Source organism: Actinoallomurus purpureus, assembly GCF_024055795.1.
Classification (GTDB): Bacteria; Actinomycetota; Actinomycetes; order Streptosporangiales; family Streptosporangiaceae; genus Actinoallomurus; species Actinoallomurus purpureus.
In genome coordinates, this window is the sequence record NZ_JAMXMY010000018.1 from 167749 (window position 1) to 221073 (window position 53325).

42 protein-coding genes and 1 pseudogene (1 of these 43 only partly in view) are annotated in these 53325 nt (G+C 67.6%); 17 read left to right on the plus strand and 26 right to left on the minus strand.

Going from position 1 to position 53325, the window contains the following annotated elements; translation table 11 throughout:
• The 6 genes from NE236_RS29710 to NE236_RS29735 all read right to left on the minus strand — a co-directional run.
• On the minus strand, positions 1-294 hold the beginning of the coding sequence (locus NE236_RS29710) for a TIGR00266 family protein (protein ID WP_252845487.1). The gene continues 393 nt to the left of window position 1, outside the view; 294 of the gene's 687 nt are visible here — the first part of the coding sequence; the start codon lies at positions 292-294; its stop codon lies beyond the left edge, outside the window.
• Between the two features lie 17 nt (positions 295-311).
• On the minus strand, positions 312-953 hold the full coding sequence (locus NE236_RS29715; RefSeq protein ID WP_252845488.1) for a hypothetical protein: 642 nt from the start codon (positions 951-953) through the stop codon (positions 312-314).
• Positions 950-2818, minus strand: a complete 1869-nt coding sequence (locus NE236_RS29720; protein ID WP_252845489.1) for a TraM recognition domain-containing protein — start codon at positions 2816-2818, stop codon at positions 950-952. Before NE236_RS29720 ends, NE236_RS29715 begins: the two co-directional genes overlap by 4 nt.
• A gap of 58 nt (positions 2819-2876) precedes the next feature.
• Positions 2877-3194, minus strand: coding sequence for a hypothetical protein (locus NE236_RS29725; protein WP_252845490.1), 318 nt, complete (start codon positions 3192-3194; stop codon positions 2877-2879).
• Between the two features lie 30 nt (positions 3195-3224).
• Complete coding sequence (locus NE236_RS29730; RefSeq protein WP_252845491.1) at positions 3225-4472, minus strand: hypothetical protein; 1248 nt, start codon at positions 4470-4472, stop codon at positions 3225-3227.
• A gap of 83 nt (positions 4473-4555) precedes the next feature.
• Positions 4556-5146 (minus strand): hypothetical protein, encoded by a 591-nt coding sequence (locus NE236_RS29735; RefSeq protein WP_252845492.1) that lies wholly within the window; start codon positions 5144-5146, stop codon positions 4556-4558.
• A gap of 102 nt (positions 5147-5248) precedes the next feature.
• On the opposite strand from NE236_RS29735, the gene NE236_RS29740 reads away from it, so the two are divergent.
• The 3 genes from NE236_RS29740 (at position 5249) to NE236_RS29750 (ending at position 10267) form a co-directional block, all read left to right on the plus strand.
• Positions 5249-5896 carry a hypothetical protein gene (locus NE236_RS29740; protein ID WP_252845493.1) on the plus strand — a complete coding sequence of 216 codons (648 nt, stop codon included), beginning with the start codon at positions 5249-5251 and terminating at the stop codon, positions 5894-5896.
• A 119-nt stretch (positions 5897-6015) separates the two neighbouring features.
• On the plus strand, positions 6016-9681 hold the full coding sequence (locus NE236_RS29745; protein WP_252845494.1) for a C40 family peptidase: 3666 nt from the start codon (positions 6016-6018) through the stop codon (positions 9679-9681).
• A 121-nt stretch (positions 9682-9802) separates the two neighbouring features.
• Positions 9803-10267 carry a hypothetical protein gene (locus NE236_RS29750; RefSeq protein ID WP_252845495.1) on the plus strand — a complete coding sequence of 155 codons (465 nt, stop codon included), beginning with the start codon at positions 9803-9805 and terminating at the stop codon, positions 10265-10267.
• Positions 10268-10421: 154 nt separating this feature from the next.
• On the opposite strand, the gene NE236_RS29755 is transcribed toward NE236_RS29750, so the two are convergent.
• Together NE236_RS29755 and NE236_RS29760 are read right to left on the minus strand one after the other, a co-directional pair.
• The gene (locus NE236_RS29755) at positions 10422-14489 is read right to left on the minus strand and encodes a hypothetical protein (protein ID WP_252845496.1); all 4068 of its coding nucleotides are present in this window, start codon (positions 14487-14489) and stop codon (positions 10422-10424) included.
• On the minus strand, positions 14474-16987 hold the full coding sequence (locus NE236_RS29760; RefSeq protein ID WP_252845497.1) for an ATP-binding protein: 2514 nt from the start codon (positions 16985-16987) through the stop codon (positions 14474-14476). The genes NE236_RS29755 and NE236_RS29760 overlap by 16 nt, the downstream gene beginning before the upstream one ends.
• Positions 16988-17137: 150 nt before the next feature.
• Between NE236_RS29760 and NE236_RS43905 the strand changes: the two genes are divergently transcribed.
• Both NE236_RS43905 and NE236_RS29775 read left to right on the plus strand, forming a co-directional pair.
• Positions 17138-19036, plus strand: coding sequence for a CpaE/TadZ family protein (locus NE236_RS43905; RefSeq protein WP_289851023.1), 1899 nt, complete (start codon positions 17138-17140; stop codon positions 19034-19036).
• Positions 19037-19342: 306 nt separating this feature from the next.
• The gene (locus NE236_RS29775; RefSeq protein WP_252845498.1) at positions 19343-20602 is read left to right on the plus strand and encodes a hypothetical protein; all 1260 of its coding nucleotides are present in this window, start codon (positions 19343-19345) and stop codon (positions 20600-20602) included.
• A 25-nt stretch (positions 20603-20627) separates the two neighbouring features.
• On the opposite strand, the gene NE236_RS29780 is transcribed toward NE236_RS29775, so the two are convergent.
• Both NE236_RS29780 and NE236_RS29785 read right to left on the minus strand, forming a co-directional pair.
• Complete coding sequence (locus tag NE236_RS29780) at positions 20628-21089, minus strand: hypothetical protein (RefSeq protein WP_252845499.1); 462 nt, start codon at positions 21087-21089, stop codon at positions 20628-20630.
• Between the two features lie 69 nt (positions 21090-21158).
• Positions 21159-22160, minus strand: coding sequence for a hypothetical protein (locus NE236_RS29785; protein ID WP_252845500.1), 1002 nt, complete (start codon positions 22158-22160; stop codon positions 21159-21161).
• 232 nt (positions 22161-22392) lie between these two features.
• Between NE236_RS29785 and NE236_RS29790 the strand changes: the two genes are divergently transcribed.
• Positions 22393-23547 (plus strand): hypothetical protein, encoded by a 1155-nt coding sequence (locus NE236_RS29790; protein ID WP_252845501.1) that lies wholly within the window; start codon positions 22393-22395, stop codon positions 23545-23547.
• A 72-nt stretch (positions 23548-23619) separates the two neighbouring features.
• Here NE236_RS29790 and NE236_RS29795 read toward each other — a convergent pair whose 3' ends face one another.
• The 3 genes from NE236_RS29795 to NE236_RS29805 all read right to left on the minus strand — a co-directional run bounded on the left by NE236_RS29795 (position 23620) and on the right by NE236_RS29805 (position 26061).
• Entirely contained in the window at positions 23620-24288 is a 669-nt protein-coding gene (locus tag NE236_RS29795) for a hypothetical protein (protein ID WP_252845502.1), read from the minus strand.
• Positions 24289-24307: 19 nt separating this feature from the next.
• On the minus strand, positions 24308-25210 hold the full coding sequence (locus tag NE236_RS29800; RefSeq protein WP_252845503.1) for a sigma-70 family RNA polymerase sigma factor: 903 nt from the start codon (positions 25208-25210) through the stop codon (positions 24308-24310).
• 452 nt (positions 25211-25662) lie between these two features.
• Positions 25663-26061 (minus strand): hypothetical protein, encoded by a 399-nt coding sequence (locus NE236_RS29805; RefSeq protein WP_252845504.1) that lies wholly within the window; start codon positions 26059-26061, stop codon positions 25663-25665.
• Between the two features lie 277 nt (positions 26062-26338).
• On the opposite strand from NE236_RS29805, the gene NE236_RS29810 reads away from it, so the two are divergent.
• A complete protein-coding gene (locus NE236_RS29810) occupies positions 26339-27526 on the plus strand; it encodes a DMT family transporter (RefSeq protein WP_252845505.1) in 1188 nt (395 codons plus the stop codon).
• A 198-nt stretch (positions 27527-27724) separates the two neighbouring features.
• Here NE236_RS29810 and NE236_RS29815 read toward each other — a convergent pair whose 3' ends face one another.
• Positions 27725-29131, minus strand: coding sequence for a DMT family transporter (locus NE236_RS29815; RefSeq protein ID WP_252845506.1), 1407 nt, complete (start codon positions 29129-29131; stop codon positions 27725-27727).
• Positions 29132-29635: 504 nt separating this feature from the next.
• On the opposite strand from NE236_RS29815, the gene NE236_RS29820 reads away from it, so the two are divergent.
• Together NE236_RS29820 and NE236_RS44730 are read left to right on the plus strand one after the other, a co-directional pair.
• Positions 29636-29953: a hypothetical protein gene (locus NE236_RS29820; protein ID WP_252845507.1), complete on the plus strand. Its 318-nt coding sequence runs from the start codon at positions 29636-29638 to the stop codon at positions 29951-29953.
• 135 nt (positions 29954-30088) lie between these two features.
• A complete protein-coding gene (locus NE236_RS44730) occupies positions 30089-31600 on the plus strand; it encodes a sensor histidine kinase (RefSeq protein WP_252845508.1) in 1512 nt (503 codons plus the stop codon).
• On the opposite strand, the gene NE236_RS45270 is transcribed toward NE236_RS44730, so the two are convergent.
• Entirely contained in the window at positions 31484-31861 is a 378-nt protein-coding gene (locus NE236_RS45270) for a response regulator (RefSeq protein WP_372494458.1), read from the minus strand. The genes NE236_RS44730 and NE236_RS45270 overlap by 117 nt on opposite strands.
• Before the next feature lie 68 nt (positions 31862-31929).
• A complete protein-coding gene (locus tag NE236_RS29830) occupies positions 31930-32907 on the minus strand; it encodes a S16 family serine protease (RefSeq protein ID WP_252845509.1) in 978 nt (325 codons plus the stop codon).
• A 49-nt stretch (positions 32908-32956) separates the two neighbouring features.
• Between NE236_RS29830 and NE236_RS29835 the strand changes: the two genes are divergently transcribed.
• The gene (locus NE236_RS29835; protein WP_252845510.1) at positions 32957-33667 is read left to right on the plus strand and encodes a response regulator transcription factor; all 711 of its coding nucleotides are present in this window, start codon (positions 32957-32959) and stop codon (positions 33665-33667) included.
• Here NE236_RS29835 and NE236_RS29840 read toward each other — a convergent pair.
• The 3 genes from NE236_RS29840 to NE236_RS29850 all read right to left on the minus strand — a co-directional run bounded on the left by NE236_RS29840 (position 33624) and on the right by NE236_RS29850 (position 37453).
• Positions 33624-34376 (minus strand): hypothetical protein, encoded by a 753-nt coding sequence (locus tag NE236_RS29840; RefSeq protein ID WP_252845511.1) that lies wholly within the window; start codon positions 34374-34376, stop codon positions 33624-33626. The genes NE236_RS29835 and NE236_RS29840 overlap by 44 nt on opposite strands.
• A 14-nt stretch (positions 34377-34390) precedes the next feature.
• Positions 34391-35182, minus strand: coding sequence for a hypothetical protein (locus tag NE236_RS29845; protein ID WP_252845512.1), 792 nt, complete (start codon positions 35180-35182; stop codon positions 34391-34393).
• Positions 35183-35929: 747 nt separating this feature from the next.
• Positions 35930-37453 carry an FAD-binding protein gene (locus tag NE236_RS29850; protein ID WP_252845513.1) on the minus strand — a complete coding sequence of 508 codons (1524 nt, stop codon included), beginning with the start codon at positions 37451-37453 and terminating at the stop codon, positions 35930-35932.
• A gap of 1018 nt (positions 37454-38471) precedes the next feature.
• On the opposite strand from NE236_RS29850, the gene NE236_RS29855 reads away from it, so the two are divergent.
• Entirely contained in the window at positions 38472-39491 is a 1020-nt protein-coding gene (locus NE236_RS29855; protein ID WP_252845514.1) for an aldo/keto reductase, read from the plus strand.
• Positions 39492-39551: 60 nt separating this feature from the next.
• Here NE236_RS29855 and NE236_RS29860 read toward each other — a convergent pair whose 3' ends face one another.
• Together NE236_RS29860 and NE236_RS29865 are read right to left on the minus strand one after the other, a co-directional pair.
• On the minus strand, positions 39552-40511 hold the full coding sequence (locus NE236_RS29860; protein WP_252845515.1) for an acyl-ACP desaturase: 960 nt from the start codon (positions 40509-40511) through the stop codon (positions 39552-39554).
• A gap of 237 nt (positions 40512-40748) precedes the next feature.
• A complete protein-coding gene (locus NE236_RS29865; protein WP_252845516.1) occupies positions 40749-41195 on the minus strand; it encodes a nitroreductase family deazaflavin-dependent oxidoreductase in 447 nt (148 codons plus the stop codon).
• Positions 41196-41587: 392 nt separating this feature from the next.
• On the opposite strand from NE236_RS29865, the gene NE236_RS29870 reads away from it, so the two are divergent.
• Both NE236_RS29870 and NE236_RS29875 read left to right on the plus strand, forming a co-directional pair.
• The gene (locus tag NE236_RS29870; protein WP_252845517.1) at positions 41588-43423 is read left to right on the plus strand and encodes a DUF5994 family protein; all 1836 of its coding nucleotides are present in this window, start codon (positions 41588-41590) and stop codon (positions 43421-43423) included.
• 123 nt (positions 43424-43546) lie between these two features.
• Entirely contained in the window at positions 43547-44788 is a 1242-nt protein-coding gene (locus tag NE236_RS29875; protein WP_252845518.1) for a PP2C family protein-serine/threonine phosphatase, read from the plus strand.
• A gap of 305 nt (positions 44789-45093) precedes the next feature.
• Here the strand turns inward: NE236_RS29875 and NE236_RS29880 are convergent, their stop codons facing one another.
• Together NE236_RS29880 and NE236_RS29885 are read right to left on the minus strand one after the other, a co-directional pair.
• Entirely contained in the window at positions 45094-45711 is a 618-nt protein-coding gene (locus NE236_RS29880) for a dihydrofolate reductase family protein (RefSeq protein WP_252845519.1), read from the minus strand.
• Between the two features lie 188 nt (positions 45712-45899).
• The gene (locus tag NE236_RS29885) at positions 45900-46967 is read right to left on the minus strand and encodes a serine hydrolase domain-containing protein (RefSeq protein WP_252845520.1); all 1068 of its coding nucleotides are present in this window, start codon (positions 46965-46967) and stop codon (positions 45900-45902) included.
• Positions 46968-47062: 95 nt separating this feature from the next.
• Here NE236_RS29885 and NE236_RS29890 point away from each other — a divergent pair.
• The 3 genes and pseudogenes from NE236_RS29890 to katG form a co-directional block, all read left to right on the plus strand.
• Positions 47063-47173 (plus strand): annotated as a pseudogene (locus tag NE236_RS29890) (MarR family transcriptional regulator); the annotation flags it as partial.
• A gap of 201 nt (positions 47174-47374) precedes the next feature.
• Positions 47375-47812 carry a Fur family transcriptional regulator gene (locus tag NE236_RS29895; RefSeq protein WP_252845521.1) on the plus strand — a complete coding sequence of 146 codons (438 nt, stop codon included), beginning with the start codon at positions 47375-47377 and terminating at the stop codon, positions 47810-47812.
• Between the two features lie 32 nt (positions 47813-47844).
• A complete protein-coding gene (katG, locus tag NE236_RS29900) occupies positions 47845-50076 on the plus strand; it encodes a catalase/peroxidase HPI (RefSeq protein ID WP_252845522.1) in 2232 nt (743 codons plus the stop codon).
• Between the two features lie 188 nt (positions 50077-50264).
• On the opposite strand, the gene NE236_RS29905 is transcribed toward katG, so the two are convergent.
• Complete coding sequence (locus tag NE236_RS29905; RefSeq protein WP_252845523.1) at positions 50265-50999, minus strand: hypothetical protein; 735 nt, start codon at positions 50997-50999, stop codon at positions 50265-50267.
• A gap of 578 nt (positions 51000-51577) precedes the next feature.
• On the minus strand, positions 51578-51898 hold the full coding sequence (locus NE236_RS29910; protein WP_252845524.1) for a histone-like nucleoid-structuring protein Lsr2: 321 nt from the start codon (positions 51896-51898) through the stop codon (positions 51578-51580).
• Between the two features lie 515 nt (positions 51899-52413).
• On the opposite strand from NE236_RS29910, the gene NE236_RS29915 reads away from it, so the two are divergent.
• On the plus strand, positions 52414-52845 hold the full coding sequence (locus NE236_RS29915) for a hypothetical protein (protein WP_252845525.1): 432 nt from the start codon (positions 52414-52416) through the stop codon (positions 52843-52845).
• Between the two features lie 165 nt (positions 52846-53010).
• Here NE236_RS29915 and NE236_RS29920 read toward each other — a convergent pair.
• Positions 53011-53325, minus strand: a 315-nt coding sequence (locus NE236_RS29920) for a hypothetical protein (protein WP_252845526.1), incomplete at its 5' end; no start/stop codon positions are given.

Genomic DNA, 53325 nt, shown 5'->3' on the forward strand with positions numbered 1-53325 from the left:
AGGCCCCGTCTGACCGACATCGAGCACGGCGACGTCACCCGGGAACGAGGGCACGGCCCGCACCCAGCCTCCGCCGCGGCGGCCGGCGGTGTACTTGGCGACGACCAGGGTCTGCTCGGTGAGCAGCTTACGGGTCAGCCCCCTGGCAAGGCCGCCGCCACCGAGCGTCGCGGTCACCGACACGTTCCCGGACATCGCGGCCATGGAGGATCGTTCGACGAAGACCGATTCGCCGACCGTGAGCCGGCAGACCGCGGCGGCATAGGCCGGTCCGCATGAAACATCGATGTGCACAGAGTTCTCCGGCTCGATCAGGCGCCGCGTGAGCGCTTGCGGCGAGTTCGCTCGGCGTCGGCGCGGCGGGGCGTCGGTCTGCCCTTCGGCTGCTGCGGATGGCGACGGCCCCCCGATTCCTTCGAACCGCGCGCCCGGTCCGGTGACGGCCCGCCGAAGCGGCGTCGCAGCGTGCCGCTCAGCGCCTTGACCCATGTGACGCCCTGCGCGGTGCCGTCGCTCACCAGGTCGCGGGTGCCGCGCATGACGGCCAGCAGGAGCCCGGCGACCATGAAGTTCACCAACGTCGCGAGGCCCGCCGCCTCTCCCCAGGTGGCCGCCTGCCGGGTGCTGCATCGGCTGGTGCCGAGTTCGCCGGGGCAGGCGCTGGGAATCATGACGACGAGCATGCCCACGATCGCGGCGGCGGCGCAGAGGGTGGCGGCGGCGGTGAATCGGCCCACCGTCTTCTTCCAGCGGCGGTGCAGCCGCACGGCCGTACGGACGGCCGAGGCCGCGGCGATACCGGCCGCCGCCGCGGTCAGCAGGTCTGCGGCCCCGAGGTGAAGCCCCCCGCCGTACTCAAAACGGAACAGCCCCAGGGACATCGCGGCCAGGATCAGTCCGAGGAGGACGATGATCGCGGCCTCGACCGCCACCGCACGCGGCCGCACCGTCATGCGAGCTGCTGCTCGTACCACTGCAGTTCCTGGCTCCGCATGGGCATGGCCACGTACGCGACCCTGCTGTCCGGCTTGTTGACCCGCAGGTAGGCCTCGCCGGTGCCCAGGTCACGCAGTTCCTTGGCGGTGACGATGAACTCCTCCTTGACGGAGACGGTGCCCATCTCGACGGTCCTGCCGTTCTCAACCCGCTGGGACACCTGGCCGTTGTCGCGCATGCCGAGGAACTCGGCGCACTTCTCGGCCGCCTCGGGCGACGACTGCGCCATGGCGATCAGCCAGTTGATGTTCTGCGTCAGCCGCGACCAGTCGTCACCGTCGGCGTCGATCCAGTCCGTCGGCCCTTGCGTGCAGAGGATCATGTTGAACAGCGCCGACCGGACCCGCGACAGCATGTTCATCGCGATGTCCCGATCGATGAAGTTCGCCTCGTCGACCACGATCAGCCGTGGGCGTTCCTTGGGCGCGCGGCCCTGGATGCGCTGCGCCGCGTAGACGGACAGGCGCTGCAGCGAGGACGAGGAGAGGATCCTGGCCATGTCCGGCTGGCCGAGAGAGTTCAGCCCGATGTACGTGAGCCCCTCGAGCCGGACGTCGATCATCTTGCGGTCGTCGCCGGGGATGAGGATGCGCCGCCCCGCGGTGGAGTCGTACAGACCGGTCATTTTCGTCCCGAAGCTGGCCGCCGACTTGGCCTCGTCCGGGCTCGGCGACAGGACATTGGTGTAGCGGTTCTTGCAGTAGCCGACCCCCTCCACCGCGTCGATCGCGATGATCCGATCCTTGACGGCGTTCTTCATGGAGGTGCCCATCTCCATGATCTTGCCGAGCTCGAGCATCGTGGCCGGATGGAAGCGGTCCGGCGCCACTTCGGCGGCCTGGTGGCAGATTTGGACGACCTGCTGCAGGACCTTCCGGTTCAGCGCCTTCCAGTAGGCGTCGTCGAACTCGACCAGCGACATGATCGTGTCGAACGCCTCGTCGGCGGTCATGTCGGCGAGCACGTTGAACCAGTACTTCGGGTCCTCGTCGCCCAGCGCGATCTCCTGGAGCGGCACGCGGTGCATCGTGGAGTACGCGCGCAGGAAGTCGCGCAGGCCTCCCGGCTCGGTGTCCTCCTTCATGTCGATGACGGTGACGTCGAAGCCCATGTCGAGCGCCGCGCCGATGATCCACATGAGGGTGATCGTCTTTCCACTACCGGTGGAGCCGACGACGCAGCCGTGCATCCCCATCTCCCGGGTGCTCAGCCGCACCATCCGCCCGTTGGATCCCAGGCCGATCGGGATCTCCTTGGCCTTGAGCGGAAGTCGCCGCGACTTCTCCGTCGCGTACGGACCGCGCACGGCGGGGACGTCCCGGGGGGTCACCCGGCTGGACACCCGCCGCTTCAGTGACTCTCGCCGGCCCTTCCGCGGAGTGAGCGAGTCCTGGACCAGCCTCCTGCGGAACAGGAAGCCCCGGCCGGAGACCCCCGTGGAGCTCTGCGAACCGAGGATGGCGCCGCCCGCGCCGGCGATCGGCGAACCGAGGATCGCGCCGCCCGCGCCGGCGAGCATCGCCCCCAGGCAGAGCAGCACGGTGACCGGCACATGTCCGCTGCTGGTCTTCCCGACGTTGACGAAGCTGAGCAGCCAGTATCCGTAGCTGAGGGCATTGTCCTTGAGGTACCAGGCGAACCCCACCAGGCCGGCGACCGCGACGATGATCCAATCGCGACGGGCCAGCCAGCGGCGTAGCAGGAAGAAGATCACCGAACCGCAGATGGCCGGGACCAGCGCCAGGATGACGACGGCGAGCCCGGCGAGGCCCATGGCGGCGATGAGATAACCGATGCTGTCGTCGGGTTCTCCGGGCCTCATGCCCCGGTTCATGCCGCCCGCCAAGTGCTCACCTCCTTCCGGGCGGATGCCGCCGCCGTCAACCCGTGACACTGCCGGCGCTCTCGAAGACCTTCTGGATCAGGCCGCTCATGTAGCCCACCGCGGAAACGGTGATGTCCAGCCTGAACAGCATGCCGCCGACCACGAGGCCCCAGAAGAAGATTTTGAAGCCCTCGCCCGGACGGCCGCTGGTGACGCTCTTGACCATTTTCATGATGCAGGTCACCACGATGATGATGCCCACAACGCCACAGATGCCGATGACGGCGGTACCGATCGACGATCCGAGAAAGCTGTTGGCGCCTTTTTCTCCGGTGCCGACGGCGAGGACACCGTGCAGCTCACTGATCTTCATAATGCTTCCTCTGGGTTGTAGATTTCCTGGTCAGGAATTCAGGGCGTTGGAATACGGCTCAAGCTCCGCCGCAGACCCCGCCGGCCCCCAGGCGAGAATCGGAGGCTGAGCTCCGGCCGGTGCTCCCACCAGGAGGTCGAAGTCCGCGAAGGTGACGAACTGCTGGGTGGTGCCGTTCGTACCGGAGACCGTCCCGCCGGATGGCGTTCTGGCAAGGACGACCCTCGCACGGACCACCAACTGCCCCTTCGCGGCCTTGATCGCCGACAGGATCTGCACGGCCTCGCCCGAAGCAGGCAGGGTGAATCCGCTCAGACCGACGTAGTGATGATGGCTGTTCTGGTCGCCGGTGAGCGCGAGGAGACCGGTGGCGTCCCCGGTGACGTACGCCTTGGCCCACTCGGCGACCTGGTTCTTCGCCGCGTCGCTCACCTCGGTCGTCAGGCTGGTGTAGTTGGTGTAGTCACCCGCTCCGGTCGGTGAGCCGACCCCGCCCGTCCACACGGAGAACGCGGGCGCCGCCGATAGCCGCGGGCCCTGCGCGGTGATGAGCAGGGGGACGTCCAGCTTCAGCACATTCGAGGCGGGCGCCTGCACAACGTCAGCGGTCGTCGTGGGCGACGGCGACGGACTGGCGTTCGGTGACGTCGTGGAGGCGCCGGTCGGCGCCGCGCCCGGAACCCCGGAAGGTGCCGCCGAGGCGCCCGGAGTCGAGCCGGCGGCCGGTGCGGTCCCGCGCTGCGGCGACGCCGGCTTGGAACCGGGCCGGCGGGCCGGCGGGGTCACCTTGGCGCGCGGGGCGGTTGTTCCCGTCGGCGCCGGCGTCGTCGAGGATGGAGAATTCGGGAGGACGACCAGGAAGTGGTGCACCTCGAAATCGGTGAAACCGGCCTGGGCCGAACCGAAGTGCTCCGGGGTGAACCCCACCCAGCTCAGCGACTGGTACTGCAGGGGAGCGCTCGGCTGCCCGGTGAGAAGGTCGGGACCCGCCTTCGCGAGGTCGTCCGGCTTGAGGGTGTCCGCGCGCGGCACGGCCTGATAGGCGCCCGACAGGAAGTTCACCGCGGCCGTGTACGCCAGGTCGCGTCCCTTGGGATCGACCGTTGACAGGTCCGGCTTGGTGCGGCCCTTGGCCAGCGCGAAGAACACCGCGACGACGCTGAGGCTCGCCGCCAGGAAGAGTGCGCCCAGGACCCTCCTGGCCCGCTTGCGCGCCGTCGGCTCGTTCGAGCGCCGTGCGGGGACCATCACGAAACGAGTGGGTGACTCCGCTGGCATCTGCTCCTCCTGCTACTCACACCTGGCACAGAGAACAGTTCGGCCGTGACGTGGATGCGCAAACGTCAGATGCCTGCGCATTGTCAATTCCGTGATTTCCGTCCCTTACGTCTCTCCTGGCTGGACAGCTGGGTGGACGCGGTGAGACGCCGGTTCTGGCGGCCGGGTGCGGCGGGGAGCCCGGTCGTACGGGGGATCTCCTGCTGCGGGAAACCGCGTTCGTCCCAGCTCACGCCGTCGACCGGGACGCCGCCCGGCAGCATCCGGACGGTGCCCGCGGCGGTCCGGCGGAGGGGGGCGATGCCCACATAGAGGCGCACCGGCCTGCCGTCGACGGCGAGCTTGCGCTGGCGGGCGCTGTTCGCCTGCAGACCCAGCCACTTCGCGAGCGACTCCCCCCGCAGCGGCGAGAAACTGACGGCCCCCCACCCCAGCGCACCCCCCAGTGTGGGCCCGTAGATCAGCGCGTTGATGCCCACCCCGACGGTGAACAACGCGATGAGGAAGCCCATCACGGCACCGATGCCCACGGAGAGGAGCGTCGTGAGCTTGATGGTGCGGGGCAGCGTGATCTCTTTGTTGAGGCTGCCGATGACGGCCGGCGGTGGCTTGAGCATGTTGGTGGCCGCGAGCATCACCGGCCCACGCATGTCGTCCTCGGCTTCGTCGCTCATATCTCTGACCGTCCGTGCTCGCGGCCGGACCGCCATCACCGCGACCGCCGTCAGGATGACTCGCCGGTTGCCCATCGGCCGCCGAAGACGACAGTCAACGACATGCCGAAGATGACCGACTACGTCCGCGAGGGGTTCAACCGGCGCCGTCGCCCGTGGCACAGCGCCGAGCTGCCCGAATGGTGGAACGTCGCGGTGTGGGTCGCGCTCGCCGGAATCGGCGTGATGCTTCTGGTCAGTGCGCTCCTGGAGCCTGGCGAGTCGGCCGGCGACACGACCGGTACGGCCAGGCCGCCGGCCTATTCGGTGCAGAAGATCAACCCGTACGCCACGCCCTCCGCCTCGGAGGGGTCCGCGGCCGGCACGCCCACCCCGGATGCCAGCAGCCCTCCCGGGGACGGGCCGGGCGGTGACTTCTCCGCCACGGCGGCGGTCCAGGTGCCGAAGGCCGGTGGCGGGACGGCCGTGGTACCGGCTGGCGCCCGGAACGTCGCCCTGGCCGCCGCGAAGGCCGCGGCCACCGGCGACTGGACCGGCATCCCGTTCATCGGCCGGGCCAGGCCGCCCAAGGCCCCCAGGACGCCGCAGGGGTCCGTCATCGGGCAGCCGACCGTCACCGATCCATCGATCACCGGGAACACCCAGTACCTCTTCAGCGCGACGATCACCCATGGGGGAGCGGCCAAGGGCTACCAGTACCGGGTCGCGGTGGAACGCGACCAGTCCGGTTACGCCGTCCGCGCGCAGTAACGAACACGCCGGCCCACCATCCGGAGTACGACGTTGCCCTGTGATCGCGTCGACGGACGGTCATCTTCAGTCAGTCCCCCCGCTCGCGATCCGATCGCAGAGACTCAGCGAGGCGCCGCGTGAACGAGGCCGGTAACAGCCCCCAGCAGCCGCCCGTCCCGGCCGGGCCGCCCCAGGGCCCGCCGCCGGAGACCGGTGAACCGGGCGCGTCGCCCGGCCATGACCCGCGCGCGGCCGCGGCCCCACCGCCGCGTGCCCGCGATCTCATCAACGATCACACTCCCGGCGGAGGCGGGGGCACCGGACCGTCGGATGCGGAACCGGATTTCGGCGGAGGCCGGGGCGGCGAACCGGCGGGCGGCGCGAACCCGATGCGGAATTCGGGAGGACCGAACGCCGCCAAGTCGCCGGGCGGCTCCGCCGCCGAGGACGGCGGCGCGGGGCCCGCGAAGAAGGCCGGCGGACTGGCGGGGGCGAAGAACCTGCCGTCCAAGCCCCAGGGCGACAACCTCAAGGAGAAGGGCGCCCACGCTGCGGGGCAGGCGGCCGACCAGGCCGCCCGCAAGTACGCCAACTCGATGGGCGTCCCGAACAAGGCGTACGACCTCGGCAAGAAAGCGCTCGCTTCCAAGGCCGGCCAGGCGATGCTGAACAAGACGCCGGCCGGGAAGCTGCTCAGCAAGACCCGTCTCGGGAAGTCGTTCAAGGACGGCTTCATGGGGGACGCGGACAAGAAAAAGAAGGGCCGCAAGGGCGAAGAGAAGGCGGACGCGTCCGGGTCCGGTTCCGGGAGCGGCAAGGGCAAGGTTCTCATCGCCGGCAGTGCCGGGGTGCTCCCCCTCGTCCTGCTCATGCTGCTTCCCATGGCCCTGGGTGCGGCCATGGACGACAACGCGCCGAGCCAGCCGGACGACAGGTCGAACTCGGTGGTCGCCAAGTACTTCCCCGACAGGTGGCAGCAGGTCCTCCAGCAGTCCGCCGACCGCGCGTCCTCTGGGGGTGAATCCGACTACGCCACCGTGCCCTGGACGGTGCTGGCCGGCATCGTCGCGACCCAGACGGACTTCGCGCGCTACAGCCCGTACGACAGCGTCGACCGCGATCCCGGTCGTACGGCCCCGGAGATCACTCCGGGCGGCGGGTCCGGGGGGCCGGACGACACCACGATCGGCGACCCGTCCGGGGCGGGGCCGGGGCCGATCTCCGGGGTCGGCGGATCCGGCGAGTCGGCCTCCGCCGCGCCCGGCCACCCCGGTCCGCCCCCGGGCGACCTCAGCCACCAGCTCGGCTGGTTCCTCTGGGCGATGCGCATGCACGAGTCGAGTGGAAACTACAAGGCGGGGAGCAGGGGCGCCGCCTGCGGCGCCTACCAGTACATGCCCGGCACGTGGAACAACTACCAGGGCTACCCCACCGCCTGTGACGCCCCGCCGAGCGTCCAGGACAAGCGGGCGATCCACGACTTCCTCGTGCTCTGGAAGAAGTTCCACATGTGGCAGTCGGTGGCGATCAAACACTTCACCGGCTCCGATGAATGGGCGAGGTCACCAGAGAAGTGGGACTCGTGCCCGGCGGCCTGCAACGTGAACCCCACGGGGTGGGGCTACGTCGACGACGTGATGCAGAAGATGGCGGAGGCCGCCAAGAAGGCCCCCGCCGCCGGGGCGCAGCCGGCGGCGTTCCCCATGGGGCCGAATGTGACGGTCCGGCCGGCCGACATGGGGCCCCACGCCGTCACGGTCTCCGCCGGCCGCTCGACCGTGGCCGCGGCGTCCGTGGCGGACCTGAAGGCCGTCACGGCCGCCGCCGACCTGTACGGCGCGACCGGCGCCGCCGATCGAACGGACGCCGGCGAGGGAGTGCTGGCCGACGGCTGCGCGGTCGGCAACCCGAGCCCGTCCATCGGCGGTAAGGGCACCCAGGGGTCCGGGCCGTACCTGCTCACCCCGAGCGCGGCCGGCGACATGCGGACCATGGGCCTCGACCCGCAGAACCCGTGCGACTCCTCGTTCTACGTCGCCCGCAAACTCAGCGACGCGGCGAAGCAGGTGCACAGCGACCCCTCCAGTCCTCGATGGGTGGCCGACGGGTCGCCCAACGACCAGGAGAACGCCCGGAAGTACTGGAGCAAGGCCATCGAGGTCTCCGGCATCTTCATGGACCGCACCGCGAAACCGGACGCACCGTGCGCCCTGCCGCCGCCGGACGATCCAAAGAAGCCCTGGTCGATCAGTTTCAAGATCATCTCGATCTGGCACTGCCAGGTCACCCGCATGCCGGAGCTCTACCTGGTCACCGGCGCCCAGAACGTGAACGACAAGTTCACCTACACCGTCGAGCAGAGCCGGTCCGCCGCGGAACAGACCCTGATCAACGAGGCGATGGCGGTCAGCTATGCCGGCAGCGGCTGGAAGACCGACAAGTGCGACGACAAGTCGAAGGACCGCCAGGGCATCTTCCCCATGACTCCGGAGGAGGCCGCCAAGGCCGGGGTCACCGACCGGTGCGACGCCGAGAAGAACATCGAGGGCGCCGCGAAACTCGTGCTCGCCGGCGAGAAGGTCCCGCCTGAGAAACGGGACAAAAAGAAGGGCGACTTCCAGCCGATGGTCGGTGGCTGGCAGTCGCTGAGCATCGCGATGGGCAAGGACCTCGACATCTTCTCGGCCGTCGGGCCGGGCACGTCGTTCGTCGCGTCAGACGCCTGCACGAAGGTGATGACGGCCTACCTGAACAAGATCGCGCCGCTCGCGACGGAGTTCACGGCGCTGCTGGACCCACCCGACCAGAAGGACCTGGGCACCTGGCAGCAGAAACTGTCCGCCCTGGAGAGCAAAAACAAGATCGGCGACCCGGGGAGCGACCCCGCGTGTGTCGTCGGCTCATGGGCGCCGGGATTCAACGGCGAGCTCGCCCAGCTCGCCGCCGGCCTGGCGGGCGCTGACGCGTCGATCACGAACAACCTGACCGGCCTGGGCAACTACTACCAGGCCGCAGACGGCTCGGTGAAGCCGACGGACCCGGTGGTGGGTCAGGATCCGCTGGTCATCCCCCGGCTGGCGCCGCGCCCCTTCAACCAGATCGACGCGCCGGTCGCGGCGGACGCGACCGACGCGTGGTCGCGCATCGGCACGTCGGACGGGGTGACACTGCCCCTCTCCCAGGTCGCCATCGACTACGCGTGGTTCTTCGGCGGCGTCGTCTCCCCGTTCGACAGCGCCGGCAAGCTGATCGGCTCGCTGGCGAACGGGTCCGCCGGGGGTGCCGGCGACGGCCCGACCCAGCAGACGGTGGGCCCGGACGGGTGCCCGGAGAACGCCCCGTCGAACACCCTCCTCGGCGGCTCGGACAAGATCGGGATCCACAAGTTGTGCGTCGACTCGGTCGCCCAGGCCCGTACCCCGCAGGCCGCGATGGCCGTCAAGTGGGCGCTGACGAGCCTGGGCTGGCCGTACACGCAGAACATTCCGGCCCGGACCACCGGCAAGTCGGCGGACTGCTCGAGCTTCGTCTCGCGGGCCTACCGCGACAGTGGCGCGATCCCGAACCTCTTCCACGGCAACGCCCCGATCACCACGACCTTCCGCGAGGTGCCCTGGGGCCACCAGATCCCGTTCAGCGAGGCGAAGCCCGGCGATCTGGTCGAGCCGGAATCCGGTCACGTGGTCATGCATCTCGCCGACGGATACAACGTGCAGGAGAGCACCTGGGGTGAGGTCTCCCACGTGAAACGGGAGTACAGTTCGGCCTTCTGGACCGGCTGGATCGATGCCAGCAAGGTGTGAAATAATCTCCACCACCACACAAATAAGAGCCGTCCGGCACCGTGTGGCGTCAATTGAGATGACGCGCGAGGCCGGACAGCAGTTCGAGCCCTCGCGCATCCTTAACTAAGGAAGTGTTGAAATGCGCAAGGGCATGATTCAGATCATCGTCGGTGGCATTCTCGTTGCCGTCGTCGTGACAGTGGTGGTTCTCCTGGGTTTCGGTGGCTCCGGCCACGGCCACCAGGACACGCCGCACACCCAGCCGACACCCACGTACATCACGCACACCTTCTACGGGGTCGACCGCAATGACCCCGTCCAGCAGGAAGTGCTCACGTGGACGTCCAAGGGCGACAAGGGCCCCATCGACGGCACACTGATGCTCAAGGAGCGGGCGAACGGCTCTGCCGACTGGAAGCCGGTGTGGGACCAGCCCCGGTCCTTCCAGGGCACCCAGAACGGCGACCAGATCGAGATCCCCGCCTCCTACTTCGAGATCCCGGGCCTCGACATGGTCAAGGGCACGATCGACTCCCACGGCCGCCTCCACCTGAATGTGGATCTGGCGGTCCAGACAGAGGTCCTGACCTCCACCTCGCGATGACCGGGGTGAGCGACAGGCGGCCGGCGCGGACCGGCCACCGAGTGAGCGGCTCCGACAAGGAACCGTTGAAAACCGACCGGCCTCCACCCGCTACGGGGGGAGGCCGGTTTCGCGTCCGCACCTGCGGATCACCACAGAGCCGCGTGTCAGACGCTCACAGGTGCATCTCCTCGTATACCGCGTCCGCGAATTCCCGAGCCCTGGGGTGGTTCTCGTACATCGCCTCCAGGAGTTCCCGGATCCGGGGATGGCGGGACGACGAAGTCCGCGGGTCGGTCGCCATTCGCAGGGTTTCCATTTCGAGCAGCCGCTCTATGTCCTGGATCTTATCCACGAGGACTCGATTGTCCCACTCCTCGCCGGCCACCTGGTTCTTGATCTTGTTCTTGAGGTCATCGAGGACGTCATCCATCCTCGCCGCGCTGCCCGCGCTGGAAGGCATCCGGGATATACCACCGACGAGCTTCTCCAGCTCCTGATGCCATTCGTCCTGCCGAGTCTCCCTCGTGGCATTCAGCCGGTCGATCTCCTGTTTCACCTTGTTGACGTCTTCCAGATCGGTGGCCGGGTCGTTCGCCATTGCCCAGACCTGCCAGGCGTTACGTGCCGACGAAGACACGTCGACCGTGTCCCGGATCACCTCGGTCAGGTCATCGATGTCCTGGGCACGTGCGCGGTGCAGGTCGTTCAGTTCGGCGAGCCTTCTCCGGTAATCCGCAGGGTCGATGGACGCCTTGTTCCGGTGGAGGGCCTGGGTCTTCAGCACGATGCTCTTCATCGCGTCGAACTTCTGGCCCAGTTCGACCTGGACCTCCTCGGCCGTGCCGGCCTTGCCGCCTGGCAGTTCCACCCTGATCTTATTGAAGTCGCTGATCTCGTTACGGGCGCCCTGCATCGCCTCGTCAGCCTCGATGTACGTCTGCCGGTTCAACCTGCCGAGCATGTTGTCCTGGACCCACTCCCGGCTCACCCGTACGGCGGCGTCCTCCGACCGGCGGGCTTTGATGACGACCTTCGACAACTCTCCGTCCCTGTCCCCCGCGATGAACGCTGCGGCCTGCTCCCGTATCGCGGGATCACGAATGTCGCCGATCGCGCTGACCACCTCACCGTCGTCGGTGACCATGCCGCGTTCCCGCAAGTGGGCGTAGATCCGTGCGACTCTCTGGTCGTTATTCTCCAAAACTCCATCGACCATCTGAGGCTGCAGCGTGTGACGATCCAAGAAATTTGCGGGATGTGCCAGTGCCTCTGGGGTGGCGTTCGGCGCGATTGAGCGCTGCCGGGTGTGCGGGTCGAAGGACACGATATCGGGAATCCACAAGCCTTGATTGCTGAGCAAGATCTGATCTGACGCGAGTCCGGTCTTGGTGGACAATTCGGTCAGAGCGCGCAGCCTTTCCGTCTCGTCGGTAAATCCTTTGAAGGTGGCGTTGAATCCGTCCAGATGATTCGCGCCCCACTGTGCTGCCCGCACGGAGTTGAACCCATCCACGACATATTCGGTCGTCAAAGCCCGCCGCTCTTCGTGATCGTTGACCCGGATGATGTTTCGCTGGTGAATGTCGGCGCGCCGCTTGGCCGCATTTGCGTTTTTCGCGATGACGATACCGGCGGCCGACCCCGGCTCGAGGTCATCGTCGGTCCCGTTCTCGATCAGGCTGGCCAGACGAATCGCGTTCTTCACACGCCCGGCGGCGTGCTGCGTCGTCCTGCCGAGGGCCGCGGCACCCGCGACCGCCATCAGGGGCAGCGAGACCAGTGTGGCCGCCGGTGCCATCGCGGTCACCGCGGCGGCGGAGGCGGCGAGCCCGGCGTACGCGGCCGCGCGCTGCGCGGGCGAACCCGACTTGGCCATGCGGATCAGGTCGTTCCTCTTGCGGAGAACGGCTGCCCGCCCCGTGTTGTACTTGTCCTTCGTCCAGTCCGTGACCGGCTGCGCCACCCGTTTCCCGGCACTCTTGAGCTTACGGCCCACCGCGCGGGTGGCCTTGTTGTTGAGCATCCGGCGCTGCAGTGACCGCTCGTCCAGCGCGCTCAGCCGTTTGTTCCCGACGCCGATCTGGCCGAGTCCCTGGGAGATGCGTTCGGCCGCGCCTCGGTGCAGATCCTTGTCGCCGGTGGCCCTCAGCGCCGCGGCGCCGGCGAAGCCCAGTGCCCCGGTCATCTTGGAGATGTCCCCCAGCCCGAACAACCTGGCGCCCTTCTTGAACAGGAAGAGCGCGGCCAAGGGGACAGCGCCTTCCAGCACCTGCTCGAAGAAGTTCGGCGTCGGGGTGGCGACGGAGGCTTGAACGACCGAGTAGGACACGTCGATGAGCTCGGTCAGGCACATCATCGCCAAGGTGAAGACGGCTTTCGCCCCCGCCATGGCACCGGTGACCTTGAGCCCTTTCTTCCCCTGCTCCGCCCCCGCGGCAAAAAGGATCAAGGTCAGCGGCAGGATCATGCAAAGAGCCGCCAGGGCCACGCTCGCCAGCGTCAGGCCGATCGCCATCGGGCCGAGGACGAACAGGAAGACGAGGGCGATGACGATCGACAGCAGCCCCTGGGTGATGCGTTCGGCCTGGTTGGCGCCGAGCCATCCGCTGACGAAGTCCCAGTCGGCCCGGCATTTCCGGGATGTCTCATCGTTCGATGACGCGACGCAGTCACCGAAGGCCTTGTTCAGCTCGTCCTTGCCGTTGAAATAAAAGACGTTCAAGGTGAAGATGCCGGGCGTTCCGGCCGCCATTTGGCCCGTCGGGCCCACGCCTCCCCACCAGGAGGTCAAGCCCTTGACCGGACCCTCGCTGTAGAGGACATTGCAGCCCTTGGCCTTGCCGCTGATCCCGCTCGCGGCGTCCCACTGCGGGATGGTGTGGTCGCTCGAACGCCCGTTACCGTCGGCCTTGCAGGCACCCCAGGCCACCATGATCACCTGCTCGTTGTCCTGAGGCGCGATCATGTACCCGCGGACCATGTCCTGTCTGGTGGTGCCCGGCTTGTTCCCCGTTGACAGGTCGTAGGCGTCCAACTTCTCGTGCATGGGGACGTCGGATCCGGCCTCGAGCTCACGGCAGGCCGCGTGGGCGGGGCTGGGGTACTGCTCCGTTCCGTCGCCGAACTGGGCGGCCACCCAGGAGCGGACTAGCGTGACCTCCCAGATCTTGCTGATCTGCTGCATGCCACCGATGCTGCTTTTCATCTCGGTGTTGGTGTTGTCGGTGGCGTATTTCTGATAGAGCGCCTTGTCGAGCTTGACGCAGGTCACATTCCCGGCGGTCGTCGGATCGCGGTCGTAGAATGCCGACGCGCCATTCGCTCCCAGGTCCTCCAAGCTGGGCAGTGCGGCCGACATCTCACCGAACCAGCCCTGCACCGTCGCGGCCATCCACGGCACGGTGTACTTCGCCGTCGGATCGTTCATGTGCGCGGTGGACTGGTCGCCCATGAAGAAGATCAGGCCGGTGGCGGTCAGGAACACCATCAGCAGACGGATGGCGGACGCCGGGCCGTTCTTCCCGCCGGACCAGCGTTTGATCACTGCTGTCAGGACGAACAGCCAGACCGGTATGAGGAACCACGCCGCCCAGATCGAGAAGTCGTGTACGGCCGTGTTGATCCCGGGCGCCGCCCAGCAGACCATGTCGAAGGTGTAGCCGAAACCCATGAGAGTGCCGATGAGCCGCCAGACCAGTCCGGCGCCCATGAACAGCAGACTGGCGATCATTGAGACGAACAGCCGGACCTTCATGATCCAGGCGTTGTCGACGGTGAAGAGACCGAAGGACGTCCACCGGTTCAGCGGCAGGAAGTCCCTCCTCTCCTTGTACTGCTGGCAGGTGCCGGACGAACTTATGCCCGCCCCGGCATCGACCGGCGCCGCGAGCACCTGACCGTTCACGTCCGAGGCGACGGAGGACACCGTGGTCGAACCGGCCGATGATCCCGTGGCCGTACTCACGGAGGCCGTTGGCGAGCCGGACGACGCCGCGGCGGTCGCGGACGTCCGCGCGTGTCCCCCCAATCCGAGGCCGTTTCCGGACAGCAGCGCCAGACCGCAGAACACCGTGACGACGAAGAACCACGCCAGCACCTGGAACCGACGATGCGGCCCGGAACGCGCCTTCTCGATGCCGCCCCGCGGCTGCCCGGAACGCGCCTTCGCGGCGGCACCCGCCCGGCGCGGCGGCGGCCCAGTGCGAGGCCGTCCGGCGCGCGAGCTCATCCGACGTGCCATGAATCGGATCCCTCCTCGGTCGCGGCGGCCACTGCCGCCTCGTGCTCCGCGCGCTCCGCGGCCTCCCGCGCCAGGCGCCGCTCCTCACGCTTACGGCGGTCCATCGGGTTCGTGCTGTACGCCGCCGCGGCGTCCGGTGGCGTCGGGCCGAGCACGACCTGTGCGTGCTGACCCGCCAGGTCGCGGAAGATGCCGCGGGCCCAGCGGGCGGGCCGGTCGCCCTCCGCCGGCAGTGGGCCGAACTCGCGGATCTCCGCCAGCCGCTGAGGGGTGGGGCGGAGTCCGCACAGCCGTACGGCCGCCTCCGCCTCCTTCCTCTCATTCAGCTTCAGCACCATCACGCGGCTGAGGTAGGACTCCAGGTCCTTGGTCACCACGTCGGCGATCCGCTGAGTGAGGAAGACCGGCAGGATGTTGAGGGACCGGCCCTCACGGGAGATCCGCTGCAGCGACGCGAGCCCCTCCGACTGTGACAGGAACGTCCACGCCTCATCGACGATCAGGACGCCGGCCCGGTTGGCGATGAGGATCTCCAGTGACGCTCGGATCACCAGGCGTACGGCGGCCAGCGCGATCCGTTCGGAGACCGAGTACTCGCTCGCGGTCTTGCCCTCGGGCAGGCCGAGGTCACGGTCGAAGTCGACCAGTGTCAGCCGCTGGGTCGTCATGTCGAGTCGCGGCAGCGGTTTGAGCGCGATGCCGAGGGAGAACATGCTGGAGGCCTCCATCTGCTGCTCGATGAGGCTCCGCAACCGGTCGGCGTCCTCCCCGGGGATGTACTCCAGCGCCTCCCACACGCACCGCGCCCCGTTGAGCGCCCCGCGCTTGAGCCCCGAACCGAGCGCCAGCCGTTCCTGCAGCGACAGGCCGTCCCGGAAGTCGTCCAGCGCGGACAGAATGTGCACGTTGGCGATCTCCGCCGCGATGGTCGGCGGTGCGTACCGGAACGGGTCGAAGGCGCCTGGAGTGTCCTCCAGCGCCGACATGGACACACGCCCGCTCGGCACGCCGAGGCTCTGCGCGTAGTCGACCATGCCGTACAGCGAGTCGCCGCCCTTCGGGTTGACGAAGATGACCGGAAGGCCGTTCAACGCGGACTGGACGGCGATGGACTGGGCGAAGAACGTCTTTCCGCTACCGGGATCACCGAAGATCCCGAACACCGGCGGCAGGTTCTTCAGCGGGGCGCCGAGCGGGTCGATGAAGAACGGCGTCCCGTCCGGGTCGATGACGCCGCCGAAGACCCCGGAGTCATCCCCAAGCTGGGAGAACGACTGCAGACCGGCGTGCGAGACCATCGGCACGTTGACGTCCTGCAGGAACGGATTGACCCGTACGGAGGAGCACGGCAGCGTCTCCTCCAGCGCCTGGATCTGCCGGTGCTCCAGGGCCTTCATCTGGATCCCGTAGCTCTGGCCGAGGAAGTCCAGATAGGTCTCGGTCTCGTCGGTGACCTCACGCGCCATGACAAAGCTGCAGTTCGCCAGCATCGGCTGGTTGGAGCCCGCCAGGTAGTCCTCGATCTCCTTGGCCTGCTGGAAGGTCTCGGAGAGCTCCACCTTTTCGAGGTCCTGGGTCTTCTGCTCCTCCTCCATGTTGGCGATGATCCGGCGCTGCGCCCGGCGGGCCCGCGCTCGCGTCAGGTTCGCGGGTTCGAGCTCGGCGCGGATCGAGATGACGTGGGGGGCGTCGCCGGGATGACTGATCGTGTCCATCGCCCACTGGGCGTACGGCGACGGCATCACCGGCTGGTCGAAGCGCATGATGGCGGCCATCTCCAGCTCACCGACGCCGTTCACGGCCAGACGGGTGGGCAACTCCTCGATCACCACGTCCGGGCCGTGGCCGAGGTTGTACCAGGATTCCAGCTGGTCCAGCTCCAGCCGGGTCGGCACCTCCGCGTCACCGCGATCGAAGATCGCGGTGACGAGCTCGATGTCCTTCTGGTACGAGTCCAGCTTCGGCACGTCCTCGTTGATGGTCTCCTTGACGAGCTCCGTCATGTTCTTCAGCATCGATCCGCGGCTTGCGGTCTTGGTCGCCTTGTCCAGCAGCGACGAGCGGAGCTGCACGCCGACGAAGAGGACGCGCTTGGGCGCCAGGAAACCGAAGGCGCCGGCCTGGTAGTCGCGCAGCTCGTCGGTGTTCTCCTTCGGCGGGAGCACGAGGTCGTCCCAGCTGATCGAGACCAGGTGAACGTTCCGGTTGCTGGACAGGGTCGCCAGGCCGCCGATGGGCTGCCGCGAGGTCCCGCCCAGATCACCGAGGAGCTGGGCGAGCGGTGATGCCATCGCCAACTGCTGTTCCGGGTCCTCCCACTTCATCGGCGACAACCGCACGGTCCGGTACATCCAGACCTCGCCGTTGTAGCCGATGTAGGTGCCGTCAGTGGTCCGCCACGCGTACGGGGTCGTCCACATCGTGGCGGTATCGGCATCGGACCGGCCGGCCCGGCTGGTCCCGGTGAGTCGTTTGAACGTAGCTCTAAGGCTGGCCATGCGGGGTCATCTCCCGGATTGTGTGGAGCTCTCTGGCAGACAGTCCGGCAACTACCACTGGCGGCAGCCGCCGGAATCCGCACAGTCGGACTCATAGGGCCGACGTTCGATCGCCTGGCCGATGATCAGAGCAGCACTGAGGACACTGTGATGGCTACCGCACCGACCCTCGTCGTGGCGGGGGACACGGGCATCGGGCGGAAGCTGCGGGAGACCCGGAAGTTCCCTGCGGTGTACGACGTCGCCTCGGCGAAGGAACTTCGCCACCTCTCCAGGAGAGGAGAGGTCCCCGCCCCGGCGGCGTTCATGTTCGCACCCGGCTTCATCGAGGACATCGCGAGTGCGGGCGTGGGCGTCCTGGCCAACAGCCTCGCGAGCAACGGGTTCACCGTGCTCGTCCACAGCTATTTCGCGGAACGCGGTGAGTCCTTCAACTCCGAGGTGCAGGTCACCGATCGCGAGCTGAGGATGTCGCAACTGCTGGCGGCACTCGGCGTGGTGGACGCCGAGCCGGAATCGGAGCCGGCACCGCGTCCTCGGCGGGAACCGACGCACCAGCCCGAGCCCGCGGGGGCCGCGCGACAGGCCACTCCGCCGGCGCCGCGGACGCCGGGTCCCACGCCATCTCCCCAGCCGTCCACCCAGTCCCAGGTGTGGCCTCCGCAGCCGCAGCCGCAGCCGCAGCCGCAGCCGCAGCCGCAGCCGCAGGCGGAGTGGACCTCACCGGTGGCGGCGCCGCCTCATTGGGGTCCGTCCCCCCAGGCGGCTCCAGCCGCGCAGGGGGTGCAGCCGGCTCCGTCCGGGGCACCCCGGCCCGTCTCACCGCAGGCCGTCGGGGCTGCACCGCCCCGGGCCGTCCCGCCGCAGGCGGCCCCCGGGGGCCCACCTCAGGCCGTCCCGCCACACGCGGCCCCGGGGCACCCACCTCAGGCCGTCTGGCCGCAGGCGGCCCCAGGGGGCCCGCCCCAGGCCGTCCCGCCACACGCGGCCCCGGGGCACGCGGCCCCGGGGCACCCACCTCAGGCCGTCTGGCCGCAGGCGGCCCCAGGGCACCCACCTCAGGTCGTCCAGGCCCAACCGGCGCCGACCGGCCCACCCCAGGGCGTTTCCGCTCCGACCTCGAACGGCTGGATCCGCCCGCAGACAGCGACCGGGGACCCGTCGGCGGCGACCGCGCCCACTGTCGCCAAGCGTGGCCGCGTCGTCGCGGTCGCCTCCGCGAAGGGCGGTGTGGGCAAGACCAGCGTGACCGTCAACCTGGCGATCCACGCGGCGAGGATCCTCCAGTCCGCGGGCCGGGCCGAGTCAGTGGTGCTGGTGGACACCAATTTCCAGCAGGCGGACGTCGCACGTTATCTGAACGTCAAGTCACCGACGATCATCGACCTTCTCCGATCACCCGGCGGCATATCGGCCGAAACCATACGAAACCATCTCGCCCATGTCCCGGAGGCCGGCCTCTATGCCCTGCTCGGCCCTCCCGAGGCCATCAACGCCGATCCTTCGTTGGTGAACTCATTGCCGTATCACCGGATCCTCGCGGTGCTGCGCAAGGCGTTCGACTTCGTGTTCATCGACACGCCGGTCGCCGAGCTCTACCACACGACCTTTTCCGACCTGATCCTTCCAGAGGCCGACGCGATCCTCGTTCCGGTCGAGCCCAGCCGGGTGACGCTGGAGGCCGCCCACTCCTGGCTCAAGGCGGTCACCATGCCGCGGCACTCCCGCGGAGGCGGAGTCGCCCCGGAGAAGTTGTCGCTGCTCCTCAACCGGGCCCGGGTCGACGTGGACTGCAGCCCGGAGGACGTCATGGATCTGTTGCCGGGCTGGCGATTTGTCGGAATGATCCCGGAAGATCACGAATGGATGCGAGCAGCGAACAATTATCAACCGATCGCGCTGCGCGCGGACCCGGAACTGGACGCCACCTTCCGCAGCATCCTGCAGGTCCTCACCGAGGACCCGGTCTTCGGTGAGGCGCCGATCGGATCGTCGGCGAACACTGTGGCGGGCCTGTTCAAGAGGATCCTCGGCCTGAGCTTCAAATGATCAGTTAGCGCTGGACGGCGCACTCCACCTGGAAGGACCCCGCCAACCATGGCCGCTTCACAAGACGACGCCCGCGGAATCGACTTCTGGGCCAGCCTGGGCATCGATGGGGACGACTCCGACCCGCGGGACGCAAAGGGATCGCGAGGCAAGTCCAAGACGCGCAAGGAGGCCGCTTCTGCTCAGCGGGTCGCATCGGCGGGCGATGCGGCGGCCGAGGCGGCGCCCGCGCAGGGCGCGATCGCCGAACGGTCCTCTTCGGTGAGGCAGAAGAGGCCCAGGCGGAAGGCTCCCACCAAGCAGATCGTGATCGATCCGGAGGCCACGGTACGGGAGGGCCAGGAGGAATGGGCCGCGATGTTCGAGGCCTGGAACCCGTCGGGTCAGGATGCCTCTTCCGAGCGGGCCACCGTCAAGGCCGTGCCGCCCGCCGCAACGGCCGGGACGGCACGCCAGGAAGCCCCGGTAGCCCCGGTAGCCCCGAACCCACCAGCGCCCATGGGACCGCCTGCGCGGGGGACCTCGAAAAAGCCCGCGCCAGAGCAAGCGCCTGAAACCCGCGCAACGCCGATCACGCCGCAGCGTGGTTCGCACCAAGTGGAACCGGCGCCAGAGCACCGGCGAGCCGACGCGGCGCCGAAGAAATCGGCGTCGAATCTGGTTGCAGCGCCGGAACCGAAGGCACCGTCCGCATCGACGCAGGACCCACAGCCGGCAGCCCGGCCGAGTTCCGCCCCGCAGATGCACCGCAGCCCCCAAAGCCATGAGGAGACGCCCACACCGGTCAGGTACGAGTCACAGACGTCGGCGCTGGCGCCACAGACGTTTCCGCGAACCGAATCGCGCCGTCCGACGCAGCAGGCCGAGTACCCACCCGGCGTGCCGCAGTACTCCATGGTGACGCATGCTCACGAGCCGGCGCCCCAGATGGGAGCCCTGCTGGGCGCCCTGCTGAACGGCTGGCGGGACCTCGCCGAACTGTGGCGCGACGAGCGCGTCCACGAGGTGCACATCCGTGGCACCAAGGTGATGATCGTTGGCACGCTCGGTGTCTACTCGATGCCCGATCTCGGCAACCTGGGCGATGCCCACGAAGCCGTCCAGGCGATGGCACAGGCGGGGGCCCGGGTCAGCCGCGTCGGTGACTCGATCGTGGCGTCCCGGCGGCATCAAGTGGGCCCCGACCCGGCCTCGCTCGTCACGGCCGGCGTCCTCAGCGAAGAGCAGGTCTCCTGCGTCCGGACTGCGCTCGAGCAGATGCAGGCGGTGACCCTGACAGGTCCGGCCGCACCGGTCGTGATGCGCTCGCTCGCCTCACTGGTACCGACGGGCAGCCGCGTCTTCGAAGGGCCGTACGGGGTGCTGCCGGTCGGGTGCGTCACCACGGCGAGCCCGCTGGACGCCGATTACGTGATCGGGGTTCGCCCGGGTGCGCTGGTCGAGAACATGGCCGTGGCGGGCCAGATCGGCGCCCTGATCGCCAACCCCGAGACGCGGTTCACACCGAAGGTGGAACTGCGCGTGTCCGGACGGTCCGCTGCGCTGGGAAAGGTGACGGCCCCCTGATCGTCTGCAGCGCCGATGCCGGGCCTCACGGCACCCGCTCGAAGACTTCGAGATGCCGGGCAGGTGCCACCGCCTCGACCAGCGGGGCCGTGAGGCCGCTCAATGGAGTCCGGTGCGCCGTCGCAGGCAGCTGAGGGTGTGTGACGACCCGCTGCGGACCGGCAGGCCCATGCAGTTCGAATCCACGCAGCGAATCCGCCCAGAGGGTGCCCTCTGACGTCTTCGCCACGGGGACCGGCCGGTCACCGGGGGCCACGGCGAGGGTGCCCAGCGTCCAACCGGTCCGTAGGGTGGCGTCCGAGAAGGCGACGACCTGGTCGATATCACGCCGCAGCCGTCGCAGGCCGGCGCCGCTGAAGGACACCGGCAGAGCGCCTAACCTGACGGCACCGCGGCAGTCCAGCCGATCGGCGATCTCGACCACCCGGTCCAGCACGCTGCGATGCAGGAGACCCGTCTGCTCTCCGTCCACGACGAGCACCACCATGCTCAGCAGCCGCTGCGACCCGATGATCGATTCCCCCGTTCGGCCGGAAGGCTCTCGGCGAAGATCCGCTCAGGCCGCGCACATATTGATCACACGGTCGGAGTTCAGGATGAAGTTTGCGGCCTCATCCGGAGTGATGTCCAGCGCGTCGACGGCCAGCCGGACCGGGCCTACCTTCTCGGGGTCGCAGTGGTGACAACGGGTCCGGTTGTCCCCGAACACCTTCATCGACGGGTTCTCACCGCCGTTCCGGTGCCTGCGCGGGCGGGGGCAGCGCCACAGGCTCCGCTCGTCGGGCGAGGAGCCGAGCCGCTGGAGGAGCTCCCGGATGTCGACCGCGTTGGCTTCGGCGAGCCGCCTGTTCCGTGCCGAGACAGGGACCGGAGGCACCACCTCGGCCCCCTTCCGTGCCGCCCGGAACTCCTGCCGATACCGTGCCGCCTCCCGGCGGACCGTCTCCAGGTCGACCCCTTGATTCGGGTCCTCCTTCGAGACGGGGACCGGTTCGGTGCCGGTGGACAGGTAGGGGAACCGGTCGTCCGCCCGCCGTCGCAACGCCGAGACGAGCACGAACATCGCCAACGCGTCCCTGGCCGAGTCCGGTGGCACCATCCGGAGGCGTGCGGCGTACCGGATCACCGACGCGGCTTCGGGGCTGACCAGCCCGTGCTCGCCAGGGCCGAGCTGCACGGTGAGGACTCCCTCCGCCGTCGGACCGCCGACCTGGGCCCATACGAGGAACTCCGAAGGCTTGCCGGCATCGACGAAGGCCTCTCCGCGGTCCAGCCGGGAGAACTCCAGGACGGTCCCGTCGGCGTAGACGTCGATCCGCCGCCCGGCGAATCCGCACAGCGCGGCGTACGGAACGAGGCCGCTGATGCCTTCGGGCGCGAGGAAGATGACCCGGGCTCGGAAGTCGGCCGGCGTCAGCCCACTGGCTCGCAGCCCGTCGATGACGGACGAGATGGTGTCACCATCGCCCGGAACGAGGTCCACCGTCTTGGCGACGTCGGGGACCGGCGGCGAACCGGTGGTGCGGATGGCGAGCACATAGTCGGTCAGCTTGTTCATGGATCTCCTTTGCGGTCACCCCCGATGGCACACGCCTGACTGTCCCGGACGGCAAGCGACCCGCATGTCTCCATTCAATACTTGCCGAGCGGGCGTTTTCCCAGACGGTCCGAACAGGAAGCTGAGCACCGGCTTGAGCGGCCGGTGCCGCGCCTGGCCATGTCCGGCCGGGCGTTCGACATTACCGCCGACCGGCCCACCGGTCGGCGGCAGGATACGGAAGCGGGGCACGGTGGCTCCTACCACGCATGTTAAGGAAGAGCTCTACGTCCGACGCCTCTTCAACAACGACGTCCCGGTGTTCGTGGACGCCACGCGGTATGTCAAGCAGGACCTCCCCTACCCGCTCAGCGCGAAGAAGTCCCTGAAGGCGACCTGCGGCGTCCGGACCGATCACGAGGTGGTCGCGTTCAGTCTGCGGAGCTACACCAGCAGGCAAGCGGAGCGGGAGGTCGAGAACGTCGAGGCCGAGGTCGGTGGGAAGGTGGTGTCCCAGAACCTCCTCCACCTCCGGATGCCCCGAAAGACGTTGCACGGTCTGAACGAGACCGCATCCGAGCTATCGGCCGTCCTGGGCGACGAGGTGATCGCCGAGCTCGGTGAGACGATGTACGTCCTCAAGCTCACCCGCGCCGACGGTGAGGGGGAACTGAAGCTCGTCGGCAGGTTGGACCGGACCGAGACCGGATATGTCAGGTCCGAGATCGACGAGGCCGACGTCGAGTTCGAGTTGCCGATCAGTGGCGTCCGCCTCCGTATCTTCTTGCGCTCCCCGATCCGGGATCGCATCCTCGCCTACAGCTTCGGCGGCTACCTCACCCGCAAGCCGGGTGAGGTCGAGACCGTGACCCGCGCGACGGCGCTGACCCTGAACAGCGTCCTCGGCCTCTCGACCTTCCGGCTGCTGTCCGGGCTGGTCAACATCGACGTCCCGGCTCTGTCGCCGGAGGCCGGACGGCAGCGGAAGCCCTCCGAGCGGATCACCTTCGACGTTCCGGTGATGCTCTTCACCGAGGACAACGTGCCGGCGGCCCGTGGACACATCACTGCGGAGATCGATCTGGGGAGCATCGATCCGGTCACGGGCGGGCTGCAGATCACGGTGAGTGAAGACGACCGGCTCGAATGGAACCCGGCGGTGGCCGGCCTCGTGGGGTTCCAGGCCTACGAGCAGGTGTTCGCAGAGACGGTCGCCTCCGTGGTCCACGCGGCTCTCGGCGCCGACAAGGTCCGCGATATCGCCTACGACATCATGCTGTCGGAGCTCAAGCCCGAGGCCGTGGCCGATATCCGGACGGCCACCAGCGGCTTTCCCGGACTGGCCGCCAACCCCGTGCAGGCCGAGGTCCGGTCGGCGCAGCCGGCGCCCGGCGTTCCGGCGGCCTGACCGCGGCAGGGTGTGGTTCCCGGGTCTGACTCAGGTCCGGGATCCACACCCGGTACGGGGCGTAACGCCGCCTTACGGCGCGTGGGGATGCCAGATGATCGACGAGAACAGGAGCAAGGCGCTCAGGCAGATGACGGTGAAGGTGATGAGCCTGGCGCTCAGGACCGGGCCGTCCACGCGCGGCAGCCGGTCGATCCAGGCGGTAGGCGCCGTTCCGTCGGCGCCTTCGCCGTCGTCCGCGTCATCCTCCTCGCCGTCGCTGAGGAACCAGGTGTTCTCCACCGTCTGCTTGGAGCGGTCCTGGCCGGTGTCGCTCGCACGGACGCCCCAGCCCGAAGTCGACGGTGACGGGCCGGTGGTCCCGGCTGTCTGCCGGTCGGCGGGTACCCCACCGTCCACCGCGGAAGCGCTGCCGAGCGTGGTTCCCGGGGGCGCGACCTGCATGCCGTTCCAGGTCTCGGCGCCGGCGAAGGAATCCCAGCCATGGCTTTGCGGCGGGCCGGACGACGCGCTCGGCGGTGTCACCGCCGGCTTTTCGGAAGGAACGGGCCCGGAGAGAGCGTCGAACCCCGATCCGGCCCACGTGGCGGGCTGCTCGTCTGCGGCCTCCGGCGTGGCGGGCTGCTCGTCTGCGGCCTCCGGCGTGGCCGGCGGCTCGTCTGCGGCCTCCCGAGTGTCGTCGATGATGATCCACGAATCGTCCGCAGCCCTCGGCCGGCTCGCCGCGCCCTCGTCGTTCATCGTCTCCTCCTTGGTTCTCTCAAGACGAGCAGGCGGCTTCCGCGATCGGCACATGGAGTTTGGCCAGCGCCTTCTGCTGGATCTGCCGTACTCCTTCGCGGGAGAGCCCGAGCCTGTCGCCGATGAGGTGGAGCGACTCCTCCGGCTCGCCGTCCAGTCCGAACCTGCGGGTCAGAACATAGCGTTCGCGGGCATCGAGGCTTGGCAATCCGTGGTCGCTGACCGTGCGCAGGTCGAATCGGAGCAGCACTTCGTCCTCGACGCTCGGTGATGGATCGGCCAGCCGATCCTCCCACAGTGTCTCTTCCTCGCCGGCGCCGCTCGACGCTTGCAGGCTGTCCAGCCGGGGTGCGTCCAGGACCCGACGCACCTGGGCCTCCGTGGTTCCTGCTCGCCTGGCGATATCCGGGTAGTCGTATGGGGCGTCCACGCCGAAGTCAGCCGAGAACGCCTGCGCGGCAGCCAGGATCGCCGGGCGCTTCTCGAAGTCACCGGGATTGAGATTCGGATGGTCGGCGTCCCGTACGGCACGCAGCACCTCCCGCTGGATCGGCTTGAAGGCCCAACTCGAGAAGGGGCCGCGCGACGGATCGTAGGACGAGATCGCCCACAGCAGCCCGACCTTTCCGGCGCTCTCGAAGTCCTCGCTGTGCTCGTTGCACTTCGAGGTGAACATCGCGACATACCGGCGCACGAGACCGTAGTTCGCGACCGTGATCTCAAGAGTGACCTCTTCCAATTCACGTTCGGTCCGCCGCAACGCGGCCTCGGAGAGGCTGTCGATCTCACCGGCGTCGGCCTTGGCGCGCAGGTCCGCAAGCAGCTCCTGAAGTCGTATGCGGCGGGCGAAGAGCTCGTTGTTGCGGACGCGGTAGTCGCCGTTGACCCGGGGCTCACCGCCGGCCGGCTGCACGATGTCCATCCCTGTCCTCCAAGAGGCTAGTGGCGCACCCAGTTTTGAGGGGATCAACCGGGCCTTGGTGCCAAAAGCGGAGGAGTGTTGACACGACCGTGCGGACGGACGGAGGCGGTCCGTACGGAACACATGCGACGTTCGGTGATAAATCGGGCAGCGAGTTCCCAGGTGGAAGGCCGTATCCGCCGACGACTGAAGCCGACGCGCAGCAGGTCCAGCCGACATCGTTGACAAAGAATTGATCTCCCGTGGTCACGGCGTTGATTCGGCCGTGACCCGACGGTGTGTCATTGGTGGTCTCAACGTGAGGTCGGACGAACGAGTCCTTCCGCCGTGAGGCGGAATGACGACCTGACGCGGCGATCCCGGCCACTACACCGCTCGCGTACCCCGCTGACGGCCACGGGGCCCGGGCATCAGCAACGGCTCACCGGTGACTTCGGGAGACCTCGGGACCGTCAGCGGTAATAGCGATTACTTCCGTACCGGCTGTCCCGATCGTCGAAAAGCAGGGTCCAGCCGATGACGAGCACCACCAGCATGGCGCCCAGGGTGCCCAGGCCGATGCCGACGCCGCCCACGAACTTCAGCGGAGTCGCCGCCGCGGTGCAGACATCGCGTTTGCACACGGCGTCCTTGTGGTGCTTGAGCCACACGGCGGTCGGTGACGTCACCCGGACGTGCGGGGCGCGGCCGACCAGCACCGCGGTCTGTCGCACCCCATCCTCGAGCGCCGTGGCCCCCGGCCTGAAGTCCTTGCCGACGTGTATCGCGCGCCGGTCTTTGTAGATCGCGTCAACGGCCTTGGCCTCGAACCATGACCGGTTGGCGATGCAGATCAGGGCGACGATGCCCAAGAACGCCACGAACCCGCCGCGGACGATCACGCCTCCGCAGCCGAGCCTCCTGACGCTGTAGTACGGCACGAAAAAGATCTGTCCGGAGTTCGGCGGCATGGCAACCGGCCGACGGGATCTTTCCCGCCCCCGTATCCGAACTACACCTGGGGCGCCCTCCACCTTGCCGCTCCCCGCCTGCGCCGGACGGTCACCGATGTCCGGTCTACAGGCCGGATCGTCCTGGGATTCCCCTGACGCAACAAAAAAGACGAGGTGGAGACACGTGAAATCGATTATGTCGCCACGCCTTTCGGGCGTGGCCTACCTGCTCATCGCCATGGTGGCGGTGAACATTTCGAACGTCCAAATCCAGGCCCTGGTGGGCATGGGGTTCTCCGCGCTGATGGTGGCGGGTCTGCTGACCGCGACCGGCGGCGCGGCGATGAACTTCCCCATCCGCTGGGTCGGGTTCCGGACCGGCCTCTTCAAGGAGCGTAGGGGCATCGTGTGCCCCGTCCGCTGGACGGGGTTCCGGATGAACGACTCGTGGCAGCGACGCCGAAAGATTCTGCTGTTCACGGCCGTCAACCTGGTGCTCAACGTCTTCTACGGCCTTGGGGTCGTCAACTGCCCGGTGCCCGTCTTCGTCGCTCTCGAGGTGGGCGGCCTGGTCTGCACGTCGGCGGTGCAGGGGTTCAAACAGCGCGGCTGGAAGGCCTTCATCTGGCCTGCCGTCACGATGGCCGGTGTCCTGCTGCTCGAGCGGCCGGGCAGCGGCTCCTTGAACATGCTCGGGATCGCCTTCGCGTTCCTGAGCGGCGTCGGCACGGCCGTCCGCATCGTGCTGACCGAGAAACTGGAGGACGATGAGGCGAAACTCGTTCGTGGATACTCCGGCTTCATCGCCGGGATCGGGCTGATCCTGGTGGCCTACATGCGCGGGACGAGCAGCCCTCACCTGACGGTTGGGTTGTTCGGCGTCCTGCTGCTGGCGGCCCTGGCCAACACCACGATCCCGAGTCTCGCCGAAGTCGCCGCTACCCGGAAACTGACGGCCGCCACCGTCAACGTCATCCAGGGAGGGCTGCCGGCGGTCGCCCTCCTGATCACCTGGCTGACGGCATGGCGTCTGCCGCACCTGATCGAGGGCGTCATCGAGGGCATCGCCATCACCATCGTGGTGATCGGGGCGGCCGGAGCGGCTAAGGCCGAAGCCAAGGCCAAAGCTAAGGAAGCTACGGCCAAAGCCTCGGCGCAGGCGGTGACGGCATCGGACGAGCCGCTCGGCGCTCAGCCGAGCGAAGAGTCCGACGCCCAGGGCGGGATGTCGAACGCTCAGAACAAGAAGCCGAAGCCGCAGCGCGGGCAGAGGCAGCGCGGGCAGAAGAAGCCCTTCAACGTGGACCGTCACAGGAGGACGACGGAAGCCCTGCGGAATCGTGCCCAGAGGCGCAAAGCCCAGAGGCACAAGAAGAAGCACTAACGAAAGGTGAGAGCCTGACCCAACGGAGGCCCCGGGGAGATCCCGGGGCTTTACCTTTTTCAGGGTATTTACGATCACGCCGTACGACGCTGCACGAGCCGCTTGACGGTGCACACACGGACGTTCAGCGGTCCTTGACAAGGAACAGCCCCGGGATCAGACCCGGGGCCGCTTGTTGGTTCAGGCTCTCACCTTTCGTTAGTGCTTCCGGGCGCCTTTGCGCCCCCGGGCTTTGCGCCCCCGGCTCTTCTGGGATCCCCGGGCGTTCTTGCGCCCCCGGGCGTCCGCCTTGTCCCACCGCCGCCGCTTGCGCCAGCTCTTGGCCTTCTCGCTCCTTCGCTGCGGCTTCGGCTTCTTGGTCTTCTTGTCCCTGGAGGACCGGTGCATCCTCTTCTCCGCGTCCCGCTCTTCCTTCGAGCCGGTCAGTGTGGCGGTGAGCAGCGACGCGACCAGGATCGTGCAGATCCCGGCCTGGCTCAGCGGCCTGAGGACCTGGTTAAGGACGAGACGCCCCACCAGACCGCTCAGGGCCGGTCCGTTGGCCGACAGGGAGCCGGACACCCTCTTCGGAAGGTGAAGCGGTCCCTGCGCGACGTAATAAAGGACCGCCCCGGCGACTCCGAGGAGGCCCGCGATGAGCCCGCGCGTGACGACCCCCCACGTCCAGTGAACCGTCAGCAGTGAGGGCGCCCCGAGAACCAGACCCGCCACCATGGACAGGCCGGTCCCCTTGAGATTGATGTTCGCGTGAGCCATCGCCTTTCCGCTGGACACCATGACAGCGGAGCACACCGCGCCGCACAGGGCGGCCAGCACGCCCGCCAGTTCGCCCGCGTCGCCGAGCCGGTGCCAGGGGATCACCATGGCGGCCCCGACCACCGACATGAGCGGTAGGAACACCAGGAGAGCCTTCGCCTTTCGGCTGGGCACCGTGATGGCGGAGAACACCGCACCGCACAGGACGGCGGCCAACGCCATCACCAGTACGCCCGCGACACCGAGCTGGTGCCAGGGAATCATCATGGCGGCTCCGACCATCGACATGAGCGGCAGGAACAGCGGGAGACCCCTGTTGTCGCCCCTCCAGGCGATCACCATCGCCATGGTGATCGGACCGAAGGTCGTGATTGCGTTGCCGGACGCGAACGGCAGTTTCGTCGCGTAGTACTGCGCCAAGAGGTTGGCGCTGACGAAGCTCGCCAGGAACGGCAGGACCGTCAGCACCCACCGGTGCTCCTTCTCCCACTTCACGAAGCGGGACAGGGGCGTGTGCACCAGAGGGAACCTTCGGGTGTGGCACAGGAGCCAGGCGAGGCGCCTGTCGCGCTTTTCGGTGTCCGGGGCGGCGTTGCGAAGGCTCCCTTCATTCAGCCTCCGTTTCGCCGCCACCAACAGCGCGACGTAGATCGGCACGCTGAAGAGGTAGGTGATGGTGGTGGCTTGGAGAGCCACCAACAGGTGGTTGGCCGTCAGTGGCTGCATGACGGCCGTCGCCGCCCGCTGGGAGATCGCTCCCCCGATGTGGGCGGCGGCCGCGCCGAGTAGCCACAGCGACCCGATGACGGCGGCGACGAGGCCCCGCATCGCACGGCGCGGGTGGCGCATGAACCACCCACATAATGAGCCGATCCGGCCGACGAGCCGGTTCGGCAGCGGGGGTAATTCACCCCTGTTCTCTTTCATTTCAACGCCTTCTTGGTTGTGTGGCCGCGCATTCTTTAGCGATGCGCGGGGTCTGCACTGCACTCTCTTGGTACGAATGCCGAAAGAGAGTGTGCTGCAGCACCGTTAGTTACGGTCCGGGCGATCGTCTGGTCGGCAAGAGAGGAGGAGGCGTCGAAATCCGTCGACGGCGACCGGCTCTGCCGGTGCCCGCAACGCGGCTTCTCCTCCACAGCCGAAGGGAACACGTCACGATGAGCAGTTCATCGAGCCACGCCTGGCCGTGGAGACCGCCGCGGAGGGCCGGGCTGAGCGGCCGGGCACCAGGTCCTCAGCGGGCATCGGCGAAATTCGTGCCCTGAGCACGGTTGCGAGGAGTGTTCCCCCGAGGACAGTCCGATGTTGACAAAAGTCGCATCTCATACAACCAGGGAAACGGGGCTCATCATGAGCGAAAACGGGCAGACCGCCGAGGCCACCGAGACCACCGAGCCCAGGTTCCTGCGCAACGCGCGCGACCTGCAGGTGACCTCTGAGCGGAAGGCCTACCTCGCGAAGCTCGGCGTGGAAGCGGCGAACCGCGCCGTGGAAGCGGCGATGCAGAGGCAGGCCAAGGACCTGGCGGTCTACAACCTCCAGGACGCCCTCAAGGACGCCCAGGAGGAGGCCAACGAGGCCAGGTGGAACACGTGGCACGCGGTATGGGCGCTGAGCTGGTATGGGCGCTTCTTGAACCGTCTGTCCCGGCTCCTCTCCTGGCGCTAACCGCCGCCGCATCGGCGGTTCCACAAGCCGGCCCTCGCCCACCTTCATGGTGGTCGAGGGCCGGTTCTTTTTTCCGCGCACTAACATGAGGGCGATGATCACGGTGGCGATGGGTGACGGGAAGGGGACCGGGCAGTGACCCGGCCGTGGTCGCCGACCGTGGCCGCTGTGCTCGTACTCGCCCTGGGGTGTCTTGGCGCGACGGGCGGATTGGTCCTGGCGCTCGCCGCCCCCCTCCACACAGGAATCTGGATCTGGGTGACGTTGGCGCTCGTCGTCTGCGGGGTCCTTCCCCTGGGTGCCGACGCGCTGCTCACCAGAGAGATCGCGCTGCGTATCGCCCGGCCACTGCTCGATCTTCCCCGCCTGGCCGCGGAACGGCGGACGGCCGCCGCGGACCTGGCTCCGCTCGCCGACGACCTGCGGCGTGCGGCACGGGCGGATCGGTTGCTGCTCACGATGTCGCTGCCCGTCGGTGACGTAAGGGTGGACGTACCGGCCGATGACCATGGCCTGCGACCGGACGACCATGGCGGGCTCGGTGACCTCTGCCGCGACGGAGTTCCTCATCCGATTCCCCCCGGGGCACTGCCGGACGGATGGCGAGCCGGCGTGTACGTCGCGATTCGCGCCGGTGACGGGCGGGACGTGGGTTCTCTCCTGATCGGCTGGACCCGGCTGACCGGCCCCTATCGAGCGTCCCGGATGGTCTCCGGCGTGCCGAGTGGAGCACTGACGGACGCGGCTCGGGCCCTGGGGGCGTTCTGGAACGGCGTGTGGAATCGCCATGACATCGAGGAGGAACGAGCCCGGCTCAGCGCCGTCATCGACCCGTCCACGGTGTTCGTCGACGAGTCGAAGCGGCGGCGGCTCGAGGACTCACGGCATCTGTTGCTGGACTCCATACGCCACGAGCTGCACGGCCCGCTGACCGTGATCCGTGGCCATGCCCAGTTGCTCGGCACGGTCCTCCCGGACGACCGGAATGCGACGGACTCGCTCGAGGCGATCCTCGACGCCGTAGAGATGATGCACCACGTCGTCAGGGATCTCGCCGCCGTCGGCGCCTCGGATCCATCCGCTCTGCCTGCGATGACGGCCGAACCGATCGATGTGACGGCACTGCTACACCGAACCCTGCGGGCCATCCCGTCGGTGGCGGCGCGTACCCTGATCGACTCTTCCTCCGGCTGTACCGTGCGCGCTGACCCGTGGGGGCTGCGGCAATGCCTGTTGCTGGCCCTCGGCAACGCCCAGAAGTACGCGCCCGACGGGAAGATCACCGTGACGGTGCGCGAGGTCGGCTCGCATGGAGTCATCGGCATCGCGGACGAAGGACCGGACATTCCCCATGGAGAGCGCGCTCTCGTACTGCAGCCGTACTATCGGGCGGCCGCCGACGGGAACGTTCCAGGGTCGGGACTGGGGCTGTACATCGCGGACGTGCTGATGACCGCCATGGGAGGGCGAATCGAGCTGGCGACCGCCCCGTCCGGTGGCCTGCAGGTCGATTTCTGGGTCCCTCTCTCGTTAATCCGGGCGCGCCGATCGGCCGCCCGCGAGTGCGGAGATGAGATCACGGAGCTGATCGAGGTCGAACGGCTTCGCGAGAACGCGGGTCAGGGAGCGGTCATCCAGGTCGCCTGACGTGCCTGCGGCGGCGGTGAGAACCAGGATCGGCAGATTCGCGGTATGAGCGTCGCTGCGAATCCGGGTCACGAGATCGGCCCCGTCGATGTCCGGGAGCATCCGGTCGAGAATCAGCAACTGCGGCAGAGGCGCGGTGGTGAGCCGGTGCCACGCCTCGTCGCCGTCACCGGCCAGGTCCGACTCATGGCCATCGCGTTCCAGGATCATTCGGAGCAATCGCCTGACGCCGGGGTCGTCGTCGACGATGAGCACCCGCATCTGGTCTCCGGTCGATGGACATCCGTGGTGCTGACGCTATCAGCGCCCGGAGCCCGGCCGCAGGGGCCTCAAGAGGCCTCGCAGGCCGGAGATCGCCCGCCGGCGGCGCACAGCCACTTCACCGCATCGGAGACGGAGCCGACCGGGACGATCCGCATCGTGCCGCCCCGCGCCGCCCGTACCGCGATGTCGCGCTGGAGAACCGGCACGAAGAACACGTCCGTATGGGCCGCCATCGCGGCCTTGACCTTCTCTGCGACCTCACCGACGTCGGTCACGGAGCCGTCGAGGCCGACCCCGCCCGTGCCGGCGACACGGTGACCGCCGATGAGGCGTCCCGAGCTCAGCGCGTCGACACGGGCGAGTGCCAGGATCAGCCCGGCCGACGGCCCTTGTACGACGCCGAGCGGATAGGTGGTCGCGGCGACATCGGAATCCACCCGTACCGCGGCGAGCGAGATGCCCGACATCCGCTTGATCTCGGACGCTCCCAGCGACTCGCCGGAGACCCTGGGGGCCACGAGGACGCGCACGTTCCTCGCGTCGGCGGTGACGGCCCACAGATCGGTCTGGCCACGGAGCGCCACCAGGTGCCGGGCGTCACCGGCGGCCAGGAGCACATCACCGAGGTGCAACCCGCTCGTGACCGCGGCAGCCGTCGCCCCGGTCACCTGCAGTCCGGCGCTGCCGGTCGGTGTCCGTCGGCCGGTCAGTTGAGCGGCGACGAGCGCGGCCGTGGTCTGCGAGGCGTCCATCGCCTGGCCCATCGCCTGGCTCATCGTCGAACTCGCGCCGCGCGCCCGGACCATGCGTTCCCCGGTGAATCCGGCCACTGCCCACCGAAACCAGGTGCTACGCCGTACGACCACCGTCGTGACCGACCAGGATCCCCGCGCCGGCGTACCGATCCGGATCACCGGACCGGGTCCGATCCGGTCGTACGGCGAGCCGGTCACGCCGAAGCCGCCGAGCATGATCAGAGAGAGAAGGACGCCGTAGCGAACGCGTCTGGTCTTCTCTCTGTCACGCGTCGTGGTGCCTGCCATGTGCAACCCTTTTTAGGGTAAAGACCGCTTTGGGTATTGTGGGCATGCGATGCCACAGGTTCTCCTCGTCGACGACGACCCGCGATTCGTCAAGGTGGTTGCAAGTCTGCTGAGCAGGCGCAACCTCCAGGTGAAGTCCGTGTCCAACGGAGGGCTGGCCCGGCAAGCGCTCAACCGCATGGACGTCGACCTCGCGCTGCTCGACCTCAACCTCCCCGACATCGACGGGCTGTCCCTCCTCCACCAGTTGCGCGAAGAGGGGAACAACACACCCGTGATCGTGTTGACCGCGCGCAGCAAGCCACACGAGCAGGTCCTCGGGCTGCGGCTCGGCGGCGACGACTACATCACGAAGCCGTTCGACCCGGAGCTGCTGCTCGCTCGGATTCATGCGGTGCTGCGCCGCAGCTCGGCGGGTGCCGGAAGGACGATCGGTAGAGGGCGAAGCGACCTGGTCGACCTTCCGCCCGTACTGATCGACCTGTCGGCGCGACAGGTCTTCAAGGACGGGGTGGCGGTGCGGCTGGCCCCGATGGAGTATGCCGTTCTGGAGTTCCTGGCGCTCAACCGCGGCCGTGCGGTCTCCAAGGAGGAGATCATGCTGCAGGTGTGGGGCACCGACCGAGGCGTCTCTCGTACGCTCACCGAGCACATCTCCCGGTTGCGCCGCAAGCTCGGCGAGGGCCTGGTGATCACCATGACGGGATTTGGATACATCATCCCGACCGATCCTCAGGTGCCCGCAGCCAAAGCTCAGTGACGAGGACGTTCTTCTCCACCCGGCACCACATCTGGTGGCGCTGGCTCTGCATGAGCGAGCGCCACCGGGCCATCCCCAGGTCGCGGCCGACTCCGTTCCTCGGCAGGGCCGGCCAGGGCAGCCCGACCTGCCGCCCCAGTCGTTCGAGTTCACTCCGGGTCAGGTGGGAGGAGGCCGACCGTATGGTGTGGATGGTGAACTCCTCATGCTGCCGGACCGACAGCTGCTGATGCACGAGTCCGTTCAGTAGCGCGGAATGGGTATCGAGTACGTCCCTCACCATCTGCTCTGCCAGTCCTTCGGACGTCCGCGTCTCATCGAGATCTCCGAGCAGCCCGGCGAACCCATCGATCGCCGAGGCGAGGAGTTCCGCGTCATCGCCCGAGTCTCCGCCGGCCGCCTGGGCGAGCAGCCTGGCAGTAACCGTCGCGATCGACAGTTCGCCCTTCATCCGGTGGACGAGGCCCAGGACGAACCGGTCGTGCCACTGCTCCGGTCCCGTGTCCCCGTCATGGCGTACGAGCAAGGCGGACGTCCTGCTCAGCGGGATCGCGGTGAGCGTGCCGCTGCTGAACGCGGACTGCCAGGTCAGGGCCTGGCCGGCGAGGATGAGGGATTCCCGGTCCAGGTCATCCTCACCGTCACCACTCAGATCTTCGACACCGCGGGGCGGGGACCCCGCCCTCGCGTGAACGACCGTGGAAAGCATTGCTGAGTGTGATCTCATACCTCGTCGGCCGCGGCCGCGGCCGCTGCAGCCTGATCCGCCTGGAGCTGGTCCATCGCCTTCCGGAGGTCGGTGCCGACCTTGACCACCTGAACATAAAGGCCGGTCAGCTGCCCGGCGAGCTGGGCGTTCAGGCCGCCCTCGCCGATGCCGCCAGAGAGCTGGTGCTCCTCGACCGCCACGATCGCGTTATCGCGTTCCACGAGGACGTCGGCGACCGAAACGGGACTCATCGCATTCCGCAGGTAGATCGCCCGGTCGCCGGAGTATTCGATGATCTCCAGCCTCTCCTTGCCGAACGCGCGGTTCAGCAGCCGCTCCGCACCCTTGATCCGGCTGGCACCCCGACCGATGCAGGCGCCTCGAGCGTCGACTCCCAGGGTCGTCGGAGCCACGGCGATCTTCGCTTTGGATCCGGCGACCCGCGCGACGTTCTTGATGACGACCTTCCCCGCGAGGATCTCGTCGACGAATCCCGACAGGATCCGCTCGACCAGTTCCGGAGTCGTCACCGACAGCAGCAGCCGCTCCGTGCCATCCTGCTCTCCTTCGGCGACGCCGGTGACGAGCGCGATGAGGGTGTCACCCGGCACCAGCTCGGGCGGCGCCGCTCCCTCTGGGAGGTCGTACGTGTCGGCGCGCAGCATGAGCGCATCCCGAGCCTGTCCGGTGCCGGCGTCATAAACGGTGCAGTTGAATCCGTCAGGGCCGCCGGCCTTGATATGCGCGGTCACCGTGGTGCCGACGAGTGGTGACTCGAGCTCGAGGTCGCTCAGGATGGTTCGCACTGGTCATGGACCCTCTCGTTTGGCAGGCAGACTCTGGCTTCGCCTGGTCCTATCCCGCACTCTAAGGCGCAGGCCCCTGACCTCTAAAGTCCGTGCGCCTTCGGATGCGCAACCCGAAATCGTAAGTTCCCTGGCTTTCTGCGCCGCCGCGCAGCGGCCGCAGGCGGGGCTCCACGCACCGCGCGCCTGATCACCACCACCTCGCACGTAGGCATCAACGGGCCGACCGGCCCGGCGACCCGATACTGGCCGCATCATCGACCGGCTGTTGCACCGCGGCCGCAGGAAAGCCCGCGCAGGGGCGTGAAGCCGAAGGAGAGGCGGCCCTTCTGAATCCGCAAGGCCCTGATCAGCGCCTTGCGGCCTGGCTTGCGGGAGTTTTGGATCATCCGGGCCCGGGACGCTCCCCGACGCACCGGCCCCGCCGCCGATCTGGAGCACGGCCCAAGCGAGCGCGATGGGTGCCATCGACGAGCCGGTCCGCGACACCAGCCGTGAATATTCGCCCGGCCGTCTGTGGAACCAGGGAGCGGATTCCCGCGTCGGCCCGGCCACCGGCCGGCGAGGTCAGACGCGGATAATTCGGGGGGTGGCCGGACAGGCGGCGGGTCGGCTCTGCGGCCGCCTCCCGTACGCGGGCGGCGATGTCCGGCCACTCCTCCTCGGGGCGGGACTCACGGCGGCCGGCCGGCCGCCGTGGTCGAAGTTCAGGCGGTGATGTCGGCGAAGCCCGTCACCGTGAACCTATTACCCGAATATTCCGCTGCCCGGGGTGAGGATGTTCGAGGGGTCGTATTTCTTCTTCCAATTGTTGAACGTGGACCACATTGATCCGTAGTGGTTCTTCCAGTCCGCTGCGGTGAAGGGAATGGCGTCCTCTGGGTAACGCGTGCCGCCGAGGGCGTAGGCCTTATCGTAAAGCTGCTTGTTCCGTTCCGTCATCTGCGAGGCGAAGGTCGGGTTCGGGCCGGGGTCGGCGGACTCGGTCAAGATGCCGAATGTCCAGACCCATTTCCCGGCGGACGGGACGCGCACGAGGGGGCGGGTGAAGCTCGACCGAAGGTTGGGCCAGATCAGCAGAAATCCGGTGGGGCCGATGTCCTCCGGCGTGAGCGTCGGGATCACCGACTGCACGAACTGCTCAACCGCATCATCCGGTACCTGGAGGTTGATCCACGGCTTGACCTTGGCCTCCCAGTTGGCCGTCGCCTTGAAACCATCATAGATCGAATCGACCAGGAAGATGTAGTCGAGGTAGTTATAATCGGTGAATTGCGCGGATTGTGCCGCCGGGCTGAGCCCGGTGAACAAAGCGTCGGTGTTCGGGGTATCTCCCTGGTTGTAGAAAATGGTCGCCCATAGTGCAAGGGGAGACGCGGTGCCGGGGGAGCAGACGTTGATTACGATGTCGAAAGTGGGTTGCCCGGTGGTTCTGTTGATCAGTGTGCGGATGTCGCTGAAGAACATTGAGATGTCCGTATATGGAATCTGGTATGTGCGTGCCAGCTGCTTGGCCGGGACCAGATCGACCTTTGCGCGGGTGATCACGCCGCATTGGCCGAGCCCGCCGAGAGCCGCCTGGAAGAGATCGCTGTTCTTGTCCATTGACGCGTCAACGACGTCGCCGGTTCCGGTCACCACTTGGACTTGCCGGGTGTGGTCGACCTGCGCTCCCGCTCGGTTGGTGGACCACGCCCCGATGCCGCCGATCGACAGCGTGCCGCCGACGCTCAACTGCGTGTAACCGGTGATCGAGGGCGGGGTGAGCCCCTTCGCGTAGGCGGCCTTGATCAAGTCGATCCACTGCACGCCCGCGTCCACGTCCGCGCTGTCGGGTCCGATCGAGTGGATCGTATTCAGCCAGCGAGTTTCGATGACCAGTCCGCCGCTGACGAGGCCGTAACCGAATACGGAGTTCGGCCTGCCCTGCCCTCCGCCCTGGGGTGCGACCTTGATGCCGCGCTGCTTGCAGTACTGGATCATCTTGGCGACATCGTTGACCGACCCCGGCCGAAGCACCGCGGCCGGCATTTGCTGGACGATGTTGCCCTGGTCGTAAGAATGGGCCGTGCGGGTGTCGGTGTCAAAGTAGATCGTCCCGTCGAGCTTCGGGACGTTGTCGAACGAAGAAGTGGTGGCCGCCTGTGCGGCCGTCACCCAGGTTCGTGAGATGGGATCGAAGCCCACCACGAGTGCGCCGACCGCAATGCCCGACAGCAGCTGGCGCCGGCTCAATCCACTTCGCTCGCTCTGACCGCTCTTTCGGTCCATGAATTCTCCTTCCGGGTCCATACAGTGGCGAGTCAGCATCTTGTGCGAGCAGAAAAAATGTCAATAATGTGTGATGTATGTCACATATCGCACGGCTGAGTTCGGTGCGGTCTCGTTCAAAAACCGCCTTCACTCTGGATTCGCGTCTTCGCAATCCGCCCGTTGGGAGCAGGGGATCGGGCCCCGCAACGGCCCTGCTCAGGCCCCACGAACCAGGGAGCGACGGCCCATTGCGTAGCCGACCTTCCGTATCGGGTTCGGTATAAGTACGGATGACTGGAAGGTCCACCTGCTACACCATGTGCAGGTCACTGAACCTGGCCATACCCGTGGCGCGCCACGATTTTTCACACGCGGTTCATCCGGTTGCCCGGCCATCGAACGGATGACGGCGTCCTCATGTCGCAAAGCTTCAACGTCGACGCTCGTACCGAAAAGGCGGAAATTGGAGTGGGGTCCACCGGAAGCGGCGAAGTTTCGCGGGCGCTGACCACTGCCATCCATTACGATCTTTAGTGCTCCAGTGGGCGCATTTCATCCCCGGTGCTGGGCGGTCCAGGTCACCGCATGATCGCGGGCGGTGTGTCGGCCGCTGGACGTAGCGAAGCCCCTCGGCCGTGACCGTGAGCCCGAACCGTTCCCAGTCCGGCTTGCCGAGCTTGTGCCAGCGCACGTATGCGGCCTCCAGTTCAGCCCACAGACCACGCGGGCCCCTCACGGACGACGAGCTCCTCGTCGACGGCGTACTGACTCGCCCACGAGCCGTCCGACGCGATCACCCGCGGCCACCGATCACTCACGCGTGCCCGGTGGCGATGGTCAGGCCCCGGCCGTGGCCACGGCCGCGTTCGGCCGCGCCGGTGCGGAACCGCCCCGGCCCGTTCCACTTGGCAAACGGAACCATGTTCCGTATGTTGGTTAGTGGAACAAGGCTCCGTTTGTTCGGGATGCCGGAACAGGCGAGCCGAAACCAGGCCACGCATCGCAAACTCGCTTCACCTCCCAAGGGGGAACAGTCATGCAGTACCGCACCTTGGGCCGCACCGGTGTGCAGGTCAGCACCCTCGTGCTCGGCGCGATGAACTTCGGCAGTTTGGGGCGCACCACCCAGGACGAGGTCACCGCCATGGTCGACGCCGCCCTGGAGGGTGGGATCAACCTCATCGACACCGCCGACATGTACAGCCAGGGCGAGTCGGAGGAGATGGTCGGCAAGGCCATCGCCGGCCGCCGCGACGACATCGTGCTGGCCACGAAGGCGAGCATGCCCATGGGCGACGAGCGCAACCATCAGGGCAGTTCGCGCCGCTGGTTGGTCACCGAGTTGGACGACAGCCTGCGCCGTCTCGGTGTCGACCACGTCGATCTCTACCAGATTCACCGGTGGGACCCGAGCACCAGCGACGAGGAGACGCTGTCGGCGCTGACCGACCTGCAACGCGCGGGAAAGATTCGCTACTTCGGCTCCTCGACGTTCCCCGCGTACCGCATCGTGCAGGCCGAGTGGGCCGCCCGGGAGAACCATCTGAGCCGTTACGTCACCGAACAGCCCAGCTACTCGATCCTGCAGCGCGGTGTCGAAACCCACGTACTGCCCGTGACCGAGCAGTACGGACTCGGCGTGCTGGTGTGGAGCCCGTTGGCCTCGGGCTGGCTGTCGGGCGCGATCCGCGACGGCCGGGAGATCACCACCAGCCGCTCGACATTCATGCCGCAACGCTTCGACACCGCCATCCCCTCCAACCGGGCCAGGCTCGATGCCGTCGAGCAACTGGCCAAGGTCGCCGACGAGGCCGACCTGACCATGATCCAGCTCGCGCTCGGATTCGTCACCGCGCATCCCGCCGTGACCAGCGCGATCATCGGCCCCCGCACGCTGGACCACCTGCACTCGCAACTCGCCGCCGCGGACACAGTGCTCTCCGCCGACGTACTCGACGCGATCGACGCGATCGTCGCTCCCGGCGTCGACCTCGCCGCACACGAGAAGTACGACACGCCGCCCGCCCTGCTCGACGCGGCGCAGCGACGTCGCTGATCGCTCGTCACCGCGTGCTGTCTGGTCCGCCCCGCCCGGCTTCGCGCACCGACGCGAGCGTCAACGCGTCTGGGCGCCTGCCTCGGTCGCCCGGGCCTGGCGTTCGGCGCGGCGGTCGGTGAATCGGGTCGCGGCCACCTCGAGCCCTTCGAGGAATTCCGACAGTTCCTGACGGGCCTTGTCCCCGTCGGCGTCCAGACCTTCGAGATCGAAGACCTGCCACTGCCGCAGGACAGGGGCGAGCACGTCATCGAGGTGGACCCGTAGGTCGTAGATGCCGGCGTTGGCGATGGCGACCGACTTCCGCAGGAAACCGTCGATGGTGTGGCCGGGCATCTGGAAACTGGTCACCACATCGGTGACGGCGCGCATCGTCTCGTTGGGGGACAGTTCGAAGGCCGCCGCGAGCAGATTGCGGTAGAAGAGCATGTGCAGGTTCTCGTCGGCGGCCACCCGTGCCAGCAGGCGCTCGCATGCCGGATCGCCCGAGGCCTTGCCGGTGTTGCGGTGAGAGACGCGCGTCGCCAGTTCCTGGAAGGAGACGTACGCGAGGCCGTGGAGCATCTTGTCGCCGTGGTCGGCCTGGTAGCCGCCTTCCATATGCTGCATGCGCGCACGTTCGAGCGCGACCGGGTCGACGGCCCGGGTGACGGTGAGGTAGTCGCGGATGACGATGCCGTGCCGGTTCTCCTCGGCCGTCCAGCGGTCGACCCAGGTGCCCCACGCGCCGTCCCGGCCGAAGATGGTCGCGATCTCCCGGTGGTAACCGGGAAGGTTGTCCTCGGTGAGGAGGTTGACGATCAGTGCCTCTCTCGCCGCGGGCGGGATGTTCGTGTCCTCGGGCGACCATGCTTCACCGTCGAACGGGCCGTCGAAGTCACGGCCCTGGCTCCACGGCACGTACTGGTGCGGGAACCATTCCTTGGCGGTGGCCAGGTGACGATCGAGCTCTGCCGCGACGACGGGCTCGAGCTCCATCAACAACTCGGCGGTCGTGTGCGGACGTGACGTGAGCGGCATGCTGGTGTCCCCCGAATCGTGGCGTTGATCAGTGTGAACCGGCCGGGCGGCGAGTGCCCCTCCGCCTGATGAGAGGCCGTACGGCCGCTTGATCACCCTAGGCGATGAGCTCGTCGCGGTGACGATGGGCCCTGGCCGGTCGTTCGGCGGGTCGGTCCCGGGCACATCAGAACCTCCAGGAACCCGGAGCACCACAGGGTGGGCTCTGTGGATGAGGCCCGAATGTGGTGGACGGACCTACGGATGCGAGGTGTCGGAGACCAGACGGAACACCGGATGGCGAGATACCTCGGCGGCGAACTGCTCGTCGGTCGAGTCGGCTGTGACATCGAAGTACGCACGGGTGATGGGGACCTCCCGCAGGTACTGCCGAAGGACGGGCACGCTGTCTTCGGGGGTCAACTCGGCGACGCGCAGAGTCTCTCGATAACGCCCTCTGGCGATCTGAACCTCTCCGGCGGCGCGGGCGTTATGCACCCAGTTGGTGACGCCATAGGCGGCCACCAGCCATCGTTCATCACCGTTCTGCATGATGTCGACCGGGGTGGAGCGCAGTTCACCGGTCTTCCTGCCCCGTACCGTCAGGATGTGCCGGTAGCCCTTGCCCCGCCCGAGGCGGGTCATCAGCCGGAAAACGAGATTGACGCACCTTGTGCCCGTTCCGACGCGGTAGTTTTTGGCCAATCTCTGCTCCTGTCAGGTCGTTGGCACTCGGCGGCCCGCCACCGCCGCCCTAGGCACACAGGGCCGGCGGAAATCCGCGGGAACCGCGACAGCACCATGAGTCGGGCATAGAGATCTTATGACGTCGAGATCGGATTCCTCGAGCCGTCCTGACCAGCTGCCCGTGCGGCTGCGGGCCGGTCCAGACGGTGCTCCGCGGAGGTGGCGGGGCGGTTCGGCCGGCGGTGAGTCCATATGCGGCGGTGCCCGGACGGCTCCGTCGCGGGTTGAACGGTCTCTCCCGGCGGGCGAGGTGGCCCCGAGAGTTTCCACTCATCGCCGTATCGGTCGCGCCCGGCTTTTCCGGGGTATCATGGTGATCACCAAGGGCATTTCGCGCGCCGATAGCAAAGTTGACGTCGTCCTGGGCGTATGGAAATCCGGTTCCTTTATCGGGCCGAGGACGGGCCGATGTCATGGCGCCGCACGTCACTGATCAAATAGACGTTCTTTCTCCTGCCATCCCGTCGGCGTCGCGGTTGAGCCTGGATCCGGCGCTGAGGCGCCGGGGAATCCTCGATGGCGGCTGGCGGCCGCGCTCCCGTAACGCGAGCGTGGAACTGCCGCTCCTCGTCTCGTCGCTGAACGAACGGGTCGGCGCGGTTCTGCGGCTTGGTATCGACGCCCGCGACTGGGATGACATTCCCCGTCGCATCACGGTCGGCGGGCACGTGGTGCGGGTCGGGCGGTTCGCCGACGTGGACCACAAGATCATCGTGACTCGTGGCCCACAAGACCACGTCATGCTGCTGGTCATTCCGCCCCACGTGTCGACGGCTTCGGCGAAATCGGCTCTGGCGAGGGCGGCCGCAGGCAAGAACAGCGGCGGGCCCGAGGAGATCCTCGCCGCCGCCGGCATCGAGAACACGGCCGGGTTTGACCGGGAAAGCGGCGGCCTGGGCGCGCCGAAATCCCAAAGCGGTCGCCGGCGCGATAGCGGGGACGGCAGCATTCGGGTCGGCGGCGTGGCGGCGAATCACACGACGAGAACGAGGCTGACCACGCGCACGCGCGTGGACCAGCTCACTCTCGGAGTCGCGTCACGGTCACGCAAGGAGAACGAGGACCGGCTCCCCATCCACCCGCTTCATCTGGAACGAATCGACGCCGACCTGCGGAAACGCATCTACCTCGAACACGGCTACGGTGAACGCTTCGGTGTGCCGGATGAACGGCTGGCACCATACGTGGCAGGACTGCGAACCCGTGCCCAGCTCATCGCGGACTGCGCTGTCATCCTGCTGCCCAAGCCGCTGCCTCAGGACGTCGCAGAGCTGCGCGAAGGCCAGATCCTGTGGGGCTGGCCGCACTGCGTTCAGAACGAGAAGATCACACAACTGGCCATCGACCAGCGACTGACGGTGATCGCCTTCGAGGCGATGAACCACTGGACCGCCGACGGCCGGTTCAGCGTGCACGTCTTCCACAAGAACAACGAACTGGCCGGCTACTGCTCGGTGCTGCACGCCCTGCAACTCATCGGGGCGACCGGCGACTATGGCCGCAGGCTTCGGGCGGCCGTCATCGGCTTCGGGGCGACCGGCCGCGGCGCGGTGACCGCTCTCAACGCGCATGGCGTGCACGACGTGCACATCCTCACGAACCGCATTGCCACGGCGGTCGCCTCCCCGATCCATTCCGCACGCATCGTAGGCCTCGAGCGCGACCCCGATGATCCGAGCCGCACCCATGCGCTGCGACACAGTGTCCGGGTGCCCGTGGTGCCGTTCCTCGCCGAACACGACATCGTCGTCAACTGCGTGCTCCAGAACCCCGCCGCGCCGCTGACGTTCGTCACCGACGACGGCCTCGCCGCCTTCGCCCCGGGCAGCCTCATCGTCGACGTGTCCTGCGACGAGGGGATGGGTTTCACCTGGGCGCGGCCCACCTCCTTCACGGACCCGACGTTCACCGTGGGCGACAACGTCCACTACTACGCGGTCGACCACAGCCCGTCACTGCTGTGGGACTCCGCCACCTGGGAGATCAGCGAGGCTCTGCTGCCCCATCTGCGGACGGTGCTCGACGGCCCGCCGGTATGGGACGCGGACCAGACCGTCCGACGAGCCATCGAGATCCGTGATGGCGTCGTCCAGAACCCCGCCATCCTGTCCTTCCAGCATCGTTCGCCGCACTACCCGCACCGTTTTGATTCATCGGCAGCTGGAACCGTGTCCGGAAGCGTCTAGAGAGCGGGGTTCGCTGATGAGCGTAGGGGGGAGGTATCGGGAAGTGTCGATGTCCCACCTTTGCGGCGTTCGCTAAGCCGAGACCCCGAAGAGACGTGAAGGAACAAAGGCCGGTGTGGGGGCATGAAAAACGAGCCGAAATCTCGCAAGATCGCGGTGGACCGCTCGGAAGGGTTCGGCGAGCGGCTGCTGGGTGTGCTGCTGGACCGGGCTCACGAGATGCCGCCCCAGCTGATCGCCCCGCTGGTCGCGGAAGAGGTCGCCAAGATCGGTGGTCGGGACATCTCGATCCTCTTGCAGGACTATGACCAACTGCTGCTCGCGCCTCTCCCGGGTAGGGGGCTCACGGTGGGTGCCGCTGAGAGGATCGATGACTCCCCGGCCGGCCGGGCTTTCCTTCACGCGATCCCCGTCGAACAGCCGCTGTCCAACGGCGTACGGATGTTCCTGCCGCTCCTGGACGGCAGCGACGAAGTGGGGGTCATGGCGGTCACCCTTGACGCCGTCGATGACGATGACCGGCGGTTGCTGCGGCGACTGGCCGGCCTGGTCGCCGACATGCTGGTCACCAAGAACAGCTACACCGATCAGTTCTTCCGGGCCCGGCGCCGCGAGCAGATGAGCGTGGCCGCGGAGATCCAGTGGTCACTGCTGCCCCCGCTGACCATGGTCACTCCGCAGGTCGCGGTGGCCGGAATCCTCGAGCCGGCCTACGACGTCGCCGGCGACAGTTTCGACTACGCCCTCAACGACGGCACCGTCCACATGGCCGTCATCGACGCGATGGGCCACGGCCTGAACGCCGCCGTACTGGCCACCGTCGCCATCGGCGCGTACCGGCACGCCAGACGCGCCGACATCGGGCTCGCTGAGCTGTACGCCTTCATGGACATGTCCATTGACGAGCAGTTCGGGCCCGACCAATTCGTGACGGCGCAAATGATGCGCCTGAACATCGCAACAGGTCGCCTGCAATGGGTCAACGCCGGGCATCCCGCGCCGCTGCTGCTCCGCGATCATCAGGTGATCCAGAGGCTGGAGAGCCCTGGAACCTTGCCGGTCGGATTCGGGGGCGACCAGCCGCGGATCAGCGAACAAATGCTCCGCCGCGGCGACCGGGTCCTGTTCTTCACCGACGGTCTCGTTGAGGAGCATAAGACCGGCGGGGAGCAGTTCGGCGAGGAACGCCTGATCGACTTCGTCGAGAGCGCTGGGCGCGTCAGTCACGGCGTGCAGGAGATGGTGCGGGCTCTGTCCCACGCGCTGATGAGGGAACGGGGCGGGATCACCACCGACGACGCGACCCTCTTCCTGGTCGAATGGCGCGGGGGCACTGCCGACCACCTCGCCAAAGTGGAAACATAGCCAGCACACCGCATTGGATTGGTGGTTGCGGCGGGTGGCTGCGGCCGGCACCTGGAGGCTGCGGCCAGATGCGACGAGGGGCCCTCCCGCCGTACCTGACCGCCACGGTGACGCGGCCGGGAGACGTGTTACCGCTCGGCGTGGGCGATGTACGGCCGCATGACGGTCTCGTCCCCGAACGTACCCACCGCCCACATCCCACCGCCGGGGATTGCCGCCAGCCCGGTGACGGATGCCATGCCCAGGACGGGGACCGGCACGGCCGTCCAGCCGTCGGCGGTCCGGCGCGCCGGAGGCCTCTTCTGTCAGCTGTTCTCAGGTTGGGACAGGTGCGCCTTGGCGTCGTCGTACGCGCCCGTGGGAGTCGATTCGGCCGGGGCGTAGATGAGGTGCAGAACGCCGGTGGTGAAAGCCTGGGAGGAGACGAGCCGCAGCGGGACCGGTTCGCCCTCGTCGAACAGGCGCATGCCCTTGCGGACGGCGATCGGGTGGACCAGCAGGTGCAGTTCGTCGAGGAGACCGGCGGTCAGCAGCTGACGAACGATGGACACGGATCCGCTCATCGCGATATCCGTCGTGCCCGGCTCGTTCTTCAGCGCGGTGACGGCCTCGGCGAGGTCACCCCGCAGCTGCTCGGAGTTGCGCCAGGTGAACCGGAGATCCTGGTTCGAGACCACGATCTTGCGCGCATCGCCGAGCGCCTTGGCCATGGCGGCGTCCTGACCGCCCGCGGCCTCGCGGTCCGGCCACGCACCGGCGAAGCTGTCGTACGTTCTGCGGCCGAGCAACAGCGTGTCGGCGGCACCCAGCTGGGCGGTGACGGCCGCGCCCATTTCATCGTTGAAGTACGGGAAGTGCCAATCCTGCGGGTCCTCGACGACGCCGTCGAGCGAGATGAACAGACCGGCGGTGATTTTCCGCATCGGACCACTCCTTGATCATCATGATGAGGTGTCGTGTCATCTGATCTGACCCTTGCCGGAGCGGAAACTCATCCCGAGGCGGCCAAGAGGTTCGAGATGGGCAGCAATCGTACGCCCGCGGGGCGGCGTACATACGGCGGTGGTGGCCATGGGGATGGCCGCCACCGCCGCGAGGAAGGGGTCCGGGGTTATTGGCAGAGGGCGGTGTCGAGGTCTGCGGTGAGGTGGTTGATCTGGGTCAGGCTGCTCGGGAGTTGGGTGACCGCGATGGTGGCAGCGCGGCCGTTTTCGGTGGCGGCGTTGGTGGTGTGGTAGCCGGGGAAGTCGCCGCCGTGGCCCCAGGCGAGGCCGCCGCAGCTGAGGGGGGTGCTGGAGAGGCCGAGTCCGTACCTGACCCCGGAGCCCAGCTCAGGCGCGGGGACGGTGGTGCGCATCTCCTTGAGCTGCGCCGGGGGGAGCAGTTTGCCGGCGAGGAGCGCTGAGAAGAAGTGGTTGATGTCGCTCGGGGTGGAGATTATCTGTCCGGCGGCCCAGCCCTGGGACGGGTCCATCTCGGTGACGTCGGTCAGCGGCGCCTTGGGATCGTCATGGGCGTACCCGTGGGGGTGGGGTTCGCGGATGGTCTGGTCGCCGACGTTGGGGAAGTAGGTGTGCCGGAGTCCGATGCGGTGGATCACCCGGTGGGTGATCTCCTCGTTCAGTGGGCGGCCGGTGACCTTCTCGATGAGCAGCCCGGCGACGATGTAGTTGGTGTTGCTGTACCCCCACTTGGTGCCGGGGGCGAAGTCGGCTTTCTGCTTGAGCGCCAGGTCGAGGAGTTCGCGGGGTTCGAAGTAGGTGTGCTGGTAGGGCAGGACGCCGTTCTTGAACATGACGGTGTAGTTGGGCAGGCCGCTGGTGTGCTGGAGCAGTTGCCGGACGGTGATGTGGCGGCCGTCGATGCCGTCGCCGCGGATGAGGTCGGGCAGGTACGTCTCGATCGGCTTGTCCAGGTCGATCTTGCCTTCGCCGACCAGTTGCAGGACGGTGACGGCGGTGAAGGTCTTGGTGTTGCTGCCGATGCGGACCTGCCCGTCGACCGGCACCTTCGTCTTGGTCGTCAGGTCGCCGACACCGGCGGTGTATTTGCGGATACGCCCGTCCCGCCCGGTCACGGAGGCGAGGGCGGCGGGGAACTTGTCGTCGTGGACCAGGGCGCAGAACTCCGCCGAGAGAACGTCCGCGAACACGCCCAGGCCGGTCGCCGTTGACCTCACTGGCGACCATGTGCTTGCCGTCACGGCTGCCCATGGCGTACGACCAGCGCCGGCGTTGCCCCAGACCGTGACGCCGCAGGGCATCTTCTGCGGCAGTCGTCGAAAGACTGCAGGTCAGCCCGGCATCCATTGCCAAGGCCATCGGCGACCTCGAAGCACAAGAGCTGATCCGACGCGAACGCGACCCCCAGCGACGACGCGACCGGTAGCTCTGGTTCGGCGGAGGTCATGCCGGGGTGACGGCGGGTCGGCGGGGGCTCGGGCGAACAGGGCCTGGTGCATCGCGTGGGGAGCGGTCACCGGCGATGACCGCTGGGTTCCCCAGGTAGAGCACGAGCGCGGCGACAATTCGGACGAATCATTCAATATCTTGAATTATTCGCGTTTGTGAAGGTAGGTTGGGCGGTATGACCGCATCCCAGCCTTCGACCCCCGCCGAGGAGTTGCGCGGTGCCGGCCTGCGGGTGACGGCCGCCCGCGTCGCACTGCTCGATACCGTCCGGGACGGTGACCACCTCGGCGTCGAGGCGATCGCCTCCGGGGTGCGCGATCGTGTAGGCCATATCTCCCTTCAAGCCGTGTATGAGGCCCTCCACGCGCTCACCGCTGCGGGACTCGTACGCCGCATCGAGCCGCCGGGCAGCCCGGCCCGGTTCGAGGGACGCGTCGGGGACAACCATCACCACGTCGTGTGCCGGTCGTGCGGTGACGTCGCTGACGTCGACTGCGCGGTCGGCGAGGCGCCCTGCCTGACCGCGTCCGACGACCACGGCTTCTCGATCGACGAGGCCGAGGTCATCTACTGGGGCCTGTGCCCCGGCTGTTCCACCGCCCGCAGTTCCTGAGCACGTGATCCGCCTAGTCCGGAAGGATTCCCATGACTGAGAACCATGACGCGATCATCACAGAGACGAAGACGGAGGGCGGAGGTGGCTGCCCGGTCGCGCACGGGCGCGCCCTGCATCCGACTCAGGGCGGTGGAAACCGCCAGTGGTGGCCGGAGCGACTCAACCTGAAGATCCTCGCCAAGAACCCCGCCGTGGCCAACCCCCTCGGCGAGGAGTTCGACTACGCCGAGGCGTTCAAGAGCCTCGACCTCGCGGCCGTGAAGCAGGACATCGCCGAGGTGCTGACGACCTCGCAGGACTGGTGGCCGGCCGACTTCGGTCACTATGGCCCGCTCATCATCCGGATGGCGTGGCACAGCGCGGGCACCTACCGGATCAGCGACGGCCGCGGCGGTGCCGGAGCCGGCCAGCAGCGCTTCGCCCCCCTCAACAGCTGGCCGGACAACGCGAACCTCGACAAGGCGCGCCGCCTGCTGTGGCCGGTCAAGAAGAAGTACGGTCAGAAGATCTCGTGGGCCGACCTCATGATCCTCGCCGGCAACGTCGCCCTGGAGTCGATGGGCTTCAAGCCCTTCGGCTTCGGCGGTGGTCGTGAGGACGTCTGGGAGCCCGAGGAGGACGTCTACTGGGGTCCCGAGACCACCTGGCTCGACGACGAGCGCTACACCGGCGACCGGGAGCTCGAGAACCCCCTCGGTGCGGTCCAGATGGGCCTGATCTACGTCAACCCGGAGGGCCCGAACGGCAACCCGGACCCGCTCGCCGCGGCCCGCGACATCCGGGAGACGTTCCGCCGAATGGCGATGAACGACGAGGAGACGGTCGCCCTGATCGCGGGCGGTCACACCTTCGGCAAGACTCACGGTGCGGGCCCGGCGGACCACGTCGGCGACGACCCCGAGGCCGCCTCGATCGAGGAGCAGGGCCTCGGCTGGAAGAACACCTACGGCACCGGCAAGGGCGGCGACACGATCACCAGCGGGCTCGAGGTCACGTGGACGCCCACCCCGGTGACGTGGGACAACACCTTCTTCGAGACCCTGTTCGGCTACGAGTGGGAGCTGACCGAGAGCCCCGCCGGTGCGAACCAGTGGACGGCGAAGGACGGCGCCGGAGCGGGTACCGTCCCCGACGCCCACGACCCGTCGAAGAGCCACGCCCCGACGATGCTGACGACCGACCTCGCGCTCCGGGTCGACCCGGTGTACGAGCAGATCTCACGGCGCTTCCTCGAGAACCCCGACGAGCTCGCGGACGCCTTCGCCCGGGCGTGGTACAAGCTGACCCACCGCGACATGGGGCCGATCGTGCGCTACCTCGGCCCGGAGGTCCCGGCCGAGTCGCTGCTGTGGCAGGACCCGCTCCCCGCGGTGACGCACGAGCTCGTCGACGCTGAGGACATCGCCACCCTCAAGGCACAGATTCTCGCCTCCGGCCTGACGGTGCCCCAGCTCGTGTCCACCGCGTGGGCGTCGGCCTCGTCCTTCCGCGACAGCGACAAGCGCGGCGGCGCCAACGGTGCGCGTATCCGCCTCCAGCCGCAGAGCGGGTGGGAGGCCAACGACCCCGACGAGCTGGCGACGGTGCTGCGCACCCTGGAGAGGACCCAGGAGGTCTTCAACGCCGCCCAGACGGGCGGCAAGCAGGTCTCGCTCGCCGACCTGATCGTGCTCGCCGGTGGTGCTGCCGTCGAACAGGCCGCCAAGGACGCCGGCTTCGACGTCGAGGTCCCCTTCACGCCGGGCCGCGTGGACGCGTCGCAGGAGCAGACGGACGTGGAGTCGTTCGCCGCGCTCGAGCCGACCGCCGACGGGTTCCGCAACTACCTCGGGAAGGGCCACCGGCTCCCGGCCGAGTACCTGCTCATCGACCGGGCGAACCTGCTGACCCTGAGTGCCCCCGAGATGACGGCCCTCGTCGGTGGCCTCCGCGTCCTGGGCGCGAGCCACGGGCAGCCCCCGCTCGGCGTCCTCACCACGACCCCCGGGTCTCTGACCAACGACTTCTTCGTCAACCTGCTCGACCTGGGTACGACGTGGAAGGCGACGTCGGAGGACGCGAACACGTTCGAGGGTCGCGACGCCGTCACGGGCGAGGTCAAGTGGACCGGCAGCCGTGCCGACCTCGTCTTCGGGTCGAACTCCGAACTGCGCGCGCTCGCGGAGGTCTACGCGAGCGATGACGCGAAGGAGAAGTTCGTGAACGACTTCGTCGCGGCGTGGGACAAGGTGATGAACCTCGACCGGTTCGACCTCGTCTGAGCATGACGTCCAGGTCGGCCCTCACCGGCCGACCTGGACGTCCGGCGATCCGCCGCTGGTGGAAGGCGAACCCGGCCGGCAGGACGCCGCGGCGCCGAGGCACGGCCAGGTCCACGCGGGCCGGCCCCGCCCGCGGCGTCCCGTCCCGTGCGGCGTGTGGCAGAGGGCCGAGATCGGGCCGACCGGCGTTAACCGTCGATGCTGATGATCTGCGCTTTTCCGTCGTGCTTGCACCAGTGGTGGCCGTCGCTCCAGCCGCTGCAGGCGTTCTTCACCGTCACCGTGGACAGCACCCGCCAGTCGCCCCGGGAGACGAGCTTCTTGACCAGCAGTTCGCGGGCGCGGTCCTGCCAGCCGAACTTTTCACGCGAGGTGTTCTCGTCCACGTCGAAGTGGACGGTGGCGATCAGGTAGTACGGCCTGAACCCGTAGCCGCCCTGATACACCTGGGTGCCGCGACTCCCGTCAGGTCCATAGGTACGAAGATGGATGTCGGTCCCCGCACTACAGTGCCCCCAGCACCCGAAGGCACCCTTGCGCCCGGCCGACTTCGACGTCCATGGATCCGTCGGATTCACACCAGGACGGCTTCCGCCAACCCCCTTGAGTGTCATCTTCGAGCCACTCTTGGTCAGGCCGACCTTCTTGACCTGCGCATAGACCCGATCGACCAGGTCCGATTTCTTGCTGACGAAGATGATCGAAACTGGGTTGTCCCGCTTGGAACCGTCCTGGTCCCAGTTCTGGAACTTGTACTTGATTCCCCGGGCCTTGACCTGGCTCGCCGGCGCCGCGCCGGCCTCCGTCGCCCCGAGTCCGAGCGCTACGGCCGCTCCTACCGCCACCACCGCCATCGACTGCAACGGACGAAGCCATCGCCGCCGGCCAGACGACGGCGTCGCCTCAATGATCTTTCTGGACATGGCAGACCATGATCCAGAAACGGCGCGATCTGCACAATCCCGACGGGTGCTCGAGAATCCGAAAGGCATCTTCGCCGACGAGACAGCTCACTTCCGCAGTCGGCGGCCGACGGGCCGACCTTGCTCAACGAGGTCCTGGGAGCCCGTCGAACAGCGTTACCCGGTTCACCTGTGTCGTACGAGACGAATCCATGGAAGCGCCCGGTCGGCCGGCCACAGACCTGGACATAGAGGAGACCTCGCCGTCCATGCTCCGCGAACGCTGCCGGGCGCTGCTCGTTCCCCTCGCCCGACGAGCGCGGCGGCAGCGGCAGCGGCCGCGCCCGTCAGACAGCGCACGACGCACCTACTCCACCGACGACCAGCCCACCTACGCCGAGGTGGGAGCAGCAGCGAGACGACGACTTCGTCGCCATCGCGGCCACCTGGACGCCGCGGGGGGACTGTACGGACTGGTAGCCCCATCAGCGGCGAAAACGACGTATCAGTTCCGGACCATCCATCATCGAGCACCAGTATTGACGCGCTTTTGCGCGTCGATCGGGTCGATGGCGAACATCGTGCTCATTGCCAGCTGATCAGTGGGACCGCTCGTACTCTTCAACGACCGTTGCCGGTATCCGGCCGCGCTCGTTCACCTTGATTCCCTGGGTCCTCGCCCAGGCCCGGATCTCCGCCGATCGCAGTCGTCCACCGGTGGATCGCGCCTGTGCGCGCCGCACCCCGCCGGCTCGCCGTGCATGCTCAATGAACGGGGCCAGTCTCTCGCGGAGCAGCCCCGCGTTCTCAGCGCTCAGGTCGATTACGTAATCGGTCCCATCGATGCTGAACGGCACCGTAGCAGCGGCTTCCTCACCGTCCAGGTCGTCGATGAGGCGCTTAATCATCTGCTCAGCCATACGATCTCTCCTCTTAGTTCCAGAATCGCCATCCATCAATGTAGCATTCAATAGCTCGCCTCCCGCAGGAGAAATACCAAACTTGCAGAAGATCACCGATGACCTCGTACGCGAACGCGGAACCGGCACGGTGAAGGCGGTGCTGGCCCGTCATGTAGCGACCGTAAAGCGGAGCGATGGTCGGGACGCCTGAGTTATGTGGCCCTCCCTCTCGGCGGCTCTGTTTCGGACGAAGCCGCCGAGGCCCTTTGACGCCGAGTCCGATGTCGCTCCGTGGGTTGGATGGGGGCGGGCTCCACGCTTTCGCGGGAGTCGTCGGGGTCGGCCTGGACGGTGACGGATGCCTTGAGCCTCCGGTCAGACACGGACGACGTCGTTGGACCATCCCTTGCGCCGGAGTCCAGCGCGTCTTGGCGACATGGTCGAGTGCGACGTCGTCGACGTCGATCGGGGGGTCGTCCTCGAGCCGGCGGTTCCACACACGCCGGCCGGTGCGGCGCGGGTCGGTGAGGCGGGTGGGTGAGTACGGCGTGCAACGCCGCCGCTGGCCGTCGCGGCCGAGCAGGTCGCAGGCCGCAGGCGGCAGGTCGCAGGCGGCAGGCGGCTTCGAGTTCGAGCGCACCGGTCGGCGCCTCCCTCTACCCGAGCGCGAGATCCGCCAGGAGGGACTGGCGGCGGGCCGAGCCGGTGCTGACATCGGTGGTGGCCACCAACTCTCTGCCGAGTATCTCGACGCGGCGGATGGAGAGGTCGCCGAGCGACTCGGCGGGGCGCCGTCGTCCAAGCCGCAGGTCAGGGCGTGGGTGCGGCAGCTGGTGAGGTGGTCGCGACCTCCGCGCTGGACGTCGGACGCCGACCCGTCCACCTCCCGCTGGATCGATTTCGTGCCGCAGAAGGTGCGCGAAGGTGGCACAATAACAACGCACGCCCTGATCGCTAGGGCGTGAGCGCCGACGAGTGCGGAGAGATCCTCAACGTAGGCACGGGACGTCGTGACGAACCACGGTTCGGCGCGAGGTACTATGGATACACCGGCCCGGTTCGAGTACGAGACACCATTCGGTGGCTCGGTCGCCGGGAACCTCCCTGTATAGTTTCGGAAGTCCTAGACTTCAGTCACTGAATACTGGGCGGGCTGAGATGTTTCCCGAGTCGGTCGATTCGACAAAGGGAAACGGATCGGTAAGATAGAGGAAATGCCCCAGACGGGAACTGGAAACAGGGTCCTGACGGTGTGTGTCCGTTTCTTGAGAACTCAACAGTGTGCTAAAAGCCAGTGCCTTTTGGTCCTTGTCCGATCGGCTGGCCTTCGGGTTGGTTGATTGGTTTGGATTTCTTTGGCAAGTATGATTCTTGCCGGGATTTGTTTCGTAAGGGTTTGGCGGCCTGCCTTTGGGTGGGTTGTCGTTTGGCCTTAACGGAGAGTT

Excerpts from the sequence above, each read along its gene's own strand:
- NE236_RS29715 (WP_252845488.1), bottom strand. The coding sequence starts at position 953 with ATGACGGTGCGGCCGCGTGCGGTGGCGGTCGAGGCCGCGATCATCGTC.
- NE236_RS29720 (WP_252845489.1), bottom strand. The coding sequence starts at position 2,818 with ATGAGGCCCGGAGAACCCGACGACAGCATCGGTTATCTCATCGCCGCC.
- NE236_RS29725 (WP_252845490.1), bottom strand. The coding sequence starts at position 3,194 with ATGAAGATCAGTGAGCTGCACGGTGTCCTCGCCGTCGGCACCGGAGAA.
- NE236_RS29730 (WP_252845491.1), bottom strand. The coding sequence starts at position 4,472 with ATGCCAGCGGAGTCACCCACTCGTTTCGTGATGGTCCCCGCACGGCGC.
- NE236_RS29735 (WP_252845492.1), bottom strand. The coding sequence starts at position 5,146 with ATGAGCGACGAAGCCGAGGACGACATGCGTGGGCCGGTGATGCTCGCG.
- NE236_RS29740 (WP_252845493.1), top strand. The coding sequence starts at position 5,249 with ATGCCGAAGATGACCGACTACGTCCGCGAGGGGTTCAACCGGCGCCGT.
- NE236_RS29750 (WP_252845495.1), top strand. The coding sequence starts at position 9,803 with ATGCGCAAGGGCATGATTCAGATCATCGTCGGTGGCATTCTCGTTGCC.
- NE236_RS29755 (WP_252845496.1), bottom strand. The coding sequence starts at position 14,489 with ATGGCACGTCGGATGAGCTCGCGCGCCGGACGGCCTCGCACTGGGCCG.
- NE236_RS29760 (WP_252845497.1), bottom strand. The coding sequence starts at position 16,987 with ATGGCCAGCCTTAGAGCTACGTTCAAACGACTCACCGGGACCAGCCGG.
- NE236_RS43905 (WP_289851023.1), top strand. The coding sequence starts at position 17,138 with ATGGCTACCGCACCGACCCTCGTCGTGGCGGGGGACACGGGCATCGGG.
- NE236_RS29780 (WP_252845499.1), bottom strand. The coding sequence starts at position 21,089 with ATGGTGGTGCTCGTCGTGGACGGAGAGCAGACGGGTCTCCTGCATCGC.
- NE236_RS29785 (WP_252845500.1), bottom strand. The coding sequence starts at position 22,160 with ATGAACAAGCTGACCGACTATGTGCTCGCCATCCGCACCACCGGTTCG.
- NE236_RS29795 (WP_252845502.1), bottom strand. The coding sequence starts at position 24,288 with ATGAACGACGAGGGCGCGGCGAGCCGGCCGAGGGCTGCGGACGATTCG.
- NE236_RS29800 (WP_252845503.1), bottom strand. The coding sequence starts at position 25,210 with ATGGACATCGTGCAGCCGGCCGGCGGTGAGCCCCGGGTCAACGGCGAC.
- NE236_RS29810 (WP_252845505.1), top strand. The coding sequence starts at position 26,339 with ATGTCGCCACGCCTTTCGGGCGTGGCCTACCTGCTCATCGCCATGGTG.
- NE236_RS29815 (WP_252845506.1), bottom strand. The coding sequence starts at position 29,131 with ATGCGCCACCCGCGCCGTGCGATGCGGGGCCTCGTCGCCGCCGTCATC.
- NE236_RS29820 (WP_252845507.1), top strand. The coding sequence starts at position 29,636 with ATGAGCGAAAACGGGCAGACCGCCGAGGCCACCGAGACCACCGAGCCC.
- NE236_RS45270 (WP_372494458.1), bottom strand. The coding sequence starts at position 31,861 with ATGCGGGTGCTCATCGTCGACGACGACCCCGGCGTCAGGCGATTGCTC.
- NE236_RS29830 (WP_252845509.1), bottom strand. The coding sequence starts at position 32,907 with ATGGCAGGCACCACGACGCGTGACAGAGAGAAGACCAGACGCGTTCGC.
- NE236_RS29835 (WP_252845510.1), top strand. The coding sequence starts at position 32,957 with ATGCCACAGGTTCTCCTCGTCGACGACGACCCGCGATTCGTCAAGGTG.
- NE236_RS29840 (WP_252845511.1), bottom strand. The coding sequence starts at position 34,376 with ATGCTTTCCACGGTCGTTCACGCGAGGGCGGGGTCCCCGCCCCGCGGT.
- NE236_RS29850 (WP_252845513.1), bottom strand. The coding sequence starts at position 37,453 with ATGGACCGAAAGAGCGGTCAGAGCGAGCGAAGTGGATTGAGCCGGCGC.
- NE236_RS29855 (WP_252845514.1), top strand. The coding sequence starts at position 38,472 with ATGCAGTACCGCACCTTGGGCCGCACCGGTGTGCAGGTCAGCACCCTC.
- NE236_RS29860 (WP_252845515.1), bottom strand. The coding sequence starts at position 40,511 with ATGCCGCTCACGTCACGTCCGCACACGACCGCCGAGTTGTTGATGGAG.
- NE236_RS29875 (WP_252845518.1), top strand. The coding sequence starts at position 43,547 with ATGAAAAACGAGCCGAAATCTCGCAAGATCGCGGTGGACCGCTCGGAA.
- NE236_RS29880 (WP_252845519.1), bottom strand. The coding sequence starts at position 45,711 with ATGCGGAAAATCACCGCCGGTCTGTTCATCTCGCTCGACGGCGTCGTC.
- NE236_RS29895 (WP_252845521.1), top strand. The coding sequence starts at position 47,375 with ATGACCGCATCCCAGCCTTCGACCCCCGCCGAGGAGTTGCGCGGTGCC.
- katG (WP_252845522.1), top strand. The coding sequence starts at position 47,845 with ATGACTGAGAACCATGACGCGATCATCACAGAGACGAAGACGGAGGGC.
- NE236_RS29905 (WP_252845523.1), bottom strand. The coding sequence starts at position 50,999 with ATGTCCAGAAAGATCATTGAGGCGACGCCGTCGTCTGGCCGGCGGCGA.
- NE236_RS29910 (WP_252845524.1), bottom strand. The coding sequence starts at position 51,898 with ATGGCTGAGCAGATGATTAAGCGCCTCATCGACGACCTGGACGGTGAG.